This is a genomic window from Shimia thalassica, from assembly GCF_001458215.1.
GTDB lineage: Bacteria > Pseudomonadota > Alphaproteobacteria > Rhodobacterales > Rhodobacteraceae > Shimia > Shimia thalassica.
Genome location: NZ_CYTW01000001.1, coordinates 115,344 through 172,710 on the forward strand (window position 1 = coordinate 115,344; position 57,367 = coordinate 172,710).

53 protein-coding genes (1 of these 53 running past the window's edge) are annotated in these 57,367 nt (G+C 55.0%); 21 read left to right on the forward strand and 32 right to left on the reverse strand.

The window, feature by feature from the left end; all coding sequences use genetic code 11:
• The 9 genes from PH7735_RS00480 to PH7735_RS00520 all read left to right on the forward strand — a co-directional run.
• Positions 1-1,035 carry the 3' portion of a thiolase family protein gene (locus tag PH7735_RS00480; RefSeq protein WP_058309385.1) on the forward strand. 141 nt of this gene lie to the left of the window's left edge, so only the last 1,035 of its 1,176 coding nucleotides appear in the window; its start codon lies off the left edge, out of view; its stop codon occupies positions 1,033-1,035.
• 87 nt (positions 1,036-1,122) lie between these two features.
• The gene (msrC, locus tag PH7735_RS00485; RefSeq protein ID WP_058311073.1) at positions 1,123-1,581 is read left to right on the forward strand and encodes a free L-methionine (R)-S-oxide reductase MsrC; all 459 of its coding nucleotides are present in this window, start codon (positions 1,123-1,125) and stop codon (positions 1,579-1,581) included.
• A gap of 170 nt (positions 1,582-1,751) precedes the next feature.
• Complete coding sequence (locus PH7735_RS00490; RefSeq protein WP_058309386.1) at positions 1,752-2,324, forward strand: helix-turn-helix domain-containing protein; 573 nt, start codon at positions 1,752-1,754, stop codon at positions 2,322-2,324.
• Positions 2,325-2,334: 10 nt separating this feature from the next.
• Complete coding sequence (locus PH7735_RS00495) at positions 2,335-2,706, forward strand: GFA family protein (RefSeq protein WP_058309387.1); 372 nt, start codon at positions 2,335-2,337, stop codon at positions 2,704-2,706.
• 12 nt (positions 2,707-2,718) lie between these two features.
• Positions 2,719-5,169, forward strand: coding sequence for a GcvT family protein (locus tag PH7735_RS00500; protein WP_058309388.1), 2,451 nt, complete (start codon positions 2,719-2,721; stop codon positions 5,167-5,169).
• Positions 5,170-5,235: 66 nt separating this feature from the next.
• Complete coding sequence (locus tag PH7735_RS00505) at positions 5,236-6,294, forward strand: alcohol dehydrogenase family protein (RefSeq protein WP_145865295.1); 1,059 nt, start codon at positions 5,236-5,238, stop codon at positions 6,292-6,294.
• On the forward strand, positions 6,291-7,187 hold the full coding sequence (locus PH7735_RS00510) for a homocysteine S-methyltransferase family protein (RefSeq protein WP_058309390.1): 897 nt from the start codon (positions 6,291-6,293) through the stop codon (positions 7,185-7,187). The genes PH7735_RS00505 and PH7735_RS00510 overlap by 4 nt, the downstream gene beginning before the upstream one ends.
• A 3-nt stretch (positions 7,188-7,190) precedes the next feature.
• On the forward strand, positions 7,191-8,177 hold the full coding sequence (locus PH7735_RS00515; protein ID WP_058309391.1) for a GlxA family transcriptional regulator: 987 nt from the start codon (positions 7,191-7,193) through the stop codon (positions 8,175-8,177).
• A gap of 94 nt (positions 8,178-8,271) precedes the next feature.
• Positions 8,272-10,725, forward strand: a complete 2,454-nt coding sequence (locus tag PH7735_RS00520) for a GcvT family protein (RefSeq protein WP_058309392.1) — start codon at positions 8,272-8,274, stop codon at positions 10,723-10,725.
• A 93-nt stretch (positions 10,726-10,818) separates the two neighbouring features.
• Here the strand turns inward: PH7735_RS00520 and PH7735_RS00525 are convergent, their stop codons facing one another.
• Positions 10,819-11,547 carry an SGNH/GDSL hydrolase family protein gene (locus tag PH7735_RS00525; protein ID WP_058309393.1) on the reverse strand — a complete coding sequence of 243 codons (729 nt, stop codon included), beginning with the start codon at positions 11,545-11,547 and terminating at the stop codon, positions 10,819-10,821.
• 70 nt (positions 11,548-11,617) lie between these two features.
• Positions 11,618-12,028 carry a nuclear transport factor 2 family protein gene (locus tag PH7735_RS00530; protein WP_058309394.1) on the reverse strand — a complete coding sequence of 137 codons (411 nt, stop codon included), beginning with the start codon at positions 12,026-12,028 and terminating at the stop codon, positions 11,618-11,620.
• 100 nt (positions 12,029-12,128) lie between these two features.
• Here PH7735_RS00530 and PH7735_RS00535 point away from each other — a divergent pair, with 100 nt between their 5' ends.
• Positions 12,129-12,785 (forward strand): RluA family pseudouridine synthase, encoded by a 657-nt coding sequence (locus PH7735_RS00535; protein ID WP_058309395.1) that lies wholly within the window; start codon positions 12,129-12,131, stop codon positions 12,783-12,785.
• Positions 12,786-12,802: 17 nt separating this feature from the next.
• Here PH7735_RS00535 and PH7735_RS00540 read toward each other — a convergent pair whose 3' ends face one another.
• Positions 12,803-13,648 (reverse strand): alpha-1,2-fucosyltransferase, encoded by an 846-nt coding sequence (locus PH7735_RS00540; protein WP_058309396.1) that lies wholly within the window; start codon positions 13,646-13,648, stop codon positions 12,803-12,805.
• An 81-nt stretch (positions 13,649-13,729) separates the two neighbouring features.
• Here PH7735_RS00540 and PH7735_RS00545 point away from each other — a divergent pair, with 81 nt between their 5' ends.
• Positions 13,730-14,401 (forward strand): FkbM family methyltransferase, encoded by a 672-nt coding sequence (locus PH7735_RS00545; protein WP_058309397.1) that lies wholly within the window; start codon positions 13,730-13,732, stop codon positions 14,399-14,401.
• A gap of 64 nt (positions 14,402-14,465) precedes the next feature.
• Here PH7735_RS00545 and PH7735_RS00550 read toward each other — a convergent pair whose 3' ends face one another.
• Entirely contained in the window at positions 14,466-15,896 is a 1,431-nt protein-coding gene (locus PH7735_RS00550) for an aldehyde dehydrogenase family protein (protein WP_058309398.1), read from the reverse strand.
• A gap of 235 nt (positions 15,897-16,131) precedes the next feature.
• Here PH7735_RS00550 and PH7735_RS00555 point away from each other — a divergent pair, with 235 nt between their 5' ends.
• On the forward strand, positions 16,132-16,785 hold the full coding sequence (locus PH7735_RS00555; protein WP_058309399.1) for a peroxiredoxin: 654 nt from the start codon (positions 16,132-16,134) through the stop codon (positions 16,783-16,785).
• Between the two features lie 73 nt (positions 16,786-16,858).
• Here the strand turns inward: PH7735_RS00555 and PH7735_RS00560 are convergent, their stop codons facing one another.
• From PH7735_RS00560 to PH7735_RS00595, 9 genes are all read right to left on the reverse strand, one after another.
• Positions 16,859-17,569, reverse strand: a complete 711-nt coding sequence (locus PH7735_RS00560) for a glycosyltransferase family 25 protein (protein WP_058309400.1) — start codon at positions 17,567-17,569, stop codon at positions 16,859-16,861.
• Positions 17,570-17,637: 68 nt separating this feature from the next.
• Positions 17,638-18,267: an urease accessory protein UreG gene (gene ureG / locus PH7735_RS00565; RefSeq protein WP_058309401.1), complete on the reverse strand. Its 630-nt coding sequence runs from the start codon at positions 18,265-18,267 to the stop codon at positions 17,638-17,640.
• Complete coding sequence (locus PH7735_RS00570) at positions 18,264-18,911, reverse strand: urease accessory protein UreF (RefSeq protein ID WP_058309402.1); 648 nt, start codon at positions 18,909-18,911, stop codon at positions 18,264-18,266. Before PH7735_RS00570 ends, ureG begins: the two co-directional genes overlap by 4 nt.
• Positions 18,895-19,347 (reverse strand): urease accessory protein UreE, encoded by a 453-nt coding sequence (ureE, locus tag PH7735_RS00575; RefSeq protein ID WP_058309403.1) that lies wholly within the window; start codon positions 19,345-19,347, stop codon positions 18,895-18,897. The genes PH7735_RS00570 and ureE overlap by 17 nt, the downstream gene beginning before the upstream one ends.
• A 10-nt stretch (positions 19,348-19,357) precedes the next feature.
• A complete protein-coding gene (gene ureC, locus PH7735_RS00580) occupies positions 19,358-21,118 on the reverse strand; it encodes an urease subunit alpha (RefSeq protein WP_058309404.1) in 1,761 nt (586 codons plus the stop codon).
• Positions 21,118-21,423, reverse strand: coding sequence for an urease subunit beta (locus PH7735_RS00585; protein WP_058309405.1), 306 nt, complete (start codon positions 21,421-21,423; stop codon positions 21,118-21,120). Before PH7735_RS00585 ends, ureC begins: the two co-directional genes overlap by 1 nt.
• On the reverse strand, positions 21,420-21,581 hold the full coding sequence (locus PH7735_RS20480) for a peptidase M23 (protein WP_145865234.1): 162 nt from the start codon (positions 21,579-21,581) through the stop codon (positions 21,420-21,422). Before PH7735_RS20480 ends, PH7735_RS00585 begins: the two co-directional genes overlap by 4 nt.
• Before the next feature lie 12 nt (positions 21,582-21,593).
• On the reverse strand, positions 21,594-21,896 hold the full coding sequence (locus tag PH7735_RS00590) for an urease subunit gamma (RefSeq protein ID WP_058309406.1): 303 nt from the start codon (positions 21,894-21,896) through the stop codon (positions 21,594-21,596).
• A gap of 1 nt (position 21,897) precedes the next feature.
• Positions 21,898-22,752: an urease accessory protein UreD gene (locus PH7735_RS00595; protein ID WP_503167625.1), complete on the reverse strand. Its 855-nt coding sequence runs from the start codon at positions 22,750-22,752 to the stop codon at positions 21,898-21,900.
• Positions 22,753-23,124: 372 nt separating this feature from the next.
• Between PH7735_RS00595 and urtA the strand changes: the two genes are divergently transcribed.
• From urtA to urtE, 5 genes are read left to right on the forward strand one after another with little or no spacing between them, the layout of a single operon-like run.
• The gene (gene urtA, locus PH7735_RS00600) at positions 23,125-24,405 is read left to right on the forward strand and encodes an urea ABC transporter substrate-binding protein (protein WP_058309408.1); all 1,281 of its coding nucleotides are present in this window, start codon (positions 23,125-23,127) and stop codon (positions 24,403-24,405) included.
• Positions 24,406-24,465: 60 nt separating this feature from the next.
• A complete protein-coding gene (urtB, locus tag PH7735_RS00605; protein WP_058309409.1) occupies positions 24,466-26,421 on the forward strand; it encodes an urea ABC transporter permease subunit UrtB in 1,956 nt (651 codons plus the stop codon).
• A 3-nt stretch (positions 26,422-26,424) separates the two neighbouring features.
• On the forward strand, positions 26,425-27,654 hold the full coding sequence (gene urtC, locus PH7735_RS00610; protein WP_058309410.1) for an urea ABC transporter permease subunit UrtC: 1,230 nt from the start codon (positions 26,425-26,427) through the stop codon (positions 27,652-27,654).
• Positions 27,651-28,391, forward strand: coding sequence for an urea ABC transporter ATP-binding protein UrtD (gene urtD / locus PH7735_RS00615; RefSeq protein ID WP_058309411.1), 741 nt, complete (start codon positions 27,651-27,653; stop codon positions 28,389-28,391). Before urtC ends, urtD begins: the two co-directional genes overlap by 4 nt.
• 3 nt (positions 28,392-28,394) lie before the next feature.
• Complete coding sequence (gene urtE, locus PH7735_RS00620; protein ID WP_058309412.1) at positions 28,395-29,090, forward strand: urea ABC transporter ATP-binding subunit UrtE; 696 nt, start codon at positions 28,395-28,397, stop codon at positions 29,088-29,090.
• Positions 29,091-29,118: 28 nt separating this feature from the next.
• Here the strand turns inward: urtE and PH7735_RS20650 are convergent, their stop codons facing one another.
• The 3 genes from PH7735_RS20650 to PH7735_RS00635 all read right to left on the reverse strand — a co-directional run bounded on the left by PH7735_RS20650 (position 29,119) and on the right by PH7735_RS00635 (position 31,217).
• The gene (locus PH7735_RS20650) at positions 29,119-29,448 is read right to left on the reverse strand and encodes a hypothetical protein (protein WP_058309413.1); all 330 of its coding nucleotides are present in this window, start codon (positions 29,446-29,448) and stop codon (positions 29,119-29,121) included.
• A gap of 187 nt (positions 29,449-29,635) precedes the next feature.
• The gene (locus PH7735_RS00630; protein ID WP_058309414.1) at positions 29,636-30,517 is read right to left on the reverse strand and encodes a UTP--glucose-1-phosphate uridylyltransferase; all 882 of its coding nucleotides are present in this window, start codon (positions 30,515-30,517) and stop codon (positions 29,636-29,638) included.
• A 37-nt stretch (positions 30,518-30,554) separates the two neighbouring features.
• Positions 30,555-31,217, reverse strand: coding sequence for a sugar transferase (locus PH7735_RS00635; RefSeq protein WP_058309415.1), 663 nt, complete (start codon positions 31,215-31,217; stop codon positions 30,555-30,557).
• A 665-nt stretch (positions 31,218-31,882) separates the two neighbouring features.
• Here PH7735_RS00635 and PH7735_RS00640 point away from each other — a divergent pair.
• Entirely contained in the window at positions 31,883-32,497 is a 615-nt protein-coding gene (locus tag PH7735_RS00640) for a response regulator transcription factor (protein ID WP_058309416.1), read from the forward strand.
• Positions 32,498-32,511: 14 nt separating this feature from the next.
• Here the strand turns inward: PH7735_RS00640 and PH7735_RS00645 are convergent, their stop codons facing one another.
• From PH7735_RS00645 to PH7735_RS00695, 11 genes are all read right to left on the reverse strand, one after another.
• Entirely contained in the window at positions 32,512-34,578 is a 2,067-nt protein-coding gene (locus PH7735_RS00645) for a hypothetical protein (protein WP_058309417.1), read from the reverse strand.
• A 1-nt stretch (position 34,579) separates the two neighbouring features.
• Positions 34,580-35,467 carry a glycosyltransferase family 2 protein gene (locus PH7735_RS00650; RefSeq protein ID WP_058309418.1) on the reverse strand — a complete coding sequence of 296 codons (888 nt, stop codon included), beginning with the start codon at positions 35,465-35,467 and terminating at the stop codon, positions 34,580-34,582.
• Positions 35,467-36,003 carry a glycosyltransferase gene (locus tag PH7735_RS00655; protein WP_058309419.1) on the reverse strand — a complete coding sequence of 179 codons (537 nt, stop codon included), beginning with the start codon at positions 36,001-36,003 and terminating at the stop codon, positions 35,467-35,469. The genes PH7735_RS00650 and PH7735_RS00655 overlap by 1 nt, the downstream gene beginning before the upstream one ends.
• A 12-nt stretch (positions 36,004-36,015) precedes the next feature.
• A complete protein-coding gene (locus PH7735_RS00660) occupies positions 36,016-36,486 on the reverse strand; it encodes a glycosyltransferase family protein (RefSeq protein ID WP_158503147.1) in 471 nt (156 codons plus the stop codon).
• 165 nt (positions 36,487-36,651) lie between these two features.
• Positions 36,652-37,857 (reverse strand): glycosyltransferase family 4 protein, encoded by a 1,206-nt coding sequence (locus PH7735_RS00665; RefSeq protein ID WP_058309421.1) that lies wholly within the window; start codon positions 37,855-37,857, stop codon positions 36,652-36,654.
• The gene (locus tag PH7735_RS00670) at positions 37,854-38,786 is read right to left on the reverse strand and encodes a glycosyltransferase family 2 protein (RefSeq protein ID WP_058309422.1); all 933 of its coding nucleotides are present in this window, start codon (positions 38,784-38,786) and stop codon (positions 37,854-37,856) included. The genes PH7735_RS00665 and PH7735_RS00670 overlap by 4 nt, the downstream gene beginning before the upstream one ends.
• 27 nt (positions 38,787-38,813) lie before the next feature.
• Entirely contained in the window at positions 38,814-40,118 is a 1,305-nt protein-coding gene (locus PH7735_RS00675) for an O-antigen ligase family protein (protein ID WP_058309423.1), read from the reverse strand.
• Positions 40,119-40,133: 15 nt separating this feature from the next.
• Positions 40,134-41,201, reverse strand: a complete 1,068-nt coding sequence (locus tag PH7735_RS00680; protein ID WP_158503149.1) for an acyltransferase family protein — start codon at positions 41,199-41,201, stop codon at positions 40,134-40,136.
• 11 nt (positions 41,202-41,212) lie between these two features.
• Positions 41,213-42,475, reverse strand: coding sequence for a Coenzyme F420 hydrogenase/dehydrogenase, beta subunit C-terminal domain (locus tag PH7735_RS00685; protein ID WP_058309425.1), 1,263 nt, complete (start codon positions 42,473-42,475; stop codon positions 41,213-41,215).
• Positions 42,472-43,719, reverse strand: coding sequence for an oligosaccharide flippase family protein (locus PH7735_RS00690; RefSeq protein WP_058309426.1), 1,248 nt, complete (start codon positions 43,717-43,719; stop codon positions 42,472-42,474). The genes PH7735_RS00685 and PH7735_RS00690 overlap by 4 nt, the downstream gene beginning before the upstream one ends.
• A 3-nt stretch (positions 43,720-43,722) precedes the next feature.
• Entirely contained in the window at positions 43,723-44,991 is a 1,269-nt protein-coding gene (locus PH7735_RS00695) for a polysaccharide pyruvyl transferase family protein (protein WP_082645089.1), read from the reverse strand.
• A gap of 313 nt (positions 44,992-45,304) precedes the next feature.
• Between PH7735_RS00695 and PH7735_RS00700 the strand changes: the two genes are divergently transcribed.
• Positions 45,305-46,231: a polysaccharide biosynthesis/export family protein gene (locus PH7735_RS00700; RefSeq protein WP_158503151.1), complete on the forward strand. Its 927-nt coding sequence runs from the start codon at positions 45,305-45,307 to the stop codon at positions 46,229-46,231.
• A gap of 46 nt (positions 46,232-46,277) precedes the next feature.
• Here PH7735_RS00700 and PH7735_RS00705 read toward each other — a convergent pair whose 3' ends face one another.
• On the reverse strand, positions 46,278-48,314 hold the full coding sequence (locus tag PH7735_RS00705) for a right-handed parallel beta-helix repeat-containing protein (RefSeq protein ID WP_158503153.1): 2,037 nt from the start codon (positions 48,312-48,314) through the stop codon (positions 46,278-46,280).
• Positions 48,315-48,743: 429 nt separating this feature from the next.
• Between PH7735_RS00705 and PH7735_RS00710 the strand changes: the two genes are divergently transcribed.
• The gene (locus PH7735_RS00710) at positions 48,744-50,792 is read left to right on the forward strand and encodes a choice-of-anchor L domain-containing protein (protein WP_058309430.1); all 2,049 of its coding nucleotides are present in this window, start codon (positions 48,744-48,746) and stop codon (positions 50,790-50,792) included.
• A gap of 109 nt (positions 50,793-50,901) precedes the next feature.
• On the opposite strand, the gene PH7735_RS00715 is transcribed toward PH7735_RS00710, so the two are convergent.
• Entirely contained in the window at positions 50,902-52,623 is a 1,722-nt protein-coding gene (locus tag PH7735_RS00715) for an ATP-binding protein (RefSeq protein WP_058309431.1), read from the reverse strand.
• Positions 52,624-52,637: 14 nt separating this feature from the next.
• The gene (locus tag PH7735_RS00720; protein ID WP_058309432.1) at positions 52,638-53,180 is read right to left on the reverse strand and encodes a heme NO-binding domain-containing protein; all 543 of its coding nucleotides are present in this window, start codon (positions 53,178-53,180) and stop codon (positions 52,638-52,640) included.
• Positions 53,181-53,614: 434 nt separating this feature from the next.
• On the opposite strand from PH7735_RS00720, the gene PH7735_RS00730 reads away from it, so the two are divergent.
• On the forward strand, positions 53,615-55,219 hold the full coding sequence (locus tag PH7735_RS00730) for a Na/Pi cotransporter family protein (RefSeq protein ID WP_082645091.1): 1,605 nt from the start codon (positions 53,615-53,617) through the stop codon (positions 55,217-55,219).
• Positions 55,220-55,254: 35 nt separating this feature from the next.
• Here PH7735_RS00730 and leuB read toward each other — a convergent pair whose 3' ends face one another.
• Both leuB and PH7735_RS00740 read right to left on the reverse strand, forming a co-directional pair.
• Positions 55,255-56,361 carry a 3-isopropylmalate dehydrogenase gene (gene leuB, locus PH7735_RS00735; RefSeq protein ID WP_058309434.1) on the reverse strand — a complete coding sequence of 369 codons (1,107 nt, stop codon included), beginning with the start codon at positions 56,359-56,361 and terminating at the stop codon, positions 55,255-55,257.
• A 57-nt stretch (positions 56,362-56,418) separates the two neighbouring features.
• Positions 56,419-57,312 (reverse strand): LysR family transcriptional regulator, encoded by an 894-nt coding sequence (locus PH7735_RS00740; RefSeq protein WP_058309435.1) that lies wholly within the window; start codon positions 57,310-57,312, stop codon positions 56,419-56,421.
• Between the last annotated feature and the right edge of the window lie 55 nt (positions 57,313-57,367).

Here is a 57,367-nt window from a genome sequence, read left to right on the forward strand (position 1 = left end):
GAAGTTCTGATGGGCTGTGTTCTGCCTGCGGGGCAGGGACAAGCGCCAGCGCGACAGGCCGGATTTGCCGGTGGGCTGGGTGAGGACGTTCCGGCAACCACGCTGAACAAAATGTGCGGATCAGGTATGAAGGCGGCGATGGTCGGATTCGACCAAATTGCGCTGGGCCATACTGACCTTATGATTGCGGGTGGTATGGAGAGCATGACCAATGCCCCATACATTTTGCCAAAAATGCGCAGCGGCGCACGGATCGGACATCAGCAGGTTCAGGACCATATGTTCCTTGATGGCCTTGAAGATGCCTATGACAAGGGGCGCCTGATGGGCACCTTTGCCGAAGATTGTGCCGAAAGCTTTCAGTTTACGCGCGAAGCCCAGGATGAATATGCGCTGAAATCGTTGTCCAACGCGCTCGAGGCCCAAAAGTCAGGTGCTTTTGAAAACGAAATTGCGCCGGTTGTATTGCAAACGCGCAAAGGCGAAGTTGTTTTTTCAGAAGACGAACAGCCCGCTAAGGCGCGCCCTGAAAAAATCCCTCAATTGAAACCCGCGTTTCGCAAAGACGGTACCGTGACACCTGCGAACTCGTCTTCGATTTCGGACGGCGCTGCGGCTTTGGTTCTGGCGTCGGAAGATGCGGCCAAAGAAAAGGGGCTCAATATTCGAGCGCGCGTTCTTGGCCACGCCAGCCACGCACAGGCACCGGGGTTGTTCACAACCGCACCAGTCCCCGCCGCTCAAAAACTGTTGGAGCAGATCGGATGGACCAAAGACGATGTCGATCTTTGGGAAGTCAACGAAGCCTTTGCCGTCGTTCCCATGGCGTTCATGCACGAAATGGGTCTGTCGCGCGATATCGTGAACGTAAACGGCGGGGCCTGTGCCCTTGGGCATCCGATTGGTGCTTCGGGCGCGCGGATCATGGTGACTTTGCTCAACGCGCTGGAAAAACGCGGATTGAAACGCGGGGTTGCAGCGATCTGTATCGGTGGCGGTGAAGGAACGGCCATCGCAATCGAGCGCGTCGAATAAACGTGCCCTTTGAAATCTCGCGGTGGTGAATTGACCTCTGAGGTCAATTGGGGGCACAACACCCCCACGCCACCGATGGGGATGATCATGTCTGTAGACTACACAACACTCGCACAAACAATCGCGGCTCTGACCGAGGGCGAGACCGATGTGATTTCTTTGATGGCAACCGTCGCATGCGAGGTCCACCACAGCGACGAGCGCTTTGACTGGACGGGGTTTTATCGGGTGGTTGCGCCTGAGGTTCTCAAGATCGGCCCCTATCAAGGGGGACATGGCTGTCTGGTGATTCCCTTCTCGCGGGGGGTATGTGGTGCTGCGGCGCGCACCCGTGACATTCAACTTGTGCCTGATGTCGAAGCGTTCTCGGATCACATTGCTTGTTCTTCAAGCACCCGTTCCGAGCTGGTTTTGCCGGTTGTGAACGCACAGGGCACGTTGCTTGGGGTGTTTGATATCGATAGCGACCAACCTGATGCCTTCACGCAGGAAGACGCTGATCACATTGAAAAAATACTGGCTTTGGCGTTTTCTGACGCCGCCTAGTTCACCCCGTAAAGGGCATTCCTAACTCACCTTAATTCGATATCCGGACAGCCTCTCGAGAGAGGGGCTGTGAAAAATGCTGCGTTGCGGTGTGAAAAAATGCTTGGAAATTTCACCAACTTGCTGCACCGTGAAATTGTTACTGAAAATTTCACGGATGCCCGACGTTCATGCTGCACAAACCTCCTTCTGATCTCGAGACGCTAGGTGCGGACATTCGCGCGCTGCGAAAGTCGCGCGATCTGACACTCGTGGATATGGCGGAACGGTTGGGGCGCTCGGTTGGATGGCTGAGCCAAGTGGAGCGGGACAAGTCCGAACCGACAATTTCTGACCTGCGCCAAATTGGTGAAGTTCTGGGCGTGCCGATGTCGATGTTGTTTGGCCACGCCAGCGTATCCGCCGGAGAACAAGGTTACGTGGTTCGCGCCGGTGCGCGTCGTCCGATGGGTGGCAGCACGGAAGGTTTGGTTGAAGAACTGTTGTCGCCTGATCTCACGGATGACTTCGAGATGGTGCATTCAACGTTCCAGCCGCATTCGGAAATGCAAGTGCCCGCAAATCGCCCAACGCAGGAAGTGGGGTATATCATTTCCGGACGTCTGGACCTGCGCATCGGGGATCGCAGCTTTTCAGTAGGACCAGGAGATAGCTTCCGTATCCGTGGCGAAGAATACCAATGGTCGAATCCGCATGATGCCCCCTGCGTTGCGATCTGGGTCATCGCACCACCGGTGTATTGAGGAGAGTGTGATGCTCAAAGGAACCTGCCTTTGCAAGGATATCTCTTTTGAAACTTCGGCAAAGCCGCAAGGCCCGTCAATGTGCCATTGCGGCCAGTGTCGCAAACAATCCGGTGGCGTATGGTCATCTGCTTTTGTGAACGAAAGCGATTTGACGATCACTGGCGAGGTGCGGTGGTTCGACTCTAGCGAAACTGCAAAACGCGGCAGCTGTCCGCGGTGCGGTTCCTTTCTGTTTTGGAAGGCGCACGACGAAGACACAATTAGCTTTGCTCTTGGTGCAGTGGACGGTCCGACTGGCCTGACACTCTCCAAGCACATCTTTGTTGCCGAAAAGGGCGACTACTATGACATCGCGGACGACGTGCCGCAAAAGGACTAACAAGGAGAGACCATGTCTGATTTTCCAACCAAGGCCCGTGTGGTCATCATCGGCGGTGGCGTCGTTGGCGCATCGACGCTGTATCATCTGGGCAAGAAGGGCTGGACCGATTGCGTGCTTCTCGAAAAGAACGAGCTGACCGCCGGGTCCACCTGGCACGCGGCGGGCAACGTGCCGACCTTTTCCACGTCTTGGGCGATCATGAACATGCAGCGGTATTCGACCGAGCTGTATGAACGTCTTGGTGAAGAAGTCGATTATCCGATGAACTATCACCAGTCAGGCTCAATCCGTTTGGCGCACACAAAAGAGCGGATGCAAGAATTCGAGCGGGCCATGTCGATGGGTCGTTATCAGGGCATCGACATGGAGATGTGGACACCGGAGCAAGCCAAGGAAAACTATCCTTTCCTTGAAACGCACGATTTGGAAGGTGTTCTTTGGGATCCGTCGGATGGCGACATCGACCCCGCTCAGTTGACTCAGGCGCTGGCCAAAGGGGCCCGTGACATGGGCCAGAAAATCATCCGTTTCTGCCCCGCAACGGGCGTGACCCAGAAACAAGACAAAACCTGGATCGTTCACACCGATAAGGGCGACATCGAATGTGAAAAGGTTGTGAACGCTGCTGGCTACTATGCGCAGCGGGTTGGCGAATGGTTCAAACCTTATGGTGGCCGCACCGTCCCAATGATGGTGATGGAGCACCAGTATCTGCTGACCGAGCAGATCGACGAGGTTGAAGCTTGGTCCAAGGAACACGGCGGCAAGCTGCCTCTGATCCGCGACGTGGACGTGTCCTACTACCTGCGTCAGGAAAAGAACGGCTACAACCTCGGCCCATACGAGCCAAACTGCAAAGGTCACTGGCTGTCGTCTACTGATGACAAGATGCCTGATGATTTCTCGTTCCAGCTTTGGCAGGAAGATCTGGACCGGATCGAAGACATCGTGACCGACGCGATGGAGCGTGTGCCGCTGATGGCAACCTCGGGTGTGTCCAGCGTGATCAACGGCCCCATTCCATACGCCCCCGACGGGTTGCCGCTGATGGGTCCGATGCCTGGCGTCGAGAACGCCTTCGAAGCCTGTGTCTTTACCTTCGGAATCGCGCAGGGTGGCGGTGCTGGCAAGGTCATGGCGGAATGGATCGTGGACGGTTCAACCGAGTGGGACATGTGGGCGGTCGATCCGCGCCGCTATACCGACTACACCGATCAGGATTATTGCGACAAGAAAGGCATGGAAGTTTATGGCAACGAATACGCCATGCATTTCCCACAGCACGAATGGCCTGCCGCACGCGACAAGAAGCTGTCGCCGGTCCACGACAAAGTCAAAGCCTTGGGTGGTCAGATGGGCGCCTACAATGGTTGGGAGCGTGCCAACTGGTTTGCCAAGGACGGCGACGACACCTCAGAAGAAGCAACCCACACATGGGGGCGTTCGGGCCCGTGGGAGCAGCGCATCAAGGAAGAAGTCGAGAACGTCCGCGACAACTGCGGTGTTCTGGACCTGCCGGGTTTCTCGCGCTTTATGCTCAAGGGTGAGGGTGCTGCCGAGGCGTTGCGTGGTCTTGTTGCGGGTGGCCTTCCCAAAGTGGGCCGCATCAACCTAGTATATATCTCTGACCCGCGTGGCCGTATCCTGACCGAGATGTCCTGTCTGCGTCTGGGCGAAGACGAGTTCGTCATGATCACCGCTGCTACGGCGCAATGGCACGATCGGGACATTCTGGTCCAAGCAATGCCTGCTGGTGTGACGGTTGAAGATGTGACCACCACCCGTGACACGCTGATCGTGACAGGGCCAAAGTCGCGCGAGATCCTGTCAACGCTGACAGACGCCGATCTGTCGCTTGGATGGCTGACACATCAGGCGGCGACCGTCGCAGGCAAACCCGCGCATCTGGTGCGTGTGTCTTTTGCCGGTGAACTGGGTTGGGAAGTGCACGCGTTGAATGACGACATGCCGGCAATCTATGATGCGGTTCTTGATGCGGGTGCCAAGCCGTTTGGTATGTACGCGCTCAACTCGATGCGTTTGGAAAAAGGCTATCGTGCGTGGAAAGGGGATCTGTCGACCGATTATTCGCTTCTCGAAGGTGGATTGGGGCGTTTTGTCAAGCTGGACAAGCCTCAGGATTTCCCGGGTAAGGCCGCGATCCAATCCGAAAAGCAGCAGGGTGTGAAAAAGTCGTTTGCCACTTTGATTATCGAAGCTGGCAACGCGGATGCGCCTTATATGTCCTGCATCTGGAAAGATGGAGAGATCGTTGGTGAAACCACGTCGGGCGGGTACGGCCACCGGGTGAATGCATCGATTGCGCTGGGCATGATCAAGGCTGAACACGCTGTGGAAGGCACCGAACTGGAGGTCGAAATCTACGGCGAGAAGCATCGCGCCGTGGTACAGAAAGACCAACCTCTTTGGGACCCTGCGAACGAACGTTTGCGCGCCTGATCCCATCTCTTGCGTTTGCCGGAACACTTGTTTTCGGCAACCGCATCACCATAGGAAATCGCCATGCTGCCAGAGCTCATGAAAGGCATTTATCTCACCGCACATGGCGGCCCCGAGGTGCTGGAATGGCGAGAGGACATTCCCGCCCCGCGTCCCAATGCGGGACAGGTGCTTGTGCGGGTGCTGGCCGCAGGTGTGAATAACACCGACATCAATACGCGCATCGGGTGGTACGCGTCCGATGTGACTGGCGCCACGGATGGTGGAGAAGTCGGCGAGGCCGGTGGTCACGCCGGAGCGCTGGCCTTCCCGCGCATTCAGGGCGGTGATCTCTGTGGGCGTGTTGTTGCAGTAGGCGACGCCGTAGACCTTCCGATAGGTGCGCGCATTACCTGCCCGATTAATCTGCCGCGCCCAACGAAGACCGCCCCAACAGCCTATATCGCGCTAGGGTCGGAAAAAGACGGAGCTTTTGCCGAGTATTGTCTCGTGGACGCAGCGGACGTTTATGATGTCAGCGCATCCCCGCTCTCAGACGTTGAAATTGCGGCAATCCCCTGTGCCTTTGGCACGGCTGAAAACCTGTTGACCCGAGCAGGTGTTAGCGAAGGCCAATCGGTCTTGATTACCGGTGCTTCGGGTGGGGTTGGTCTGGCTGCGGTGCAGCTTGCAGCATTGCGCGGTGCAGTTGTGACAGGACAAACAACCGCCACCAAAGCCGACGTTGTACGCAATGCCGGGGCCACCAGCATTCTGGAAAGAGGCAGCGACCCGGCACCAGCATGTTTTGATGCAGTTATCGATGTGGTGGGCGGTCCTGCTTTTGCGACGCTGATCCGCGCTTTGAAACCTGCGGGTCATTACGCCGTGTCCGGTGCGATTGCAGGCCCGATTGTCGAAGCGGATCTTCGGGAAATCTACTTGCCGGATATCACATTGCACGGATGCACCTATCAACCGCCTCAAGTGTTCGCCCGCTTGGTCGCATTGATGAACGAGGGCAAAATCAGGCCACTTGTGTCCAAGACCTACGATCTCTGCATGATCAAGGAGGCCCAGGAAGATTTTATGTCGAAAACCTTTCCGGGTAAACTTGTCCTCATTCCGCCACAGGAGACAGCATGACTCAGATCATTCTCAAAGATGGTGGCGCCGGTCAGGAACTTATCAAACGGTCGTCTATGCCGGCGCACCCCTTGTGGTCGACCAAGGTTATGATGGAAGAGCCGCATTTCGTTCAAAGCGTTCATGAGGATTTTATCCGGGCAGGGGCGCGACTGATCACTTTGAACACCTACACGGCGACACCCGAACGGCTTGAACGTGAAGGCGTTGGTGATCTGTTCAAGCCCTTACAGGCCAAAGCTGTTGAATTGGTGAATGCAGCCCGTGATGCAGTGGGTGTTGAAGGAGTGCGGATCGCCGGATGCCTGCCCCCGCTGCATGGGTCATACCGGCCGGACAAGGCACGAAGTCACAAAGACATGCTGCCGCTCTATCGCGAGATTGCCGCAGCACAGGCCGAAGCGAGTGACTTTTTGTTGTGCGAAACCCTGTCATCCATCGCCGAAGTGACCGCCGCGGCACAAGCGGGAAGTGAAACCGGTGTGCCGACGTGGGTGGCTATGACCCTGTCGGACGACAACAGCGCCACTCTGCGATCGGGCGAAACACTTGAGGCGGCGTTGGACGCTCTTGAAGATTTGGACCATGCGGGCGTGATGCTGAACTGCTCGAAACCCGAGATTGTCAGCGCGAATTTGCCCGCGCTGTTGCGACGGAACAAACCTGTCGGGGCATATGCCAACGGGTTTGCGGGTATTGATGCACTTGAAATTGGCGGCACGGTCAAAGATTTGAAGGCACGGCAAGAAATGACGCCCGATGCCTATGCCGATTTTGCCATGAGCTGGGTGGCTGAGGGGATCACCTTAACCGGGGGGTGTTGCGAAATCGGCCCCGCCCATATTGCGGAGCTGGCCAAGCGCCTGACCGCAGGAGGTTTTGAGGTAGTCTGAACCATGACAATCACGTCTCGCCATAAAGAGTTCGAAGCCATCACGCGCCAGATCAAATTTGATATTCTGGTCGCGGATGACTTTGTGTTGTCAGAGTTGGCCAGCGTGGTTGACGTGCTGATGATCGCCAACCGGGTGAGTGTCTCTCCCATCTTTCAATGGACTTTCCGATCCTTGCATGGTGGCTCCATACGCAGCCGTACGGGAGTTCTTGTCGAGACCCAGTCCATGACGGAAAGGCCCGATGCGGACTATCTCTTTGTGATTGGCAACTCCAATCCCGACAATCCCGCATTGTCGGTGGGATCGCACGTGTCCCGCTATACCTATCGCAACGCGCAGGTGTTTTTGTTGGCCGAGGCGGCGAGCCGCTATATCAGCGAACATGGCAACCGTCATACCGCCTTGACGACCCATTGGGAAAACAGTGCCGTCTTGCGTGAACGGCAGGGCGTGTTTGACGCGCAATCTGCCTTGGCAGTAGAAGACGGCAAGGTGGTGACCTGCGCCGGAATGAGCTCAACCATGGATGTGGTTTTGCTGTTGATTGGGCGCTATATCTCGGCTGCTGCCAAAATGACGGTTGCGGATATCATGTTGCACGAACGTATCCGGGATTACTCGACGCAGCAGCCCTTTAGCGGGGTAAAAGGGACCAACACCGGTGACGCGGAACTGGACGATTGTATCGAACTGATGGCGGCGAATATCGAAGAGCCTTTGCCGATCAACGAACTTGTTCGGGTTTTGGGGATTTCGAACCGGTCGCTGGAACGCAAGTTCCGTATGTACCTTGATACCACGCCGAACACCTACTACCGCGAATTGCGATTGAGCAAGGCAAATAACCTGCTGTTGAACACAACCATGAGCGTGCGGGAAATCGGGCTCGCTTGCGGATTCGGGAGCGGGTTCAGCAGCCTTTACAAAAGCTTTTTCGGCGTGACCCCTTTGACCCTGCGCAAACAGCGCCGCCAAAGCCAGAGCTGAGGCGGATTTTTGAGATGTTTCGTGCCGGATTCCGCGTATTTTCGTAATGCAGCCCGTGACAGGGTGACACAAATTCAGATCGTTGGAGAGTATGATGGCTGATCTTCCTACCAAGGCCCGCGTGGTCATTATCGGCGGCGGTGTCGTTGGCTGTTCCGTAGCCTATCACCTGACTAAACTCGGTTGGGACGATGTCGTCCTGCTCGAGCGTAAACAGCTCACGTCCGGCACGACGTGGCATGCGGCGGGCCTGATTGCCCAGTTGCGCGCGACGGCCAACATGACGAAGCTCGCAAAATACAGTCAGGAACTCTACGGCGCATTGGAAGAAGAAACCGGTGTTGCCACGGGGTTCAAACGCGTGGGGTCGATCACCGTCGCATTGACCGAAGATCGCAAGGAAGAGATCTACCGTCAGGCGGCAATGGCGCGGGCCTTTGGTGTTGAAGTCGAAGAAATCTCGAACGAACGCGTTCAGGAAATGTATCCTCACCTGAACCTCGAAGGCGTTGTCGGGGCCGTTTATTTGCCTCTGGATGGCCAAGGGGACCCCGCCAATATCGCGCTAGCACTAGCCAAAGGCGCACGTCAGCGTGGCGGTATCGTGAAAGAGCGCGTGAAAGTCACGGAGATCGCCAAGGACGGACGAAAAGTGACGGGTGTTGACTGGGTCGCGGATGACGGGTCGGCCTCGGGGCACATTGAATGTGACATGGTCGTGAATTGCGGCGGCATGTGGGGCCATGAAGTGGGCCGCATGGCGGGCGTGAACGTCCCGCTTCATGCCTGTGAACACTTCTACATCGTGTCCGAACCGATCGAGGGCCTAACCCAATTGCCGGTGCTGCGCGTACCGGATGAGTGTGCGTACTACAAAGAGGACGCGGGCAAAATGATGCTCGGGGCGTTCGAACCTGAATCCAAGCCTTGGGCGATGGAAGGTATTCCCGACAGCTTTGAGTTTGACCAGTTGCCCGAAGACTTTGATCACTTCGAACCTATTTTGGAAGATGCGATCAACCGGATGCCGATGCTGGCCGAAGCGGGTATTCACACATTCTTTAACGGGCCTGAATCCTTTACCCCGGATGACGCCTATCACCTTGGGCTTGCACCCGAGATGGACAATGTGTGGGTTGCTGCTGGGTTCAATTCGATTGGAATTCAGTCTGCGGGCGGCGCGGGCATGGCGCTTGCTGAATGGATGGATACCGGTCAAAAACCGTTTGATCTCGGGGATGTCGACATCAGCCGGATGCAACCGTTTCAGGGAAACAAAAAGTATCTCTTTGAGCGTTCCAAGGAAACTTTGGGGCTGCTTTATGCGGATCACTATCCTTACCGTCAAAAGGCGACCGCGCGCGGCGTGCGCCGCACTCCGTTCCATCATCACCTGAAAGAGCAGGGCGCCGTTTTCGGTGAACTGGCGGGATGGGAACGCGCCAACTGGTTTGCCAAAGAAGGCCAGGAACGTGAATACCAATACACATGGAAGCGCCAGAACTGGTTTGAGAACTCGGCCGAGGAACACCGTGCGGTTCGCGAAAATGTTGGCATGTACGATATGTCTTCATTTGGGAAAATTCGGGTTGAAGGACCCGATGCCGAAGCCTTCATGAACTATATCGGCGGCGGCGACTATACGGTAGCGAATGGTAAAATCGTATACACCCAATTCCTCAATAATCGTGGTGGCATCGAGGCGGACGTGACTGTGACGCGCCTTACCGAAACGTCGTATCTTGTTGTGACACCTGCCGCGACCCGCCTTGCGGATCAGACCTGGATGATGCGCAACAAAGGCAACTTCAATGTGGTCATAACGGATGTCACACCAGGTGAAGGTGTCCTGGCCATCATGGGGCCCAATGCCCGCAAGGTGTTGGAGGCGGTTTCGCCTGCCGATTTCACCAATGCGACCAATCCTTTCGGCACCGCGCAAGAGATCGAATTGGGCATGGGATTGGCGCGAGCGCACCGTGTGACTTATGTCGGAGAGCTAGGCTGGGAGATTTATGTTTCCTCGGACATGGCCGGTCATGCGTTCGAGACGCTGTTCGACGCGGGACAAGAATTCGGGATGAAACTGTGTGGCATGCACATGATGGACAGTTGCCGTATTGAAAAAGGCTTCCGTCACTTTGGCCACGACATTACCTGCGAAGATCATGTTGTGGATGCCGGCTTGGGCTTTGCGGTGAAGGCGACCAAAGAGAGCGACTTTATTGGCAAAGAGGCCGTCATTGCGCGCAAGGAAAGTGGCCCCAAGAACCGGATGCTTCAATTCAAGCTGACCGACGCAGAGCCGCTCTTGTTCCACAATGAGCCTATTCTGCGAAACGGAGAATATGTTGGCTATCTCAGTTCCGGAAACTACGGGCACACGCTCGGCGCGGCTGTCGGCATGGGCTATGTACCGTGCGAAGGGGAAAGCGCCGCGGATGTATTGGGATCAACCTATGAAATTGACGTTTGTGGCGTAAAGGTCAAAGCCGAAGCGTCTCTGAAGCCAATGTATGATCCCAAGTCCGAGCGGGTCAAAGTCTGATCCCACCATCGATGAATTGAGCAAGCCGCCCGGACCTGTGGGCGGCTTGTTTAGGTTATAGAGAAGTCTTCACCGTTCAGCATCAGTACGTTGTCACGCCTTTGCTGTTGCCTCGCGAAAAGGACGTAAGTGATCTGCGATCAATTGCGACCAAACCTGATAGGCCTCCTCAGACGGATGGAAGCCATCCTTGGCCACATATTTGGGCTCATAGGGCAAATCCAACGCGACGTGGCTACAGTCGGGGCGGTTAGCGGCAATGTCATGCAGCCCCTTGTCCAGTCTCTGCGCCTGACAACCCAAAACCCATCTCAAAGGTTGGGGCAGCAAAGGAAAATGGTGCATCGGCGGGACGCCCGACAGGACAAAATGCTTGATCTTGTGCTGGTGCTTCAATTCATCAATCAGCTTGGTTTGTCGTGCCATAAACCGGCGCTTTGACGTCAGGCGCGTCGTGTCGTTCACCCCATGCACCAGAACAGCGACATCAAACCGGTGCGGGGGAAGCGTGTCCAGTTTGCCAAGCGATGTTTTTGTGGTGGCACCGGTTTCAGCAGCCAACAGCCATTCAATTGAATTATCCCCAGACAAGCAGTTTTCAAGCTGCCCGCTGAGGGCAAGGCGCTGAACCGAAGCGCCCACGCCAGCAGCTGAAGAATCTCCAAGAATGAGCACACGAAGTCGCGGACCACTTCCATATTTGCCCTGTCTCGGGCCGGGAGGTTCCGGAAGTTGCATCGCGGATTGGCGGACATAAATTGCCTGTCCAATCAAAAGGGGGATGAGTGGAATACGTAAAAGTTGGTCAGCCTCAAGCGGCATGGAAAAATAACCTGTTTGGAAGGGCTGGTCGCCCACGATACGCGGGCGACCAGAAAAGCGTTAGATGCTGTTACGAAAGTGCATCTTTGTATTTCAGAAATCGAGGGTCTTTCATCACGCGGGCCATGATCGCGTCACGCAGAGCACCGACCGATTTATAGGGGCGCATAACCACTTCGAACTTGGAAACCTTTCCTTCGTCGTTCAGCGTAATAAGATCCACTCCGACCGCATCCAGATCGCCAATCTTGCATTGGAATTCCAACGCCCAGTCATTGCCTTCGCCCATGATGCGCCGGTATTCAAAGTCCTGAAAAATCTGACCGACATGGCCGAGGATGGCCGCTGTGGGTTCCGCACCTGTCCAGGTCTTGAAATAGGTGGGGGGCATAAACTGGACGTCATCCGCCAGAATTTCAATGATCTTGGTATCGTCGCCAGAAGCAACAATCTCGGTCATACGCGCGATGGTCGGGTGCATGAGTCTCTCCTCCGTTTGTGTCCAAGCCTGCCGATTGATTGATGCGGAGCAAGCATGACGTTGGGTTGCCGTGACAGATTGATCGGCGTATTGCGACCGCATGAGTATTTCGACCCCCTATACCCCGCCACAGGACCCGCTGGACGTGCTGCACGAGGATCACGAGATCGTCGTCGTCAATAAACCTTCGGGTTTGCTTTCCGTACCCGGTCGGGGGGAGCACTTGGCAGACTGCCTGTTAAGTCGTGTTCAGGTGGCCTTTCCGACGGCGCTGCTGGTGCATCGGTTGGATCGCGACACGTCAGGTGTGATGATTTTTGGACAGACACCGCATGCACAGCGTAACCTGTCCATGCAGTTCGAGAAACGCACAACAAAGAAGACTTATGTAGCACGGGTGGATGGGCGTCTTGATCCGAAAACCGGCACGGTTGACCTTCCGCTGATCGTGGATTGGCCCAACAGGCCGCTGCAGATGGTCGATCACGAGAATGGGAAACCTGCCGTCACCGACTGGCGCGTTTTGAAATACTCCGAAGGTGAAACACGTGTCCGTCTGACGCCCAAAACCGGGCGCAGCCATCAGCTTCGGGTGCATATGCTGGCGCTTGGTCACGTTATTCTTGGTGACCCGCTTTATGCAAAAGGTGCGGCGTTAGAAAACCATGATCGTCTCATGCTGCATTCTGAAGAGCTGCGCATCAATCATCCCGAAAACGGGCGCGGCATGAGTTTTCGCGCGAAAGCACCGTTCTGATCCACAGTTTGCAAGGCTCAGGGGGTGATCCTTTGCCAGCCTTCAGGGAGAATGTCGGGGTTGTCCAACTTTGCATCCGCGAACCAGTTTGCTGGCGCGGTGACAATCTTGTCAGGGTTTGCGTTTAACCATGCGCCCCACCAGGAAAATGAACTGTTTGCGATGATGTTGTGGTCGCACAGGCTCATCAATCGCAGGTCTTCATAGTCGGTTGTCGGGCCGTTCAGATCGACGACAATCTTTTCAAACGGCAGGGGAAGGTTGTCTTTGGCCCATTGCGGATCGTCGGAAAACACAAAGACACGTGGATCTTGGTTCAATTGGGGTGCGATATGAGACAACGCCGCATTGTAATAGGCTTCATCACAGACGCCATGCGCCCCAAGGGCAAGGTAGTCCCCGCGGCGCACATGCAGCGAGATCGCGCTGCAGTCGCGAATGTCATCTGCAATTGCACCATTCTCTTTCGACGGTGCAGGCACCGCTTGAAACACGCGGCGTAAATGGTCGGAGATTGCCGAAAAATACTGCTCTGACTGCCAATAGCCATGCAGATAAGTGTCGTCGCTCCATTCCGCGAAGGCGGCATTGTATCCAAGACCTGTCTCGCGTCGAAATTTTGGGGACTGACCGAATGCACGCCATAGCCCATATCTCAGAAGATTTTCATGTTTGGTGGCGGGAAGGTTTGTTGCCGGCACAATGTCGAGGTCAAACACGTCTGTCAGGCGGCGGGTGCCACGTTCATCAATTATTCTAAAATCGAGTGCAAGCTCAGCACCCAATCGTTCAGCGAGTGACTTTCCTGCGGCATATTGGAACATCTGGTTTCCCAGACCCCCGAACAGTCTTGCAATGATCATTGTAGGCCCGCTTGGTTGTCGCATATCTTTCTTGATTACAGAGCCTGCCTGAGAAAGGCGAGGCGGAAAATGGACATAGGTATGAGCATCCACAGCGAATTGAGTAAGTTCTGGCGCATTCTGTCCGACGCCGAGTATCGCGCGTTTCGAAGAGATTACAAAGCTTATCGCCGTGCGCACGGCAAAGGCACGCCCGCAGGTTACCCCGGCCTTTTACCGGGACAAACCGTTCTTGATATCGGCGGGTTCCGCGGTGACTGGACCGCCATGATGGTGGAACGTTACGCTGTAAATGCGCATATTTTTGAGTTGCATCCACAGTTTGCAGCAAAGCTGCAAAAACGGTTTTCTGAAAATGAAGCGGTATGCACCCACGCGTTTGCGCTTGGCAAAGACAATATGGAATTGTCTCTTTCTGACGATGCTGATGCCTCTTCGGTGTTTGTCCAATCTGATGCGACCACAACAGGCGCCGTGCGCAATTTGGTTGAGGTATTCGAAGAACTGAAACTTGATCGGATCGGTGTTGCAAAAATCAACATCGAAGGGGGCGAGTACGAGTTGCTGCCCACTCTGATAGAAACGGCTTATATCGAAAAATTCGACCGGATTACGGTGCAGTTTCATGAGTTCAGCGAAGGAGACCGCAAACGACGAGATGACATTCGTCTGGCGTTGTCGCAGACCCACGACTGTGTCTGGTGCTACCCGTTTGTATGGGAAGAATGGCACATCAAGGGGCTTGGAACCTGACAATCCGGTTCAAAAAAAACGCCAGAGCTGGGCTCTGGCGTTTTCTGTTTCGCAACGTGTTGGATTACTCCATTGGCACGCCGGAGATTGCTTTGACTTCGCAAAACTCTTCAATACCCCAAGCACCACCTTCGCGGCCGTTGCCGGATTGCTTGTAACCCCCGAAGGGTGATCCGTTTTGGCGGCCGATGCCGTTGGTTTCAACCATGCCGGAACGCACCTTACGCGCAACGCGCAGGCGTTTTTCGTCGTCTTGTGTCTGGATATAGTTGGTCAATCCGTAAACTGTGTCATTGGCCATCTCGATGGCTTCTTCTTCGGTGTCGAACGGAATGATCGACAAGACAGGTCCAAAGATTTCTTCGCGGTAGATTGTCATCTCTGGTGTCACATCGGCGAACACGGTTGGGCGCACGTAATAGCCTTTGTTGGTGTCATCAGGACGCCCAAGACCACCCGCCAGAAGGGTTGCGCCTTCTTTGATGCCAACTTCGATCAAGCCTTGGATCTTGTTGTACTGAAGTTCTGAAACAACCGGACCAATGTGGCGGCCGCTTTCTGTGGTCGGGCCGGTTTTGGTCGCTTCAGCTGCAGCTTTGGCTTCTTCGAGCGCCAGAGGATAGCGCGAGCGCTCAACCATCATGCGTGTCGGGGCGTTACAGGATTGGCCCGAGTTCTGCATACAGTGGATCACGCCGCGTTTGACGGCCTTGTCGTCTGCATCTGCAAAGATAACGTTCGCACCTTTTCCGCCCAGCTCGAGGCTGACGCGCTTCAGGGAATCGGCCGCGGCCTTTGAGATCGCGATGCCGGCACGGGTTGAACCGGTGAAGGAAATCATGTCGACGTCAGGATGGGACGACAGTTGCGATCCAACACCAACACCGTCGCCATTGACGAGGTTGAACACACCTTTGGGGAAACCGGCTTCGTCAACCATTTCGGCAAACAGAAGCGAAGACAACGGTGCGATTTCCGAAGGTTTCAGAACCATTGTACACCCAACCGCCATGGCCGGAATGGCCTTCAGGACAACCTGGTTCATTGGCCAGTTCCACGGTGTGATGAGGCCACAAACGCCAATCGGTTCAAGCCGCATGCGGTCGACGCCTTTATAGGGTTTCTCGAATTCGAAACCTTCCAACGCCTCAAGGAAACCGTCCAGATGCCAGCTTCCTGCACCCCATTGGCTGTTAAGAGCCAGATCTTTGGGGGCACCCATCTCGAGACGGATGGCTTCGCCCATTTCTTCCTGGCGGGCTTTATAGATTTCGCCCAGTTTGCGGATCAGGGCAACACGCTCTTCCAGCGGTGTATCCGCCCAAGAAGGAAATGCGGCTTTGGCAGCAGCAACAGCCGCATCCGTATCTGCCTTGTCACCCAGCGAAATAACCGCGCAAACCTCTTCGGTTGCGGGGTCGATAACTTCGAGATCATGAGGCGCTACGGGATCGACCCAAGCCCCATCGATGTAGAATTGGCGTTTCTCAATCATGGTAGTCCTCCGAGAATATCAACGCACTCTGTCAGCGTGATCTGAGTCCCGCAAGAGAGCAAATGCACGGCGTGCCGTAGCGTCATCAGTAAATTTGATCAAATTTTTCAAACTGTCAATATCGCGGCATTCGGTCACAAGCAAAAAAATCCCGAACATGCCCTCTAGTAAATGCTAGTTTAGAATGTATCTAAAAAATAGAATTTGAACCTAACCCTCAGTTCCGGAGAAAAACATGGGTCTGCGCATCAACGACATCGTACCGAATTTCACTGCTGAAACCGATCAGGGGACCATCACGTTCCATGACTGGATCGGTGACAGCTGGGCAATTCTGTTCTCTCACCCCAAAGACTTTACCCCTGTGTGCACAACCGAATTTGGGGCTGTCGCGCAATTGGCCGACGAGTGGGAAAAGCGCAATACCAAAGTGATTGGTCTTTCCGTCGACGGCGTTGACGAGCACGTTGAATGGAAAAGCGACATTGAAGGTTTCGCAGGAGCGAAGGCTGGATTCCCAATCATCGCCGACAGTTCTTTGGCCGTTTCCAAAGAGTTCGACATGCTGCCCGCCGAAGCCTATCTGCCGGATGGCCGGACTGCCGCAGACAGCGCATCCGTGCGTTCGGTGTTTATCATTTCGCCTGACAAAAAAGTGCAACTGATCATGACATATCCGATGTCCGTTGGTCGTAACTTTGCAGAAGTCCTGCGTGCCCTTGATGGCTTGCAGGCCACATATGGCGTGCCGATTGCAACGCCGGCAAACTGGGTTGCGGGTCAGGACGTGATTGTTGCCATGACTTTGAATGACGAAGCTGCCAAAGAAAAATTCGGTGAGTTCGACGCAAAGCTGCCCTACCTGCGCTTCACAAAACAGCCGGGCTAAGGAAGATCGCGCCTTGGAAACGGGGCGCGCTGCATAAAACAAGGTAAAAGGCGGGGTTTCCTGCCTTTTCCTGTTACTGGGGGCGCCGTTTTACCGCTGACCGGTACTTGAAGCGCTGGATCTCACGGACCAATTTTTGACCCGACCCGCCGGATTTTTGCTGCACCGTGGATCCGCTGCCAAAGGTCTTTTCATGCGCCCCGTTTGGCAAGATCGTTTGAACATTTTGCCCCGTGACCCAATGCATCTGCAAGAACGTGTCAACTGGCCGGTCAAGCGTTTCGGTGGTCGCAAGCAATCGTTTCGCCGCATCACGCCCGACCAGCTGTGCCGTGGTTTGAAGGCCAATCACAGGGGGGGTGAACAGGGTCAAACCTTGCTCTGAATCCAGAACCGCCGTTTGCGGTTCGCGGTCTTTTGGCGGAATACGAATGAACGCGTCTGGCACGGCATGCCTTTGGATCAACTCAAGAAGTGCCGGTAGCTTTTCTGGCGCTATTTCAAGATCGTCCTCGACCACAAGTGCGGCGTCCCAGCCTTCATCGACAATGCGTTGCCAACACTTTCGATGGCTCAAAAAACACCCGATTTCGCCGCCTTTCAGCGGAAAAGGGTATTTTGGGCGAAACAGATCTCCGGGCGCCGTCGGGGTGGTGGCCTGCACTTCTGGAAGACGGCCATCCACGGCTTCGACCACTTCGGCATTTGGAAGCACTTGAAGAAGACGCTCGACATTGGCGCCGCGCTCGGTTGATCCGGGCATATGGATGATCAGGCTATGCATGGCCCTTACATAGACCTGCCAGAAGGTGCGGGAAACCCCTCTGGCACTTTCACGAAGTTTGCGGGTGTTCAGGCAGGTTCGGAAACGGCAAGCCCGCCGATGTTCTGAAGCAGCTTTACCACCTCATCAACGCCTTTACGGTGACGCATCTGGCCAAACACAAACGGACGGCCTTTGCGCATTCGTGTCGCGTCGCGCTCCATCACGTCGAGGCTTGCACCAACATAGGGGGCAAGGTCGGTTTTGTTGATAATCAGAATGTCCGATTTGGTGATCGCGGGCCCGCCCTTGCGCGGGATTTCCTCTCCGGCGGCAACATCGATGACATAGAGCGTCACATCCGCCAGTTCGGGGCTGAAAGTCGCCGACAGGTTGTCGCCGCCACTTTCAATCAGCACGACTTCGACATCGGGGTGGCGTTCCTGCATCTCGGCAACCGCGGCCAGATTGATAGAGGCATCTTCGCGGATTGCCGTATGCGGGCAGCCTCCGGTTTCGACACCAATAATGCGGTCTTGGGGCAAAATTTGCATGCGCATCAACGCTTCGGCATCTTCTTGGGTATAGATGTCATTGGTAATGACACCGATGGAATAGAGATCACGCAGCGCTTCGCTTAAGGCGGCGGTAAGCGTGGTTTTTCCTGCCCCGACGGGGCCGCCGATACCCACGCGCAGGGGACCATTCATTGATGTCATGTTCGAAAAATCCTCGAATACTGTGTTTCGTGTTTCATGGCCGCGATGTCGGACATGAAGGCCGAGCTGCCCAAATCGTCAAGTGACCCCGTCGTGGCTTTGGCCGCGACGCTTGCACACAACGGGGTCAGCTCTCGAATAAGGGTTTGTCCCTCGACCTGACCAAGTGGCACAAGGCGCATGGCGGCCGAGATCAGATTGCTCATAAAGCTTTGCAGATACATTTGCGCCGTGAGGTCCAAGGGCAGCGCCTCAAGGTGCGCGGCATGTCCCACCGCCACAGGATAGCTCAACCCTGTTAACGCATTCGCCCAGATCGCCGAGGTCGTCGCACAAAAGGCATCCCCTTGAAGGCGGCTTTCCATCAAGCGTTCTTTGGACGAAGCAAGCGCCCTACAGGTGGCTTCGACCTCTTGCAGGTCTTCGTCTGAGTTTGCCAGATAGGCCTGGGCCAGAAGAATGGCATCATTCCGACCGGCACCACTGTTCAAAACGCTTTGAACCCATGCGCGGGTGGTTTGGGCATCAACCACATCCCCGGCATCAATCGCCCATTCCAAACCATGAGAGTAAGCAAAGGCACCCACAGGAAATGCGGGCGAAAACCATTGCGTCAGGGTCAGGATATCAGTGTGCGTGGCCATGAGTTCGTCCATGCCCATAGGCGCCGCCTTCTGGGGTGAAAGGTTCAACGACTTCGCGCACTGTGGCCCCAATTTTGCCCAGCATATCGCGGATCACGTGATCGCGCTGGATGAACAGTCGGTCTTTTTCGATCTGACAGGGCGTGTGGCGGTTACCGATGTGCCATGCGATCCGGGGCAGGTCGTCTCCGGTCACTTCAAGCAGTTCTTCAGGGGCGGCAACGATGCCGACTTCGCGGCCATCGTCCAGAACAAGAACGCCGCCATGATCCAGAGATGTGGTCTTTGCCAGATCGACCAGAACGGATTGACCGTCGTCTGTCGTCAGCATTTTGCGGCGTAGAAACCGCCCGTCATAGTCCAGTGCCACCTGGGCCGAGAGGGTCGCGTGGGCATGAGAGCGATAGGCGCGGGCTGTTGGGAAGGTTTGGGTCATTGTCGTTTACTCAAAACATGAAATAGCGTTGCGCCATCGGAAGGGTTTCCGCAGGCTCGCAGGTAAGAAGCTCGCCATCAGCGCGCACTTCATAGGTTTCGGGGCTCACTTCGATTTCCGGCGTGGCATTGTTCAGCAACAGATCGGATTTGCCGATATTGCGTGTATTGGACACGGCAACTGTTTGCTTGGCCAGCCCCCAGCGGTTACCGATGTCTTCGGCCTGAGCGGCGGCGCTGACAAAGGTCACGGCGGAATTTTCGACCGAACGGCCATAGGCGCCAAACATCGGGCGGCTGTAAACCGGTTGCGGCGTTGGGATCGATGCATTCGGGTCGCCCATCTGTGCCATTGCAATCGTGCCGCCCAACAGAACCATCTCGGGTTTTACGCCAAAAAACGCGGGGCTCCACAAAACGAGGTCTGCACGCTTCCCTTCCGCGATGCTGCCGATCTCTTGTGACAGCCCATGCGCGATGGCGGGATTGATGGTGTATTTCGCGATATAGCGGCGGACCCTGAAGTTGTCGTTTTCGCCGGTTTCTTCCGCCAGACGACCCCGTTGTTTCTTCATTTTATCAGCGGTCTGCCATGTGCGGATGAGCACCTCGCCCACACGGCCCATGGCCTGACTGTCTGACGCAATGATCGAAAACGCGCCCATGTCATGCAGGATGTCTTCGGCCGCGATGGTTTCGCGGCGGATACGGCTTTCGGCAAAGGCCACATCCTCGGGGATCGATTTGTCGAGGTGGTGACAGACCATCAACATGTCGAGGTGTTCGTCGACGGTGTTCACGGTGAAGGGGCGGGTCGGGTTTGTCGACGATGGCAAAACGTGTTCTTCGCCACAGATTTTGATGATGTCGGGCGCGTGCCCGCCGCCGGCACCTTCGGTGTGGAAGGCGTGGATGGTACGGCCCTTCATGGCAGCGACCGTGTTTTCAACAAAACCCGATTCATTCAACGTATCGGTGTGGATCATCACCTGCACGTCCATCGCGTCGGCAACGGACAAACAGCAATCAATCGCGGCAGGCGTGGTGCCCCAGTCCTCGTGCAGTTTGAGCGCGCAGGCGCCCCCCTTGATCTGTTCTTCCAGTGCCGCGGGAAGCGAGGCATTGCCTTTGCCTGCAAAGGCAAGGTTCATCGGAAACGCATCCGCAGCTTGCATCATGCGTCCGATATGCCAAGGGCCCGGCGTGCAGGTGGTGGCAAGGGTGCCATGCGCGGGACCGGTGCCGCCGCCCAGCATTGTGGTCAGGCCGGAATGCAAGGCGTCTTCGATTTGTTGGGGGCAGATAAAGTGGATGTGGCTGTCGAAACCGCCAGCCGTCAAAATCCGGCCTTCTCCCGCAATAGCCTCGGTGCCGGGCCCGACAATAATGTCTACACCCGGTTGGGTGTCGGGGTTTCCGGCCTTGCCGATTTTGGCGATGCGCCCGTCTTTCAGTCCGACATCCGCTTTGTAGATCCCGCTATGGTCCACGATCAGAGCATTGGTGATAACCGTATCGACCGCGCCTTCGGCGCGGGTGGTCTGGGCTTGGCCCATGCCGTCACGGATAACCTTGCCACCGCCGAATTTGACTTCTTCACCATAAAGAAGAGCATTCGAGCCTGAACCGCCGGTTTGGGCGGCCCCCGCACGTTCTGCGGTCAGGTCACGTTCGACTTCGATAATCAGATCGGTGTCGGCAAGACGCAAGCGGTCGCCTGTGGTCGGGCCAAACATGGCTGCATAATCTGCGCGGGAAATATGGCTGGGCATTAGAGGTCTCCCATGACCTTTTGGTTAAATCCGAAAACGCGGCGCGCACCAGATACTGGAACAAGGTGCACTTCGCGTCGCTGACCAGGTTCAAAGCGCACAGCGGTGCCTGCGGCGATATCAAGCCGTTGACCGTGTGCGGCCTCGCGATCGAAATCGAGCGCGGCATTCGCTTCGGCAAAGTGATAGTGACTGCCAACCTGAACGGGCCGGTCGCCCGTGTTGGCCACCATAAGGGTGGTGACCGCGCGCCCTTCGTTCAGTTCAAGCGTGCCCTCGGCAGGAAACAGTTCGCCGGGGATCATTTGCCGCGCATCCACAAAAAGGCCGCTGCTGCAGACGCCATGATCAAAAGCAAGGGAACCCATGACGGGTCCGACGCGTGGGGATGCATGTGAGCGCCGCTGTGTGCCAATGCAGGGGCGGCGGAAAGTGTAGCAATCGTTGCCAGCAAAGTTTTCATCTCGGGTCTCCTTTAGCGGATCGGGTTGTGAACGGTGACAAGCTTGGTGCCATCCGGGAAAGTTGCTTCGACTTGGACTTCATGGATCATCTCGGAGATGCCCTCCATGCAGTCTTCTACGGTGATGATCTGAGCGCCGGCCTCCATCAGGTCGGCGACGGAACGCCCGTCGCGCGCACCTTCAACCACCGCATCGGTGATCAGCGCGATTGCTTCCGGATGGTTCAGCTTGACGCCACGCGCCAAACGTTTGCGGGCAACCTCGGCTGCCATAGCGATCAGGAGTTTGTCTTTTTCTCTCGGGGTCAGATTCATGTCAGATCATCCAGCATCGTGGGAGGGGGGCCTTGTTCAACAATGTGAGGGCCGGAATAAGGGATTTACGCAGGACAAAGCTGTCCTCGGCCAACACGCGCATAACCAGCACGTCAGGCTGTAAAAGGCTGGCGCCCGCGGTATCAGGCAGCAGGTCGCGAAGAGTGTTCAGATGGGCTTCGGCGTTGTTTGCCACATAGACAACCGAGGCCATTGCACCCGCACCATTGGCGATGAACGGATTGGCAAAATGTGCTGTGACATCTCCCTCAAGGCGCAGGGCGTCCAGATATAAGGGCGTGCCATCGCGGCGAATGTCGATGCGGTCTTTGAGGGTGGCATCGTTGACTGTTTCCCCCATGGCTGCGCGGCCAAGCACCAAAGGTTCGACCAGCAAAAGCGTTGCGTCCGGTGCCATTTCGACAGCGAGTTTGCGATTGAGAGACGATTGGTCAAACAGGATGGTTTCCTGAGGAAGCCAGTTTATACGCGCATTCGAAGCGACTCGAAGATTGTTGCGCACGGTGCCGGTTTGACCCGGCTGTGCCCGATAGGCCCGTTCGCAGGCTTGGGTCGTGACCGTTAGTTGTGTGCCTTGGCCTGCGTAACCTGCAAACGAGAAGTCATCGCCTCCTGTTACGCCGCCGGCGGTATTCACCAGAACGGTTTCAAATGCTGACCGTGGCAAGCGCGGAAAGAGGCACTTCATAGAGCCGGATTGACGGAAACCATCAAGCACGGTTTTGCCATTACGCAGCTTCACACTCAGCTTTGCGTCTCCAATGGCGCGGGGCTGGCCCGTTAACCTTTGTGCTGTCGATATGTGCGGCTTGATGTTGATGAGTCGTCCCCAAATGGCGTTGTTGCACTCTTTTTCGTCGCTCTTAGGCCCGAAACACCATTGTTGGTGATCATTTTGAGGGTGTGGTTAGGTGTGTTTGATTAAAAAATAATCATACATGGAAAAGTCAGCTTAAAAATTAATCTATTGGTGCGATGAGCCCTCAATCAAGGGCCAGCAAAATTGCTATCGGCGCTGCGATGCAGAATCGCTATAGGCACCTGCTGGGGATGTATGTCTGAAAATGTGGGTGTGTGACGACCGATCGAACTGGAACCTCGGAAAGGCCGCCACACGGATTGCAACAATAACTGTTGCAGAGTCAGGTAAGGGAAGTCGGCGCCCCTGCGCAAGTCATTCCACCTAAGACTCTGCATGGAGGATAGAATGAACTTTCTGAAATCAACTCTCGCCGGTTCAATGGTTTTCGCCACTCTGGCCACCTCGGCTTTGTCGGCTGAAGACACTATCAAAGTCGGTGTTTTGCATTCGCTGTCCGGCACTATGGCCATTTCAGAGACCACTTTGAAAGACACCATGCTGATGCTGATCGATCAGCAAAACGCCAAAGGCGGCCTGCTGGGCAAGCAATTGGAAGCGGTTGTCGTAGATCCTGCGTCTGACTGGCCTCTGTTCGCGGAAAAGGCGCGTGAGCTGCTGACCGTGCATGACGTAGACGTCATTTTTGGTAACTGGACATCGGTTTCGCGTAAATCTGTTCTGCCAGTGATCGAAGAGCTGAACGGCCTGCTGTTCTACCCTGTTCAGTACGAAGGTGAAGAAAGCTCGAAGAACGTTTTCTATACCGGTGCTGCTCCCAACCAGCAGGCGATCCCTGCGACCGACTATTTCCTGGACGAGCTGGGTGTTGAGAAATTCGCGCTGCTGGGAACCGACTATGTTTACCCGCGTACAACCAACAACATTCTGGAAAGCTACCTGAAGGGTAAGGGGATCGCGGATGACGACATCTTCGTGAACTACACACCCTTTGGCCATTCCGACTGGTCCAAGATCGTTGCTGACGTTGTTGCGCTGGGCGCAGACGGTAAAAAGGTTGGTGTGATCTCGACCATCAACGGCGATGCAAACATCGGCTTCTACAAAGAACTGGCTGCGGCCGGCGTTTCGGCTGACGACATCCCTGTGGTTGCCTTCTCGGTTGGGGAAGAAGAGCTGGCTGGTCTGGACACGTCGAACCTCGTTGGTCACCTTGCGGCATGGAACTATTTCCAGTCTGCTGAAAGTGACGCGAACGCAGAATTCATCGAAACATGGAAAGCTGCCATGGGCGATGAGCGCGTTACCAACGACCCGATGGAAGCACACTTTATCGGCTTCAACATGTGGGTGAACGCTGCGACCGAAGCTGGTTCGACCGAGGTCGATGCTGTGCGTGACGCAATGTATGGTCAGGAATATTCGAACCTGACGGGCGGTACCGCAGTTATGCTGCCAAACCACCACCTTGCTAAACCGGTTCTGATTGGTGAAATTCAGGCCGACGGCCAATTCGATATCATCAGCCAGACAGAAGAAGTGCCAGGCGATGCTTGGACAGACTTCCTACCCGAGTCGGCTGTTCTGAAGTCGGACTGGAAAGACCTTGGTTGCGGTATGTACAACACCGAAACCAAAACATGCGTTCAGACTCTGTCGAACTACTAAGACCTGAATAGGAGAAAGGGGTTCCTTGACCCCTTTCTCCGCAATCTCGGAACACCCCTTATGAGACATCTTCTGATTGCGATTATCGCAACTCTATTGTCGTGCACTGGTGCCTTCGCACAAGAGGGGGCCATCCAGCCTGTCCTCCAGAACCACCAAGCCGCCATTGTAAAAAGCTCTCGCAAAACAATCGCTCCGGCAATTGACGCGATTGCCTCGAGCGGCGTGCCGCAGGCACAACAGGTCCTCGAGGTCTGGGCAGCCAAAAACATGTGGATGCGCAAATCTGACGGTGTGTTCTTTATTGCCGAGAAAGCCGAAGACAAAACCTATCGGTTGACCGATTTTGACACCGGTCAAACAATTGACGGTGTCTTGAAAGCTGATCTGAAACAGATCAAACCCAACAGCGGTATTCGCGCCATGATCGGCACCGCGTTGGTCCGGTTCCAATTGATGGATGCCGACAAAGACAAACGTCAGGATGCGTTGACGTCGATCGAACGCGACCCCGAGGCTGCACATCTGGCACCTCTGCGGGCGTCGATTGATGCCGAACCTGACGCAGGCCTAAAGGCCCAAAAACAACGGTTGGAACGTCTTCTGACCATTGGCTACGACGAAGATACGCAAGCCCGTGTTGACGCCATTCTGGAGATGTCAGGCGATCTTGGTGTCGATGTCCGTGCCACGCTGAACCCATTGATGACCACCACCCGTGCAGTTTCCGCGGGGGACGTGCCGCAAGGGCTGAACATCGCGCAGGTTCTGGTTCCGGGAAAAGAGGATTTCGACACAGAAGCTGCTTATGAGCTGCTTGTGAAAGAAAACCTTGCCGCACCGCGCCTGTCGTCTGGCGAGATGCGCGCGATTTTGGCCGAACACATTGACGGTGGCAGCATCGCAGGTGTGCCAGTCGCCCAAATGAACACGCTGGAAAACCGCAGCAAGGCCTATGCGTCGCTTGCCGCAGAGGGCAAAGTGCCCCCGCTGGTCACCGATGAAACCATTCAGGCAGCATTGGCAACACACGTCTTCTATGATGTCTACTCCGAACCCTCTGCCGAGGTGACCGACGCGGCACAGAAAGCTCTTAACGATATCTCGGTCAATGTCGGCATGAACCAGGCCCTTGATTTGACGTTGGATGCCTTGTCACTGGCGTCGATCTATTTTCTGGCGGCGATCGGGCTGGCCATCACCTTTGGTGTGATGGGCGTTATCAATATGGCGCATGGTGAATTCATCATGATGGGCGCCTATACCGGTTACGTCGTTCAGCAGATCATTCCCGATCATACCATTTCCATTATTGTGGCCATACCACTGGCCTTTGCGGTGACGTTTGCCGCAGGTGTCGCAATGGAGCGATTGGTCATCCGCTGGCTCTATAACCGCCCGCTCGAGACGCTTCTTGCGACCTTCGGGATTTCCATCGCGTTGCAACAGCTGGCCAAAAACATCTTTGGGACACAGGCGCGTCCGCTCACGGCACCCGGTTGGCTGGACGGCGCATGGGTGATCAATGATGTTGTCTCGATCAGCTATATCCGCATCGCGATCTTCATTCTCGCCTTTATCTTCCTCGGGGTCTTCCTGTTCATCATGAAGCGCACCCGGCTGGGACTGGAGACACGTGCCGTAACCCAGAACCCGCGTATGGCTTCGTCGATGGGGATCAACAAAGACAAGGTGAACATGCTGACCTTTGGTTTGGGGTCGGGCATCGCAGGTATTGCCGGCGTCGCCATCGGTCTGTTTGCCAAGGTCACGTCCGAGCTGGGCAGCGACTATATCGTTCAGAGTTTCATGACCGTCGTTGTCGGAGGTGTCGGCAACATCTGGGGCACATTGGCCGGGGCAACGATGATCGGCTTCCTTCAAAAAGGAATCGAATGGCTGAACCCGTCAAACACGCTGGCGGCGCAAACCTATATGATCATCTTCATCATCATTTTCATTCAATTCCGGCCGAGGGGCATCGTTGCCCTCAAAGGCCGCGCGGCGGGGGATTGAGCCATGCAGCGTTCCTTTTTTGCAAAGAACCCCTCTGTCTTGGTGTTTCTGGCCTTGCTCGCAATCTTTACGCTGGTTGTGACCGTTCTGTCCGAAGGCTTTGGCATGGGCTTCATCTCGACCAGCTTTATCAAGACCTTGGGCAAGACGTTGTGCTTGTGCCTTATCGCGGTCGCGATGGATCTGATCTGGGGCTTTACCGGCATTCTCAGCTTGGGACATTTCGCGTTCTTCGGGTTGGGCGGCTATATGATCGGCATGTGGCTCATGTACGAGCGGACACGTTTGATTGTCGTTGAATCGCTGTCCCAAGCGGAAATTCCGCCAACATCGGCCGAAGTCGTGGATGCCATCGGCAACCAGATTTTTGGCGTTGTCGGCAGCAGCGAGTTCCCCTTGGTTTGGGCATTCGCAGACAGCCTGTTCCTGCAGCTGGCTCTGGTGGTGCTTGTCCCGGGTATCTTGGCCTTGGTCTTTGGCTGGCTGGCCTTCCGCAGCCGCGTAACAGGCGTCTACCTGTCGATCCTGACACAGGCGATGACCTTGGCACTGGCGCTCTATCTGTTCCAGAACGACAGCGGGTTGCGCGGCAACAATGGCCTGTCTGGTCTGCAGAACCTTCCCGGTGTCACCGCCTCGCAGGATCAGGTTTCGCTTTGGTTCCTCTGGGCGTCGGCCTTTGCACTTGGGGTGGGATACATGATCGCCGCATGGGTGGTGTCGGGCAAATTCGGATCCGTTATTCGCGGCATTCGCGATAACGAAGCGCGTGTGCGTTTCCTCGGCTATTCGGTGGAGACCTACAAATTGGCCGTCTTTACACTGACTGCCTGTCTCGCCGCGATTGCAGGGGCGCTGTATTACCCGCAGGCTGGCATTATCAACCCTGCAGAAATTGCGCCTATCGCATCCATCTACCTTGCCGTCTGGGTCGCGATCGGCGGGCGTGGGCGGTTGTATGGCGCGGTGATCGGTGCCGCCTTCGTCAGCCTTTTGTCGACATGGTTCACTGGTGGTCAGGCGCCCGATATCTCGTTGGGTTTCTATACAATCAAGTGGGTTGACTGGTGGCTTGTGCTTCTGGGTCTGTCCTTTGTTCTGGTCACTTTGTTTGCCCCAAAAGGCATGGGTGGGCTGGTTGATCTGTGGACAGACAGACGTGTTCCAAACCGGCATGGCGCTGACCTGGGCCCAGACGACGGGGCATTGCGTGAAAAGGAGGCCAGCGAATGAGCAATCTTCTCGAAGTATCCGGCGTTTCGGTCACCTTTGACGGATTTCGTGCGATCAACAACCTGTCGTTCCAGATTGGAAGCGCCGAACTGCGCGCGATTATCGGACCAAACGGTGCAGGAAAAACCACCTTTATGGACATTGTCACAGGCAAGACGAAACCCGATGAGGGACGTGTCCTGTGGGGCGAAAAATCTGTTTCACTGCTCAAAATGAACGAGGCAAAAATTGCCCAAGCGGGCGTCGGGCGCAAATTTCAGAAACCGACTGTTTTTGAAGACCAGTCGGTACAGGAAAACCTGTTGATGGCGTTGAAAAAACCACGGGGCTGGTTGGCCGTGTTGGGATATCGGGCCAATTCCGAAGATCTGGATAAGGTCGCGCAACTGGCAGACGAAATCGGTTTGAAAGATGCCTTGTCGCGCAAGTCGGGCGAACTGAGCCACGGCCAGAAGCAATGGCTCGAGATTGGCATGCTTTTGGCACAGGAACCACAATTGTTGCTGGTGGATGAACCCGCAGCAGGCATGACGCTGGCAGAACGAGAGCACACAACAGACATTTTGGTTGAGGCGGCAAAGACCCGTGCGGTGGTTGTCGTTGAACACGATATGGAATTTGTGCGCCGCTTGAACTGTAAGGTCACGGTGTTGCACGAAGGGTCGGTTCTGGCCGAAGGCAGCCTTGACCACGTCACATCAAATCAAGACGTCATCGACGTGTATCTAGGACGCTAAGAGATGTTGAAACTGAACGATCTGACGCTGCATTACGGGCATTCTCAAATCCTGCACGACGTTGCACTCGAGGCGTCATTGGGCGAAGTGACCTGTGTTATGGGAACAAACGGGGTCGGGAAAACCAGCCTTCTAAAGGCCATTGCGGGTGCCCATCCGCGATCTGGTGGCACGATGGAATTGAATGGCGAAGAAATTGGGGTTTTGCCGTCTCATGCGCTAGCGAAAAAGGGAATCGCCTATGTGCCGCAGGGACGCGAGATCTTCCCCCTGTTGACGGTTAAAGAGAACCTGGAAACGGGTTTTGCGTGCCTGCCCTCCAAAGAACACTTTATCCCGGATGAAATTTACGACCTGTTTCCCATCCTAAAAGATTTCCTGGGTCGTCGTGGCGGGGATCTTTCCGGTGGGCAGCAACAACAATTGGCCATTGCGCGCGCCCTGATTACAAAGCCACGGTTGTTGCTTCTGGATGAACCAACCGAGGGCATTCAGCCGAACATCATTCAGCAAATCGGGCAAGTTATCAAATTGCTGCGGGATCAAGGCGATATGGCAATCATCCTGGTCGAGCAGTATTTCGAGTTCGCCTATGACCTCGCGGATCAGTTTGCCGTCATGCGCCGGGGCGAAGTCGTTTTGAAAGGCGACAAGGGCACGCTCGAGAAATCAGAAATCATGAGCTTTGTTTCGGTCTGATCGCGCATGTTCGATCAGGCTAAATGGTTCAATTTGCCAAAATAACCTGATCGAACAACGCAAAGGCCGTTTGCCGCAGAGGTTTGCTTGATTTGTTCGCAGCAAGATCAACGTGGATGATTTTGCTGTTCGGATTCGCCGCGCGCAAAGAAACGAGAAACGGAAATGTTTTCCAGCGAATTGGTATATGGGAAACAATGACGTCTACATCGAAACTTTGCGCGCGAAAGGTCCGCCCCCCAACGGACCTGATTTCGTGGTTTGCCACTGCGAATTCCGCTGAATTGACCAGATGTCGCTCGGGACGCTTCAAAAGGTCCGACTGGGTTTCGACAAGATGGCAGATCGAGAGTGTCATACTAATGTTCCCTTAAAGTGAGTGGCGGCAGTGTCTAAGGTTGCTTTAGATGACATTATCATTTGCCATGGTTTTCTGCGTGGGTTCGAAGGGTTAACTTCACGAAATTTGGAGTAACGGGACTATACTTTTGAACTCCCTTCTTTGCTCTGGGGCCTGTTGAAAACGTAGTCTGGAGACCTACGCTTCAGGCCACCAATCCGAATGATCTTTTGCCTGTTGGTTGCAAGGTCGCGTGATCCGAATGTGCTTGGCTCTGGGCAAGGGCGAGAGTGGCCCCCACGAAACCGTCTTTGGTGCCGCAGTCGAAATATTGTCCTTCGAATTCGATGCCCCAGGCGCTGTTCTCTGACAGGTCGGCGGCAATCGCATCGGTGAGTTCGATTTTTCCGTTATGGTTACAAGGCGTCTTTTCAAGGTGCCGAAGCACAGAAGGTTGAAGGATATACCTTCCGATTACGGCATTGCTTGACGGGGCTGTGTACCGTGAAGGTTTCTCAACCAAGTTGGCAATGTTGAGACAATGCCCGGCACGGGCCTCGATATCGAGACATCCGAATTTGGAAATCTGGTCATACCCGACGTCCTTGCTGGCCACCAAATTGCCGCCGATCCGCTCGTGCATTTCGATCATTTGCGCCAATGCCGGCCGAGAGGCGTGAATAAAGTCATCGGGCAGGATCACGGCAAAGGGTTTGTCGCTCAAAAACGCGCGGGCGGTCCAGATCGCATGCCCGAGTCCGCGCTGTTCATTCTGGTGAATGATCCAATGCGAATCCGCATCCAGAGTTGCCGTGCGCACGCAATCAAGCGCCTTAGTGTTTCCACTGCGGGCCAAATGCATTTCGAGCATGTGGTTGGTCCGGAAATATTCATCAAGGCTGGGTTTGTCTGGTGAGCTGACAAAAATGAAGTTGCGGATTCCTGATGCGCGGGCTTCCTCGACTGCAAATTGCACCAAAGGCTTGTCGATCAAAGGAAGCATCTCGTTTGGTACTGACTTGGTGATCGGCAGCAATTGTGTATTCAGCCCTGCAACCGGAAATACAGCAGTATCGATGGAACTCATTGGTTTTTCTTTCTTTTCGTCTGATCCAAGGAAATTTTTAGTAAGCGCCGCGACCCGAAAGTACGGCGCGGAATGTCAGAGCCAAAAGCATCAGGTCGAGCATCAAGCTCACTGACCGGCTATAGGCGATGTCCATTTCGACCATCCGGTCAAAGCCGATGTCAGCGCGCCCCGAAACTTGCCAGACACCCGTAAGACCCGGAGTGGCCTTGAGGCGTTCCAATGCGCGCGGAGAATACACAGCCACCTCTTCAGGAAGGGCAGGGCGCGGTCCAACCAAAGACATATCCCCTTTGATGACATTCAAAAGCTGGGGCAGTTCGTCGATTGAAAACCGGCGGATGAAACGGCCGACACGTGTGATCCTGGGATCATCTTTCTGTTTGAAGCAAACACCTATGCGGTCGCTGGTCTCAAGAAGTGCCGCGCGGCGCTCTTCGGCATCGATGAACATCGATCTGAACTTGTACATCATGAAAGGTTTGCCATCTTTGCCAATCCGCTCTTGACGGAAAAAGACCGGTCCGCGGCTTGTCAGTTTGATCGCAAGTGAAGTGCCGATCAAAAGCGGGGCAATCGCCAGAATACCAAATGAGGTCAGGGACAAATCCAAAACGCGTTTTGTGAGATTTCGAGAACTCTTTGCCCGACGATTGTCTTTCGCCGAGGTTTCGAAATCTGTGTGCATAGCCATTGTCATCATGTGTCTCCGCCAATTCGGTGTAACGTCTTTATGACAAAATTGATTGAACGGCTCTATGGTGCGCATGGCCATTAAGGTGTTGATTTCGCTTACCTGTTTGGCGCGAACAGCGCGCGGGCTACGCCTTTTGGTGTTGGCGATATACGAAAGTATATTCGATTATCGAATGAGACCGATTTGCACGCGTGTCGGGCCATAAATCGCACTCTGACCCGCCTCTCTTGCGACTCGGCCCCTTTCGACAGGCGCATTCGGGCACACCAGTCATGAAGCGATTTAAGGTGCGTGAGCATTTCGGTTTCTATGGATGTGTATCTGTATGGCCATTGGATTTTCACAAATTGGCTTAAATTATCGATGAAGAGCCCTCGAACTGCCCTATTTGCGGGTTACACAGATTGTGTCGATCTGACTTTCTTCAGGCATATTTCCCCTGATGCCCTCCGAAGGCCGGAGATACACTAAGATCAATCTGGTTTCTCACAGGCGTTCCGATTGTGGACTGTTGAGAGACGAAACTCTCGGGCAGATGGATGTGTCCGGACCAACCTCTTCGGGCCGACACGGCTTAAGCAGGGTTGGCAAATCCTGTCGAAACATCCAAGCTACGCTATATATCCCCTAGCGCGACACGCTTGGCCATTTGAGAAGAAAAGAGAAACATGAAGATACTGATTGCAGATGACCATGATTTGGTACGCGATACAGTTGTAGCTTTCCTCGACCGTGAAGCGGACCTTGAGCTTTCATCGTGCGAGTCTCTGGGGGCTGCACTGGCCATGATTGAAGAAGCAGGACCATTTGATCTGGTTCTGCTGGATTATTCGATGCCAGAAATGAACGGTCTCGAAGGTCTTGAACGGGCGATGGCGGCCAATGGCGGCATGCCCGTTGCGATCATGTCGGGAACGGCGCCGCGTGCGGTGGCCCAGGATGCACTGGATCAAGGCGCCGCAGGGTTCCTTCCCAAAACAATGGGTGCCAAATCTCTTGTGAATGCGGTGCGGTTTATGATGGCTGGCGAAATTTATGCGCCTGTCAAATTCATGACCGAAGTCGTTGAAGAAGAAGAGCACGAGCTTGCAAAGAAACTCACCGAGCGAGAGCTCGAAGTTTTGCAGGGGCTATGTCAGGGGTTATCTAACAAAGAAATCGCGCGTGATACCGGTCTTCAGGAAGTGACGATCAAATTGCACGTGAAAACACTTTGTCGAAAGCTTGATGCAAAAAACCGCACCCAAGCTGCTGTGACAGCCAAGGATGCGGGTCTCTTTTAGGACTTCTAGAACTTTTAGGCAGTGACTGCAGGGTCGCTTCCTGTAGCGCCTGTGAAGACAAGGGCACTGCCATTGCGGGCGAGGGACATAATGCGGTCGATACCCGCATTTACCTTGCTGCGCATGTCGTCAACATTCACAACACTGACCGCCAGATCCGCTGTGGATGAAAACAGCTCGGATGACAGGCCGGTGTCCAGGTTCCCCGAGTTCACCACGATAACCGCATAGTCTTTTTCATAGAAGCTCAGAGCCTTGCGCAGAGCAACCAGCGATACGGTTGCGTCGGTGATACGGGCGTCAGAACCTGCACCGATGACTTCGGCACCAAATTCGTTGCATTCCGGCTGAACATATTCACCCACGATCAGATCACGCCACCCTGCTTTGTTCTGTGGTGCAACGGTTTGCAGATCAGCGTCGATGTAAAGCGTTCTCAGGTTCGCTGTTGCAAAGCTGTCCGCCAGTTTGCGCGCAAGTGTTCCGCTTTCGGCGCTGTCAAAACGATTGACCGCGATAATACGGGCCTTGCGGGTATCCGGGCGTGTGCGGGACGGGAACAGTTTGATGTTGTTGCGCAGACGGTGAATGCTGGTCTCAATCTCGGCAGGCGTAGCAGTTGCCTTGATCGTTGTGAGAATTGGCATGAACCAGGTGTGGCGCCACAGGTCATCTGTGTAGCGAACTTTTTTGTAAGTCAGGCCATATCCCATCACCAGAATGATCGCCAGAACTGCGCCGCCAACAACACCGCCCGCGCCGAGCATTTTTGCGCTATCCTCGGCAGGCTTTTGTGGAACCAGAGCAAAGGCCATAACATCGACAAGACCGGGCATTGAGTTGCGGCTTTCCAGCTGGATCACATCAAGAGCATGGCGCGTTTCGTCGAGTTTGCGGCGAAGTTCTTCACGCTCTTCTTCGAGGAAGGTCAGTTCAATACGCTTGCGGTTCAGTTCGCGCGCTTCTTCGCGAGCGGTTTCGAGGCGGCTTGTTACTTTTTCCAACAGAGCGCTGATTTCAGCCATCTGGTCGTCTTGATTGGCTTCGCCACCTTCGGTCAAAGCGCCAGTTTGGCCCAAAACTTTGATCTGGTCGCGACGATCGGCCATTGCGCTGCTGATGATGGCAATTTCTTCTTTCTTTTCAATCACCTTGGGTGTGTTCTCTGCATAGCGCTTCAAAAGCGAAGTCAGCTCGGCTTCACGCTTGGCTTTGTCAAAGTTCAGATCTGCAAGAGCACGGTCCAGCAACGTGGCGCGCATGATTTCCTGATCTGCCATGTCTGCGCTGCCTGCGGAATCTGCGCTGCTGCTGATTGCCAGAAGGGTTGCTTTGACCTCGGCCTGACGCGCAATGAGGGATTCAATCTGTGTGACTTTTTCGATGTGGGTTTTGACAAGAGACGCCATGCCAAACTCACCGCCTGCTTCAAGAGTTTGGGCGTTCAGGTCTTGCAGCTGTGCCAGAAGTTCCGCTTCGCGCACGGTCAATTCGTTGGCACGGAAGTTCTCGAGCTTTTCTTTTGTTTCAACTTTCAGGTCCATGAAGGCCTGAATGACAGAGTTCAATTTCAGTGCCGCAAACTCGGGGTCTTTCGAGTTTGTCTTCAGGATGATCAACGCTTCTTTGCGCTTGATCTCGATGGATTCGGCCAACGATTTCGCGGTCAGTTCGTCGTCCGCGTCAGGCATCTTGGATTTGATAATGGCGGTCGCGCGCTCCATCACGGGCGAGCTGGCGACGTATGTGGTTTCGGCTTTCACAAAGGATTGAAACAGCTTCAACTTTGAATCGTCACCGCTGGCAAAAAGAATACCGGGCTCGTGCGCAGAAACGCGCAAAATCGCCTGGGTTGAATAGGTTTTTGATCCGTTTACAAAACCAAGATATCCAAGCCCGCCGCCCAATACGACAATCAGGCCCAGCAGAACGAGCCAACGCTTGCGCATGATCCGTGTGAGGGCGCCAAATGGGCTGAATTCCGGTGCCTCTGCTTCGTCAGCAAACTCTTGGCTTTCGGGCTGTGCCTGAAGGACAGCTTCGTCAAAAGGCAGATCTTGATCTGTGCGGAAACCATCCATTTTAAAATTCCTTCTGTTGAATAAACGAGCGGCTGCTGTCGTCGCGTTCCCATTTGAATCCGGATACCGGCTTTTCAAACGCGAGAGCAGCGCGAACGCTCAGGGACAGCCCGACATAGGTCATCAGGGCAGTCCACTTAGTGGGGTTCAAAACAAGCGACTTCAGCGCCGACGGTGCAGACGATTGCACGCCATCTTGGCGGGGAAGGATGTTCATTTGTTTAAGCTGTTGCGTTCCGCGACGCACACGCTTGCGGACCTTGAACAAATCCGGAAGCGAACGGGGCGGGTGCGCGGTGAATGAGACGTTATTGACAAGAGTTTTCTCCGAAGCGGAGAAGTGACGCGAAAAATATTCATCATCTGCAATCAGGTCTGGCAAAGGCAGTGCGCGTTCCAGACCCTTTTGGGTCATCGCAAAAAGGCCGCCGAACTTGCCGTTTTGCATATAGGGGCTCTGGCTCCAGGCCGCATAGAACGATTTCACAAATGCAGAGCACCCTGTGAGGTCGATATTCATGCGGCCAAAGCTGGCCATCGCTGTACCGTTTTCCAACGGCGCAATGAGCGCGCGCAGAGTATCGGTATCGACAAGAAGATCGGCGTCCAGAAACACAAAGATCGAGCTGTTGGCTTGTGCCAGCCCAAGACGCAAAGCGTTTGTTTTGCCGGGCGTGCTGGTAGAAAGAACCGTCGCAGCAGGGCAGGCCGCGCTTGCGACGTCTGCGGTGTCGTCATGGCACGCATTTGCAATCACGATGATTTCGAATTCACCGGGATGCATATCCGCACAAACCTTGGCGAGTGTCGCCTTGATAACCGAAGCCTCGTTGTAGGCTGGTATCAAGACAGTCGCGCGTGGTGCGTTTTGTGCGTTGAAAACGTTCATTATACTGAACCTGCCAATGTGGCGTGGTGTGCACGTGCAGGCGTTTGCGCTTCTGCAAAGATGAAATCCTGAATGCCGGAGAGCAGGCTTTGGTGAGTCTGTGAAATCTGGTCGTGCTGAATATCCACAGGGCGGGTGTTGAGCGCCTCGTCCAGCGCGTCTTCGAGCATCGCTGCCGAATATACGACGCGCAGGTTGCTCAGATGTGCAAGGTTTTCAGCAGTCGCCATTTGGTGGTCATTGCGGTGCTCGCCAAATTCGGCGCGACGCGGCATAATGATCACCGGCTTTGCATATTCGATGGCTGTAAGGATCGACCCCATGCCAGCATGCGCGACAAGAACGTCGGCCTTTTTGACCAACGACCGAAACGACGGTGCATCAATCATGCGGCGTACATCCATGCGCGAGGATTGAAATTCGCTTGTTCCGGTTTGGGCAACGATTTCCTGTGCGCTACGGGTTTCGGCCCATGTGTCCAACGAGTTAAACAGGCGATCAAAAGGCAGTTGTGTTCCTACGGTTGCAAAAATCATCTGGGATCTCCTTTACAGCACTGAGCCGATGTAAGTTGCCTGGGTTTTGTCAGCCACCGAGGGCCATTGCGTGACCAACTGGTCCGCGTGTTTCGCGACCAGCTGGGCCGACAGCGACAGTTCGTTTGCGTTGGCGATGCTGTCGACAAACATTGTGCGCGCCCCGATCAGTTTGGCGATGCGGATCGCCAAAAAGCCCGCAGCAGCGCCGGTCGAGATCACAACGTCTGGACGAACCCGCAGAACAATCATCGCGATCTGGAATGTCGAAAGGATCAGGCTGAGCTTGGTGTCGCGGTTTGCGTCTTTGAAAGTGTAAAACGGGGAAGGGGACACATCCGCTTTTGCGCCGGCATCAACCGTTGCAAAGTGGACGTCGCAGTTTGCGAATGCAGGGCGCAAGCGCAGCAATTGAACCCAATGACCACCACCAGATGCTACGGCAAGTACTCGTTTCTTTTTGGCGTTTGCAGTGTGTTGCATCTTCATTCCTGTTTGGCGGGGTCGTCTTACTCCTCTACTTCTAAAGTCAGTCGAGACAGCTTGGCAGACCCGCAAAAGGTCAAAGGAAAGCGCAACAGAAGTAGCACCTAACCAAAAGGATAGGTGTCACTACACAAGTGCTGTAAAAATGGGGGTGCGGGGGCGCTAAATCAGAGATTCGTAAAGGTTTACAAGCTCTTTTGCCTTGGTGGGCCAAAGCCCCTCGCGTGCCACTTTTTCCCGGGAACCCTGCCCCAGACGATGTCTTTGCTCGGGATCGTCGGCCAGTGTGCGGATGGCATCTGCAAGATCACGGGCCAAAGCCTCTGGTGTCGAAATCGCAAGTTTGATCCCGCATGTGTCATCCACGATCCAATCGGGCCCCCCGCGTTGCGCAGCAATAATGGGAAGTCCCCATCTCATGGCTTCGTAAAGAACGCCCCCTGCCGGTTCGCGAAAACTCGGGAATGCGAAAACGTCGGCCTTGCGATACAGATCTTCGACCTCATCGCGTGGAATGCGTCCCAAGAACGTAACGCGATCCGCAACACCCAGTTCTTCAGCCTCTTTGCGGCACAGGTCAATTTCTTCTCCGGCACCGGCACTGGTTAGGGTGATGTCAGGGCGATCTTTCAATTGTGCGAGGGCACGAATGACATCGCGCAGCCCTTTGGTGCGCACGCCCCGCCCTACATGCAACAGATTGAGGGTATCGGTGCCGGTTTGGCGCGTCACTTCGGGGGCCAACTCTTCGATCCCGAGTTCAAGGACAGGTGCGAATTTTTTGAGTGGGACCTTGCCCAAGACGTCGCGCACATAAGGGGCAACGCCGATTACTACCGCCGCGTTGCTATAGCTGCGGCGCAACCATGGATCATAAGCAAACCGGACGGAATCCATCGCACGCAGTTTTGTGAACCAGGAGGCAGAGCCCATCTCGCCTTTAAAGCCCTCGGGTGTTTCCAGCGCCCCGCCCAGCGGACCGATCACATAAGGGATGCCACATCCATAAAGCGGCGAGGCATAGCGGGCTGCTTGCGGCATAAGCTGATGGGCAATATCGAAGGTTGTCCCTTCTGCTAACGTCGTCTTTATCCAGCGCCGGACGTGTGAGGAAAACACGGGCCACGCGGGTTTGAGCATCGCATTTAGCCGTTCGTGTTTGCGGGCCCATGCCGGTTCAGGCCAGCTGACCACCTTGGCGGCCGGCAGCTGTTGGGCAAGGCTTTCACGCCCCGGCCGTTCAAACGACAGCACGGTAAGGTCGACCAGCTCGGCCAAGGCTTCGGCCCATTTAAAGGCGACAAATGCCTCGCCAACGTCTGTGCCATCAATATTGGGGGCAATCAGAAGAACTTTTAATGTATTCATTGTGAAGCACTCGGCCAGGTATCAGGGGATGCAGCAACCACCCGCCGAAAATGGCTTGCCCGTTCTTTTGCGCGTTCGCCGCCAGTCAGGCTGGCGAGAGTCCAGAACACCGACCGTGACAGGTTAAACCCCGCCAACATTGTCCAACACGCCGCGCCACCAAGAACACCTCCATGCTTCCGGTGCAGGCGAACGGTTCCCTCGGTCAGCATAACATCGCGCTTGTGGTTCAGTTTCTTCACCGAGCCCCCTCCGAAGTGGGTGATCTCGCCGACCGGTGACAGAACGAGTTTCCAGCCTGCATCCGCAAACCGACGACACCAATCTGTTTCTTCGCCGTAAAAGAAGAAGTCTTCATCCAGCAACCCGACCTCGTCCATCGCCGTTTTGCGCACCACCATGTAGCACCCAGAGACAACATCGATCTCGCGCTCTGTCCGGCGATCCCATGTCTGCATCTGGTAGCGGTCAAAGAAGGGCACGTTCTTGAGCTTCCATAATCCCGTTGTCATCAACGACAGGTTCAAAAGGCTGGGATAGCCGCTTCCGGTGATTTGCAAGGTGCCATCCCGATTGAGAACGCGGCATCCCATAACACCAACTTCGGGGCGTCCATCCATAAACGCACAGGACGCCGACAGCACATCTCCGTGCACCAAAGTGTCCGAGTTCAACAACAGCACGTACCGACCGCTGGCCAAGGCAAGAGCCTGATTATTGGCGGCGGCAAAGCCGCGGTTGTCAGTGTTGCAGATCAGCTTCACTTGCGGAAAGCTCTCTCGGACCATGTCCTGAGAGCCATCCTCCGAGGCGTTATCGACCACAAAAACCTCGGCCTTGAGGTTGCTCAGAGTATCAAAAACCGATTGCAGGCAATCGCGCAGCATCTCTCGCGTGTTCCAGTTCACAATTACTATAGACAAATCCATCACGAAGTCCTCGGTGTCACTGGACAGTTAAAAAAGAGTATGGCGCGGCTTTTTCTGCTTTGCGGCTGGTGTCTGGTCGTCTCCGGTTTTTTTCGCCTTTCCGGGTTTTGTGTCGGCCATCCAGACGCCTGATCCGATCAGGAACATGAACAACACGAACAGCGAATTCCAAAGGTGAACCGTGCAGGCCGCTACCGAAATCCCGAAAAGCGTAAAGGCCCATGCGTGTCTGGCATTGATCCACTCTTGTGGCAGCTTTTTCTTCATGCCGATCACGATCATCAGACCCAGCAACAAGGCCACCAGCATAAACCACGCCGGCAAACCGTATCGCACCGCGATCAAAAGCCAGAAATTGTCCATGCTGTCGGACATCCAGACGGGGCGAACCCAATCCCCTAGGCCGATCCCGAAAATCGGATGTCTGGCGACCTCGGCCGTGCCGTAGTTCCAGATGTTGATCCGGTTGTAGGCCGACTGGGGCGAAAAGGTCAGATAGGTCACGAAGACGTGGAACGGCGTTCTGTTCGACATCAGATCGATCCAGAAATAGGTCAGGCCGAACAGACCAAACAACATCCGCCACCTGCCTGTCACGCCCTTGAGAACACGTTCCCACGCCGCCACGAATATTTGTGCGGCCAGAACGACATAGGGTCCGCCCGATCCGGACAGGAAGGTGGCCACCATGACGCCAATTGTTTTGAACATGCCGCGCTTGTTTTTGAAGTCTCTGCCGGCCACCACATAGTATGCCATCGAAAACGCGCTGGCCGAGAACACACCGTACAGAATGGGGTGGTCGAAGGGGCCAAACGCGCGCTCGATGCCCATGCGTTTGTCGATATAAGGCGCGCCAGGGCCGCCCAGAACTGCGGAAAAGCTGTCGCGCAGAATGTGGATCTCTGTCAGGGATTCCGGAATGGTAAAAATAAGCATGCCCAGAACAACGCCGACATAGGCACGGGCGAAGGCTGCGAAGTCTTCGTAAGAGCGGATATACAGACGCCCGAGTAGATAGGCGCCCGCAAACTCGATGACATAGATGCCGCCACTCTCGATCCCCTGTGCCAAACCGCCCCATTTGATCAAGGCAAGTGTCGCCCAGAGAGAATGCCCGAGGACCAGCCCGTCGAAGACGCCAAACTTGGCATGTTTGCCCACCAGCAACGTATAAAGGCTTGGCAGAAACAGAATGATCAGAACGACCCTGTATCCCGAGAACCGCAGCCCGCCCACCGTCAATGACATTTCGGGCGGCATCAGGATGCCGATAAAGAACAGGGCAATCGGGATTTTGACGCCGAACCATGTCTTTTTCTTTTTTGCCATCAGAATATGCCTGTTTCATCCTGACACTGCCGTACGTGCTTTTTGAATGATGGCAGGTTTGCGAAGCAACGCCAATGAAGGTTTTTCAATGAGCACCCAGCTGAGACATGCAAACGGCAAGACAGCCCCAAGGCTCAGCACGGCCAGCGCAAGAGGTGACATTGGCGCCAACAGCGCGACCAGACATTGCGATACGGGCCAGCCATAGATGTAGATTCCGTAAGAAATATCGCCCTTCAACGCCACGGTTGACAGGCGAAAAGACACAAGGCACAGGCCATAACCCAAAGCCAATACGAATGCCGGCAGGAACATCGCATGCCCGACCAGCAATATCGCGGGCACCATCAGTAGGACCCCGATGCCCCAGTGCAGCACGATACGTCGGCGCAGGCGCCAGAAAACAGCGCCCATGACAAAGGTGAGCAATAATGGCGCCAGTACAGAAAGGCGGTAGCTGATTGGGTTTGCCGTTGCGGCATCCAACACGTCGAAAGCCATCCAAAGTCCGCCGGCCGCGGCGACCAAAAGCCCCCAGCCCCAAACCTTGCCAAGCAAACCGGACCAAATTGCGCTGGCCACGATGGCATAACACAAGACTTCATAGAACAGGGTCCAAAGCGGCCCGTTCACGGCGAGAGGATAGGGGGCGTCGGCAAATGCCACGCCGATCGTGTGTTGCAGCGACACCAATGACAGCCCGCGCAGAACATATGTGGCCAGCTCGCTCAATCCGGCATTTGCGCCAAAAGCCTGCGCTAATCCGGCCGTTACGACCAAAGCAACGGCAAGGCCCGGAAAAATGCGAAAGACCCGCGCTTTGAGGAAAGTCGCTCGCGATCCCATGTTGCGATCGGCACTTGCCGAGACCAGCATGCCTGACAAAAAGAAAAAGACAAACACCGCCACTTTTCCGAGCGAGAGGCCGATCAACGCTTCCAGCGGCTCGGGCGTTCCGGGCCCAAGCGCAAGAGGCCAGGCATGGCTGACAACAACAGCCATCGCGGCAACAAGCCGGAGAATATCCATATTGTTATGGCGACCCCGATTCAGACCGTCTTCAAGTGTGATAGTGTTGGACATCATATCGCCCTTCAAATTGCTTTGATCTTGACTGGCTTCCAGAGCCGGTTGCGAATGATGCGCTTGAGAGAGCCGCCAACCGACTGGGCCTTGCGTTTCAGGTTCAAATGAGACCACCAAAGGCTTGCGCTGTTGATCCCGACATCCTTGGGCGCGGGCATTCCAGCCAGACGCATAGCAAGCCGGCGACCAAACACCGAGGCGCGCGTATCCAAAAGATTGGGTTGTGCCGCTGCGATAAGGTCACGTGGCCGTTCTTCTGCAATAAGAAAACCGTTGGCGATTGCTTCTTCGATAATGCGTTGGCCGCGCAGGGTGCGGGCAACGATCATCGAGCGTCCCGGATCGGTGTTGCCCTTTGGTGGGTTGTGCCAGGGATCCCCGACCGAGATGTCGGCAAATTCGCCCGTGTGATCGGCGCAGATACGGCAGCGCCATTTGCGGCCGGCCTGAAGCACGTTGCCCCAGCCTTCGCCATATGAAATGGCGTCGCTTTTCTGGGTTTCCCCTGTGTTGTCGATGTAGGTTGCCTGCATCAAACCGGGCCAGCCTTCGCCGCGATACCGCAGATCGGTCAGCTTGGCGTCTTTTGGCACGGACAGGCGGTCCAGCAACGCGTCCGTGGCGTTGATGTTTGGTGCCCCTGCGCAGAAGATCGAAATCGTCGCGGCAAGTTTGTCGTTCAAAGCCGGATCGATTTTCCCGGCTTTGGCAACTGATGCAACGTCGCATGGTTTGCCGATGAAGGCCGTAGGTGTGTCACGGGTCAGGATATCTTCGATCCGCTCGCCGGGGCTAGCTTGGGCGTAACGTGAACCTGCGCCGCGCAACAGCTCTTCTCGAGTCTGGCTGATCACGGACGTGTTTAGGCGTGGGTCGTCTTCGCGTTGGACAACATGGGCCACACCACCAGCGCTTTGAGACGCGAGCATCGACTGGCTCAGCGCTGTTGCCGCTCCGCCGGATGATCCGCGATGGCGGATCTCATCGTCGCTGGCCCAGCCTTCCCAAACCTTGAGAACGGGACCCCAGCTGCGATCCGTGTCGTCGCGTGTGTCCAGTTCATCATAGTTGGCACCAACACCGGCGCACAACTTTATGGCTTCCTGTGCTGCTGCACGCCCTTGCGATGTTTGCGAGACCACGGGACGGCGTCCGTTTTGAACGTCTTCCACCATGCGGATCAGTTCCGGAAAGCCACCGGCGCAGGCACCGCAGCCTGTGCAAAGGCTGGTTTCGACGGCGCGGGTGATTGGATCAGATGAACGGGTCATACAAAAACGTCCTTTTGCGAAGAGGAATGTGTCGAAGAAATATACGGTTTCAGCAGCGACCAAGCCCGAAGTGCAGCAACCGCTTCGCCTGCCGCGGCGATGAGGGCCAGGGCGAACAGCGGGGCGCCCACCGCAACGGCAGCCCATGCAGGGATGATGGCCAGCGCCCGAAGGGTGTTGCTCCGAAACGGAATGTCCGTGCGACCAAGAGAAACCGCCAGTTGCGATATCGGCGTCCGGGCAATGCGGATCGCCGCCCCCAAAGCCAGCGCCCAGATCAGTGCCTGACTGGGCGAGAAGTCGGCCCCGTACACCGTTTGGATCATCGGTCCAGCAGCCAGTCCGAAAGCCAGCAAAAAGACCCCGGCAAGTGCTGAATAGCTGCGCAAGGAAGGTAGCGCGGCCGCGGGCAAATTGTGGGCCGCAATGGCACGACGGAATTTCGGGGCCAGCAACGAGGCTGCAGCGCGCCCCGTAATCTGGGCAGGAAGCAGCGCGAGCTGAAGGGCGATGCCGTACATCCCCAATTCGGCCCAGCTAAAGTATCCCGCAACAATCAGGCGATCCGCTTGAAACGTCAGGAACATCAAGCCAGCGTTGAGAATAAGAGGCGCTCCGAAGTGCCAAATCCGAACCAGAACAACACGCTCGAAGGCAAGGGCATAGCGGCGCTCGGACAGCAGATGGGACAAAACAAACAAAGAGAACACATGGGTCAGTATAACACCCAGAAGGGCACGATAGTCTGAAAGCAGTGTTGCGAAGATCGGGGTCGAAATCAACATGGCTGCCGCTGCGCCCAATTCCACCACAGCCAGCCGGTTATAGCTGAATTTGCGCTCATGGCGCCGATAATCCAGATGCACGAACCCGCGGATCAGCGGGGCCAGCGCCAGAATGGCATAGCTGCCAGCAGTGGGGCCATCTGTAAATGCCTGGGACAAAGGAAAGGCCAGAGCCAAAAGAACAAGAGCAAGGAAGACGCCCCGCAATACCGCAGCGCCCTGAAGATTTGCCTGCAAACGGGCGCTGCCACCATCTGGAACCTGCGCCATAAAGCGTTCAAACGACACGTCGCTGGCCATTTCAACAAGACGCAAAACAAGCGCCAAAAGCATTGTTTTGCCAAGTTCCTCAGCACCCAGAAGGCGTGCCATGATGATCGAGCGCACAAACGCGGCAAGCTCGTTCGCCAGGGGAACGCTCCAGGCGGTGACCCGACCTTTGATCGTGGCAGTGCGCATCAATCAGACCTCGGTTGCACGGATGGCGGCAGCAACCTGATCCATCTGGTCAGAAGCGCGTTGCAACAAGGCTGGCAGGGCGGCATCAAGGTCGTGTTTTGTCTGAGCTCGCATCTCAAGGCTTTCCTTAACGGCATGGGCCAGAGTTTCAGCATCCATCTCGCGCAGGTCAGCGACCGACCCGACAAACCCGCACTCTTCAAAAACGCCAGCAGCTTTGTCGCTGTAACCCAGACCAAGTGTAGGGACGCCTGAGGAAAAACCTGCAATTGTCGCGTGCATCCGTGCTCCGGCGAACCAGTCCATCCGCGAAATGGTCGCTTTCAGCTCGGGCGCTGTATAGTCCTGAGGCAATGTCGCGGTGCGATCGCCGTATTCCGATTGCAGCATGGTTTCCAAGGCGCGCGCGGCTTCCCAATCGCTTTCGGGATCGTTTTCCGGGCGGTTGACGTGCGGGACAAGAACAAGGCGCATGTTTGGATCGCTGTCCAGAATAGTGCGCGCAGCCGAAAGAAGCTGACGGCGGTGATTGTCGGCCAGCCCAAAGTCGGCTTGGGCTTGCTCGGGATTTTGCCACAACAGCCCGCTGACATTCAGGCCCGCAACAGGTGTCGCGGCATCGCTCAACCAACCGTCAATCACGGAAGGCACGGCGATGGCAGGCTGCGTTGTTGGCAAGAGAACGGCCATGTCGACACCAAGGTGATGACGCGCCGGATCAAAGTCCGAACCAAGCTCGCTTTTGAGGAATTCATAGCTTTTGCTGTCACGGACCCAGATTGCATGTGCGCGTCTGAGGATGTCGACAGCTTCTGCTTTCTTTGCGCTGTCCTTGAACGGGCCAAGCGTTTGCGGCAACAGGATCAAAGGGCGGTCATTGTCGAGCGCAAGACGCTTTGTCCGGCACATCGCCTGGAACCGCTTTTCTCCATAAAGATCGGTAAAGCTGTCTCCGCCGCTCACATCGAGAACGGCACGTGATGACAGGACCGAGTGTGCGGCCGCGTTACCAAGTCCACCAAACTGGGCAAGGAAGGCAACCGTGCGCAAGCAATCGCCACGCCACAAGCGGCGGTTGTTTGACAGGCCAATCAGGCCGACGTCAATGTCGCGCCCATCAATGGACCAGCGTGTTTGGCGACGTCCCAGTCCGTGATCGGCAACATTGACCGTTGCAATGCCACGTTGGGCGAGACCGGAAACGGCAGAATAGCACAAAGCACTTACGCCTTGATTTCCGGTATTTGGTGCAGCTCCGAGCAATGTAATCATCTGAGACCTCTGTTAAGTCGTCTATTACGTTAGAATGCATTGACCATAGCCGAGTAAACGGCGATGAATACCACGTCGGAAGGTTACAAGCAGGTCCATGGGATTGGAGTATCTATTCAAAAGATTACAAAACATGTTTTGGCCTATACCGAAGTATAGCCGAAGTGTTTTCCTTCCTTCCTCGCAACCTATTCTTTCGTATAGTTCACGGTTCCTTTCGGTGGTTTTCTTTGTGGCTTTGGCCGCTTGTGATTCTGAATCATTTGATAAAAGCCGGTTATATTCGGATGGTGTTGTTGATCGCCAAAGAGTGGTGTCCAATCCCGGTGTTCCGGGCAAGGAGGTCGGATGCCAATCATCTTCAAAGGCCCCAAGCCAGCTGCATTCCGCCTCTGTCGAGCGCAGTTACCGGGTTGGGCCCGGTGACAATCTGAAATTCAATATTTTCGGCGAAACGGGTCTGACCGACATCGTGGCCCGCGTGGATGGCGGTGGATATGTCCAGCTGCCCATCGTCGAAACCGTAAAGGTTGCCGGGCGCACGACGCGCGAGATCCAGCAAGACGTGAAGCAATCTTATAGCGATCACTTCAACAACCCTTGGGTGACTGTTGAGCTGGTTCATGCAGAAAGCCATCCGCTCTACTTCCTCGGGGAATTCAATTCATCCGGTGTTCAATACCTCGAACATCCCCGCACGTTGCTTGAATCTCTGGCGCTTGGGGGGGGATTGACGCAGGATGCTTACCTTCCCGGAGCACGTTTGATCCGCAACAACACGATGTGCATCGTTGATCTGCACGGCCTTTTGAAAGAAGGCCGCTTTGAGCACAACATCCAGATCACGGGCGGCGACGTCATTTTTGCGCCACGCAAAGAAGACATGCAGGTTTACGTGCTTGGCGCGGTTGGCAGCCCTCAGGCGCTGCCTTTCGGGGCGCAGGGTCGCACCATACTCGAAGCGCTGACAATGGCCGAAGGGCCGGACGGGAATAAGGCGCTGTTGGACGAGGTCCGCATCATCCGCAGCTATTCCACGACCGAAGGAGAGTTGCTTGTTGTGAATGTCGACAAGATGCTCAAAGGGCAGGCGCTCGACTATCCGCTGGCGCCCGGCGATGTGGTCTATGTTCCACAAGACTCGGTTGGGGAATGGAATGATGTGATCGAGATGATCCTGCCCACTCTTGAGGTGATCGGTGGCATTGTGACCCCGATCGTTCTGGTGAAGAGCCTCTGATCGCCAGTGGTTTTCGCGGACAGCAGGCACGAGGCATTTTGCCTGTTTAGGGCCGCTCTTGTTTATCGGGCGTGCTGCGAATTTGCAGCCACCTTATGTCACCGTCAAATCCTGCCCAATTAAAGGCCTTGCCCAAAATCAATCCATGCGATGTGGATCTATTGAGGTCTCCGGACACAGGCAACGTTCCGACCAACCGACCGTCCACAAAGGCCTGCATGCGCGCATGTTCATTGTCGAAAGAGACCAAAAGGGTATGCCATTCACCCCTTAACAGGCGCGCACCCTTGGTTTCCAGTTTGAACGTTTGCCCAAGGGTGTTGGTCGCAATGAACAACACCTCGCCGTTCGGTTCGGCGCTCAGGATCCAAGAGCTATGCACACGGGCAAGATGGCCGCCTGCGGTGCTTGCGGGGCGGATATCCATGGCGATCCACACGGCTTCCGTGTTGACCACCGCCGTGGGCTGACCAGGTGCAAAGCGGATCGAAGCTTCTGCAGAGAGCCATAGCGCGGAGGTTTCAGGCGTTGGAATGGGAAGCTGATCATCAGGAAGGTCCGTTTTGTATGACGAACGATCAATCAGACGAGAGTCTTCTACACCCAGATCCAAGAGCACAGGATCGCGGACAGTGATGTAAGATGTATTGGTTGCCGTGCGTCCATCTGGCAATGTCACGGATAGCCGTACATCATATTCGCCCGGTTTGGCATACCGATGTGAAAGGTCTGGCTCGCTCGACGTGGTTCCATCACCAAGCACCCAGAGAAATTGGGTATCTTTTGGCAATTGGCCCATGGGGCCGCGGCTGTGGCGCGCCGTAAGGTGAACAAGATCATGTTTTTGCGACCAGTGAATGACAGGTGCCAATTGATCCGGCGTTGGGTTGAAACGTGTGATATCTGCGCCTGCGCCGGATTTGCCGATAGGGCCATCTGGGAGGGCTTGCAGATCGGTCATACAGGGGCGCGGTGTCAGGGCATTCAGGAAAAGCGTTTGATAGCGTTCATTGGCGCGTGGCGAAGATCGCTTGGCAATCATGTTCCCAGAAACGATCCAGCGTGGATCAGATAAAACCGCGTCGCCGGAAATGTTGTTTTGCACCGTCACTTCGGTGGACCGTGGGTCCAGATGGATCTTTGGGACCTGCACCAGCTTATCTTCGGAAGTATGGGCCTCTTGCAGAACTGTATTGTGCCGCACGACAAGACCGTTTGTCTCGGCGGTCGAGATGCCGTGTGTGTCGTTGTTGAGGATCAGGTTGTGTTCAATGCGGATGTTTTCATAGAACATGTCGTTTCCGCCACCTTGGCTGTCGACGATCTCATTCCGCATAAAGATGGATTGGGTGCCTGCGTTTTCGCCACCAAACAGTTGGTTGTGATGAATGTATACGTTGATTGAAGGGGCAGAGGTCCGGTTTGTCCAAAACTGGATCATGTCGCGGTGGTCGCCTGCGGCCGCAGGAGCAAAGTCGTGAAAGTAGTTTTCCGCGACTTCTACATTCGTGACTTGCGCGAAATCGAAACCATCAGACCGCATGCTGTGAATGTTGTTCCTTTTGACAAGCAGGTTTTCCACATTCAGGAACACAGCACCGCGGTGGAATTCTTTGAACTCAGAGTGAGTGATGGAGACATTCTTGCTGTTTCTGACGAACAGGCCTTGTCCGGCGAAAAGGCCGTCAATTGCTCCCCCTTGGAAAATCACCCGCGAAAAAGAGATGTCTTCCGAATTGCGAACCTGAAACGGTCGATCGCGAAACGTAGACTGATCATTCGGGGTATACGCGAATTGGATGTCCTCAAACCGTATGTTTGTGGCTCCATCTAGAATGAGGCCCGTCAAGATCGCAGGCATTTCGGGGTTTGCAGATCGAAGCGTAATTGGTGCGGGTGCATCATCCGTCTGGCGCAAGCGTTGCGGGACGTCCAACTGGCCATATGTGCCACCCGCCAGCAGGATGGTAACGGGGCGGCTTCCAGCAGCCCTCAACGCTTCTGAAAGCTCCACATCAGGCCCGAGTTCCAGAATGTTGGAGTTGTCACGTTCCAGAGCGGCCAGAGGCTCATTGTCCTGCACATCAATCTGCCACCCTCTGCAAAAGGGTTTGGCCTCTTGCGCAGCCAAAGGGACGGCGACGAGTTGGGTCAGTGAGATGAAAATGAGAAAGTGTTTCAGCAACGTTGGATCACAGTTTACGTGGTGAGCATGAGTAGCGGGCGGTTCGTGTTTCTGCGGCGCGCCTTTGAGGTGGAATTCCAATGGTGAGGCTCATTGGTTTGGTCGACGTTAACCTCATCTTTGCGGCGCATAAATCCATCGGTGACGGTGATTCCAGTCAGGCGGTGATGCTCGGACATTAGTTCCGAAACCGGAATTCCCAAGCATAATAAGGGGTATGCCCTTCATACATTAGGCGAGAGGCGCGCTAGCCATTGGTGCAATGCGGTGGCCAATTGGATGGATCAACATCCGTTTGGATGGCGTCCTATACCAATGAAACAGTGAATGATCTTTCGCGAGAATGCTCTGGGCGGCTCGGCTTGGTATTTCAAAACGATATCAATAACGATTGGAAAAGGTATGGTTCAAGCGACTGAACTTCAAATTGACACGTCTGTCACGGCCGAACAGATGGCCGCGGCGATGTTTGGCGCTGGTGTGACCGTCGTCAGCTCAAGCTATTCTGGCGATGCTTTGTCGTCAGGCATTTTTACAGGGGGGCAAACGACTTCCCCAAATGCCGTTCCTGCGGACACAGGCGTAATTCTGTCCACAGGGCAGGCAACGAGCATCACGAATTCCTCGGGAGATGCAAACCAAGCTACCAACACAAGCACCAATACGGCTGGTATCGACGGCGACACGCTCTTGAATGGCATTGCGGGTGTGGCCACCTATGATGCGGCCATCTTCGAAGCCGAATTCATTCCGACCGGTGACACCCTGACCATGCAGCTGGTCTTTTCATCCGAGGAATACCTCGAATGGGTCAACGCGGGATACAATGATGCGGTTGGCATCTGGGTAAACGGAACCAAGGCCGAACTGGCCATTGGCGACGGCGATATCTCCATCGACAACATCAACACAACAACCAACGAAAACCTCTATATCGACAATACGAATTCTATCGTGAATTCCGAAATGGACGGCCTGACCATCACTCTGACTGTGAAGGCGCCGGTTCAAATTGGGGAAGTCAACACGCTGCGGCTTGGTATCGCCGATGCAGGAGACGCGGTTTATGACAGTAATCTCTTGATTGTCGGAGACAGTATTCAGACAGCGCTGATCGCGAATGATGATGCCTTTACGATGACGTCCAAAGGGGTTTCTAAAATTGACCTGATGGAAAACGACACAGGTCCAACAGGCGCAACGCTGTTTATTACGCACATCAATGGTCAGGCGATCGAAGTCGGAGAAACCGTTGTTCTTGATACGGGTCAGAGCGTCACTCTTGAATCTGACGGGTCGTTGATCACCGCAACCAGAGATGCCGGTTCAACCGTGTTCACTTATACGGTTTCAGACGGCAATGGTTCGTCCGACGTGGCCTATGCCACGATCCTGACAGATCCGGTCGATGGCACATCCGGCAACGACTGGATGCGCTATGGGTATTCCGACAACGAAGGGAACACGATTGACGGTGACGACGGCGATTCCGAAGTCATTATGGGATATGGTGGCAACGACAAGATTTTTGCCGGCTTGGGGCATGACGATATCTATGGCGGAGAAGGCAATGATTTCATTCGGGCCGCTTCGGGCGATGATCTGATTGATGGTGGTTCGGGACGTGATGTTCTGGATGGCGGCACGGGCGTCGATACGATGATCGGCGGCGAAGGCAACGACATCTACTATATCGATAACGTCGATGACGTCGTGACCGAAAACGCGGACGAAGGGCGCGATTTGGTCATCACCGATATATCCCATGCGCTGGCCGCAGATTTCGAAGATCTTCGTTTTAGTGCAGCAGAAACCGCTCTTGTTGGAACCGGCAACGACAACAACAACATGATCACCGGCAACGCACAGGACAACACGTTGTCCGGGCTTGGCGGTAACGACCGCATCTTGTCAGGTGACGGCAACGACACCGTTTATGGCGGCGCGGGCCGTGATGCTCTTGATGGGAATGGCGGGAACGATTCACTGGTTGGTGGAGCAGGCCATGACAAACTGTTCAGCCACGAAGGGGATGACACACTCGAAGGTGGAACGGGGTCGGACAACCTGCGCGGAGGCGAAGGTTCTGATGTGCTGGATGGCGGCGAAGGGCGTGATCTGGTGTCTGGAGGAACAGGCGCAGACACCTTCATTTTCCGCTCGAACGATGGTTACGACACCGTGTTTGACTTCGAACTCGGCGTAGATACCCTTGAACTCTACGGGATCAACAGCACGGATCTGCAATTCTCGAGCTTTGGGTCCGGGACACTTGTCGAAATGGGTGGCGATGACCAGATCGTCTTCAAGGAAATCGCTGTCTCCGACTTTCAGCAGGGCGCAGATATCCAGTATTTCGATCTGCCTCTGGTCTGATGACCGCCAAGACCAGACATGTGACATGAAAAAAACGGGCGCCAGACTTAAAAAGGTCTGGCGCCCACTTCAATGAGTTGTCTGGCAAGCATCAGCTGCCAGCGCAAGCCTAAGATGCCACTTCGGACCGGATCATCTTGATTTGATCTGCGATAATGTCGGTGACTTCCGCGAAATCTTCTGCGTCCAGAACATCAGCGTTGTCTTCTACAATGCTTGCGCATTCGGAAAGGTCTTTGAACCCCAGAAGGCCGGATGCCCCTTTGAGAGAGTGCGCGTCAGCAGAGACCGTTTCAAAGTCTTTCTTCTTCCAGCCGGTCCGGATCGCCCTCAAAAGCCGTGTTCCATCGTCCAGAAAGTCAGACACCAGGGCGTTGATCTCGCGGGCATCCATGGCCAGAACAAGACCTTCTGCGATGTCTTTTGACATCAATTTCAGAACGGTTGCCTGTTCTTCGTCACGCGGCTTTGCGGTTCGCCGGTAAGACCTGTTTCTGCCTCTGAGCGCTTCGGCGATCCCCATCCTGAGGTCTTGAAAACCAATGGGCTTGTTCAATACTCGATCAATGCCAACACTGCGGCTTTCGTCCTCGATGGTTTCCATGACGTGTGCGGTCAACGCAAGAATTGGGGGAATCTGATCCGCAGCCCAAGTGTCGCGAATGGCGCGTGTCGCCTGCAGGCCATCCATCTCCGGCATGGCGACATCCATCAGGATGATGTCATATTTACCGGGTTCGAATTTCTCGACGGCAATGCGCCCGTTCTCTGCCAGATCCGCATCAAGCCCCATGCGGTCAAGGAACGTCATGATCAGTTTCTGATTGATCTTGTTGTCTTCGGCCAGCAATACCTTTGCGCCTTTTAACAGCGCTTCGATATCTTTGATTTCCGGTATCTGGGGCAGTTCTTCGACAGAAGTGCCCGTTACTATCTCGACCGGCAGTTCGAACCAGAACACGGATCCTTTACCAAAACGGCTTTCAACACCGATAGTGCCACCGCAGCCTTCGATAATCCGCTTGCTGATTGCGAGGCCCAAACCGGTACCTTGCGCTGCCGCTGTCAGCTTGTTTTGAACCTGCGAGAAATCCTTGAACAGGTGCTGTTTTTCATCAGGGGCAATCCCGACACCTTGGTCTTCCACCTCAACGCGCAGCAACGATCCATTATCAAAATGCTCCGCTGTGGCGCGCACCTCGATCAACCCTTCCGAAGAGTACCGGGTCGCGTTGCTGATCAGATTGGAAAGAACCTGCCGAATGCGTGTGGCATCCCCCGAAAACAGGTTCGGCACCGTATCAGAGATACTTTGGCGAAACGTCAGGCCATCTTTGGTCGAGTTGGCAATCGCCATCGCCAGAACGCTTGCGGTCAGCGCGCGAATATCAACAGCTTCTTTGTGAAACTGAAAGGCTCCGGCTTCCATTTTTGAAAAATCCAGAACATCGTTCACGATGCGCTTCAACGCCGTACCCGAAGCGGTGGCATAGTCGAGAAGCTCGATCTTTCTCGAGTCGTCCTCTTCCATGCGAAGCAGGTTGATCATACCGATGAGACCGCCCAGTGGGGTGCGAATTTCATGGCTCATCGTGGCCAAAAAACGCGACCGCATTTCAGAAGCGGCCTGCGCCTTTTCCAATGCGGCCTGAAGCTTTGCGGTGCGGTCTTCTACAATTTCCTCAAGTGAGTTCTGGTGGCTGAGAAGCTCTTCGTTCGCGAGAAACAGCTCGCGACTTTTGGATTCAAGAAGCGCTTCTGCTTCCTGACGTGCCCGTTTCTCCCGTTCGAAACGGGAACGGGAGACAGGTTTCTCTGCGTCGTCACTCAATTCACGATAACTCCTTAAGAGGTGAGAGTGATCAAGAACCTAGTGTTGTTTGGCTGATTTGGAACAGCAGTACGTTCAATTGTCGCTGTTTCTTTGAAACGTTCAATGCACGCTTCGATCAATCCTTGGCAAAACTCCACCAATGGGCGTGGAGACGAATACACCATTTCGAACTGGCTATCCCCAAAACGCTCGGTTGTGAAGCTGGGCAATTCTGCTTCGGGATAGAGCTTCAGAACCTCGACGTGAATTTCGGTATCGATGGCTTCGAGCATGTCGAATGAGTTTTCTTTTCCGACAAAGAAATCGCTGTACCCTTTTTCAAAAAAGTCGAGCATCCAGAAGCCAAATTTTTGTTGCAGGGCTTCTGGGCTTGCACCAGACTTTTCGCTAAAGCCTTCAACCAGCTTTATAAGGTGATCACACGGATAGTTCCCTACCGCCGTAAACGCACCGCCGTTATCCAAGTCAGCTTCATCAAGGACATTGTCAACCGTGGCTTCCCCGAATGCGGACTCGGCCATGCTCAGCAATTCTACAAAAACAACGCCCTTCATGGCCGTTTCCTCTTTTCTAAAGTGGCATACTAATGGCTTTGCACAAGTCACTAGCGCAAACATAGAAGCATTTCTAATGCGCAAACCGGTAGGTCTTATATCCTTTCGTATAGGATGCTGTCAGGTCAATGGCTTACGTTCGCGTCAGACCTATACTTTTGGCGCATTTTCCAGAAATGCCTAAAAACGTTACGATTTTTCTTGGGCCATTTTTGCCTTGGCCGCGCTTTCACGTGGCTCAGGCGGTACTCGACGCTGACAATGGGTGCGCAGAATGTAAGTGACGCCTTTCCCATGATTGGGATACTCGCCAAGCCAGAGGTGTTTCGGCTCAAGAGTGACATTGTGCCCCAAGGGAGGTGTTAAAAAGGTAACGCTTTGGCTTGAAACCGGCGGGATGTGGGCGCACTCTGGGCTCAAACGAAAGTCGGTAGATGAACGAAGATTTTTTCCTCGCCATTGGCGGCATCGGCATGTTTCTTCTGGGAATGAAGATCATGACGAACGCCCTTCGTGAAGCGGCAGGAAGCAATCTTCGTGACTGGCTGTCCCGTTTCACCACAACCCCTCTGCGCGGGGTTATGACCGGTGCGATCACCACAGCCATTATCCAATCCTCCAGCGCAACAAGCGTGATGGTGGTTGGGTTTGTGGGCGCCGGATTGCTGAGCCTTGGCCAGGCTCTTGGGGTTCTCTACGGGGCAAATATCGGAACCACTGCGACGGGGTGGATCGTGTCGTTGTTGGGATTCAAGTTGCAATTGGGCAGCCTGGCGATGGCCTTGCTCTTCCCGGCGGCTTTGCTGGATCTCTTGGCGCATGGCACTTTGGCCCGTGTTGGCCGGGTTGTCGCGGGCCTGTGTCTGTTGCTGGTTGGGCTGGAGTTCCTCCAGGATGGGATGAAGGGGCTGACCGAAGGCGCAAGGTTCGACATGCTTCCCTCGGGCACGCTGGGATCGGTTTTGCTTTTGTTGTTGATTGGCGCGGTCTTCACGATCCTGGTGCAATCTTCTAGCGCGGCTGTGGCGCTTGCGTTGGTGCTGCTGGACGGTGGCGTTATTTCGGTGTCTCAGGCGACTGCCATGGTCATCGGGATGAACATCGGCACGACCTTCACTGCTATGATGGCCTCTGTCGGGGGCTCTCGTCCGATGCGCCAAACTGCCGTCGGGAACCTTGTGTTCAACCTTGTGACATCTGCGCTGGCCTTGCCCGTCGCGATATTTGCAGAGGACCAGATGACGGCGCTGGCCGTGGCGACCGACCCGATGACTGCGCTGTTGTTGTTTCATCTGGGGTTCAACGTCGTGGGAACGGCCCTGTTTTTACCCTTCACGTCCGAGTTCGCGGCGTTCATTGCCCGACTGGTGCCGGAAACCAAAACCGACAGTCTGATTTCTCTGGATCGTGCGCTTCTGCAAGATCCAGGCACCGCGTTGATCGCGGCTCAAACGGCGCTCATTACAATTGTGGGGCGGCTGTTCGATGCGCTGGGCAGTGCGTTGCAACCCGAACCGGATTTGCGCTTGTTGGCGGCCTTGGCACCGGTTGAGGAGGCCGTCGAAGAACTGGTCGCGTTTTTGGAAGATATCCGTCTGCCAGAAGGCGTCGAAGATGACGAGAAGATCTACACCGAACTGTTGCATCAGACGGACCACGTTATGCGGCTGCTAGAGCACGCGCGTCGTCCGGCGTTTGTTCAAATCCTGCTGGAGGATCGAATCCTCAGGCGCCCTGCTTTGGCAGTAGGAGCCGCTTTGTTGCGTCACCCGCCCGCGCCTTTGACCGAGCGGGATGCCGAACGTTTGGCCCGTCTGCATCGGTTGGTCGAGCATCGCAGGAAACGGCACCGGCGCGCGATGTTGTTGGGCGAACACGCAGGGATGTACTCTGTGTCAGATGTGTTTTCTCATACCGATGCCATGCGATGGTTGGACCGTGTTCTTCACCATGCCGAGCGTATCGCGAAACACTATGAGACATTTCACAAAGTACGCCCCGAATTTCCAGAAGAGGCGCAACAAAAAACGCCCGCATGAAATGCGGGCGTTTCGATTGCATATCCAGTGCTGGATCAGAGGCTGGCGTCCAGAGCAGCAATCACTGCGGAGCCCATTTCTGATGTTGTTGCCGGTGTTCCACCGTCCGCTTGCATCAGGTCGCCCGTGCGAACGCCATCAGCCAGAACCTGTTCAACGGCGGCTTCAAGACGATCTGCTTCGCCGCCCTCGCTAAACGAATACCGCAGAGCCATCGCAAAGCTCAGGATACAGGCACAAGGGTTGGCTTTGCCTTCACCGGCAATGTCAGGCGCAGAACCGTGTACGGGCTCGTAAAGTGCTTTGGGACGACCGTTTTCCATCGGAGCACCCAGCGATGCCGACGGCAGCATACCCAGCGATCCGGTGAGCATGGCCGCGCAATCCGAAAGAAGGTCGCCAAACAGGTTGTCTGTCAGAATCACGTCGAATTGCTTTGGTGCCCGAACAAGCTGCATCGCGCCATTGTCTGCGTACATGTGCGAGAGTTCGATATCTTTGTAATCCGCTTCGTGCACTTCAGTGACCACGTCGCGCCACAAAATGCCGGATTCCATTACGTTTGCTTTTTCCATCGAACAAAGCTTGCCGCCGCGCTTGCGGGCCAATTCGAATGCAGCACGTGCAACGCGGTCGATCTCGGACTCGGTATAGCGTTGTGTGTTGATACCGACGCGTTCGTTGTTCTCGGTGAAGATACCGCGTGGTTCACCGAAATAGGAACCAGAGGTCAATTCGCGAACGATCATGATATCGAGGCCCGCGACGATGTCTTTCTTCAAAGAAGAGAAATCTGCCAGGGCGTCAAAACACTGGGCCGGGCGCAGGTTGGCAAAAAGGTCCATCTCTTTGCGCAGGCGCAACAGGCCGCGCTCAGGTTTTACCGAAAAGTCCAGAACGTCGTATTTTGGTCCACCAACAGCGCCCAGAAGAACGGCGTCAACCTCTTGGGCTTTGGCCATTGTGTCATCATGCAAAGGCACACCGTGTGCGTCATAGGCCGCGCCGCCCACCAGATCTTCGCTCACGTCGAATTTCAGGCCGCGTTTGTCACCGAACCAGTCGATGATGCGTTGTACTTCGGCCATGACTTCGGGGCCAATGCCGTCGCCGGCGAGAATGAGAAGCGAAGGGTTGCTCATGGATTTCGTCCTTGATGAATTTGCTTGGGATTGCCCTAGCTGGAGAACGCGAAAAGATCAAGAAACGAAGGGTTGCAGACCGTCGGACAGAAGGTCCCAGACACGGGAAATTCGCGGTGTGTGGCGCATAGCTTCGTGTGCGGTAAGCCAAACCGGCAATGTCGGAAGGGGAACTCCGAGATCAAGGTCGATGATTCCGTCAGTCGCCATGGCGGTGTGTTTTTGACAAAACCCGATCCCGCACCCTGCCTTGACCAGCTCCCAATAAGCCGTCTGGTTGTCACACCTGACGCAGAAGGTATCCCGGGTGACCGACCATCCATGATCTGTCATTGAGCGAATGATAAGATCGTTCCGGTCATATCCTACGATATCATGGTTAATGAAATCTTCCGGCGTTTGCGGGAGCCCTCTGCGCGCGACATAGCTTTCAGCTGCGAACAGCCCCAACGTGATATCCCCAAGGTGTTTGGCAATCATATCCAACTGTTTGGGGCGATACATGCGGATGGCGATGTCCGCTTCGCGAAATAGCAGGTTTTCCGTATCATCCGTTGCCAGCAAATCCAGTTTGATCTCGGGCTCTTTGGTGCGAATGCTGGCCAGAAGGTCCGGTACAACATGATGGGCCATAAACACGCTACAGGTGATCCGCACATCGCCGGCCAGCGAGGTTTGCGCACCTGCGGCCTTGAGGGTGAGTTCGGACATATGGCGCTGCATGGCGCGGGCTGTGTGAAATACATCCTGCCCAAGCTCTGTCAGTTCGAGCCCCCTTGCATGACGATGAAAGAGTTCGACACCAAGGGTGGTTTCCAGTGTCTTTATATGTCGCCCGACAGTGGGTTGGCTGGAGTGGAGTCGGCGCGCACCAGCAGACAGCGACCCCGTTTCCGCAACTGCCAGAAAAACCTGAATGAGCGACCAATCTGTTGATGACAAATTATCCATTCAAAAATGAATACACGATCTTTGATTTTTGCCAATTTTTAAATGCATGTGAATG

Excerpts from the sequence above, each read along its gene's own strand:
- PH7735_RS00665 (WP_058309421.1), bottom strand. The coding sequence starts at position 37,857 with ATGAATACATTAAAAGTTCTTCTGATTGCCCCCAATATTGATGGCACA.
- PH7735_RS00570 (WP_058309402.1), bottom strand. The coding sequence starts at position 18,911 with ATGGCCACGCACACTGATATCCTGACCCTGACGCAATGGTTTTCGCCC.
- PH7735_RS00685 (WP_058309425.1), bottom strand. The coding sequence starts at position 42,475 with ATGACCCGTTCATCTGATCCAATCACCCGCGCCGTCGAAACCAGCCTT.
- PH7735_RS00635 (WP_058309415.1), bottom strand. The coding sequence starts at position 31,217 with ATGACAATGGCTATGCACACAGATTTCGAAACCTCGGCGAAAGACAAT.
- PH7735_RS00550 (WP_058309398.1), bottom strand. The coding sequence starts at position 15,896 with ATGATTGAGAAACGCCAATTCTACATCGATGGGGCTTGGGTCGATCCC.
- PH7735_RS00640 (WP_058309416.1), top strand. The coding sequence starts at position 31,883 with ATGAAGATACTGATTGCAGATGACCATGATTTGGTACGCGATACAGTT.
- urtD (WP_058309411.1), top strand. The coding sequence starts at position 27,651 with ATGAGCAATCTTCTCGAAGTATCCGGCGTTTCGGTCACCTTTGACGGA.
- PH7735_RS00730 (WP_082645091.1), top strand. The coding sequence starts at position 53,615 with ATGAACGAAGATTTTTTCCTCGCCATTGGCGGCATCGGCATGTTTCTT.
- PH7735_RS00555 (WP_058309399.1), top strand. The coding sequence starts at position 16,132 with ATGGGTCTGCGCATCAACGACATCGTACCGAATTTCACTGCTGAAACC.
- PH7735_RS00545 (WP_058309397.1), top strand. The coding sequence starts at position 13,730 with ATGAGCATCCACAGCGAATTGAGTAAGTTCTGGCGCATTCTGTCCGAC.
- PH7735_RS00585 (WP_058309405.1), bottom strand. The coding sequence starts at position 21,423 with ATGATCCCCGGCGAACTGTTTCCTGCCGAGGGCACGCTTGAACTGAAC.
- PH7735_RS00645 (WP_058309417.1), bottom strand. The coding sequence starts at position 34,578 with ATGGATGGTTTCCGCACAGATCAAGATCTGCCTTTTGACGAAGCTGTC.
- PH7735_RS20650 (WP_058309413.1), bottom strand. The coding sequence starts at position 29,448 with ATGACACTCTCGATCTGCCATCTTGTCGAAACCCAGTCGGACCTTTTG.
- PH7735_RS00535 (WP_058309395.1), top strand. The coding sequence starts at position 12,129 with ATGAGTATTTCGACCCCCTATACCCCGCCACAGGACCCGCTGGACGTG.
- PH7735_RS00710 (WP_058309430.1), top strand. The coding sequence starts at position 48,744 with ATGATCTTTCGCGAGAATGCTCTGGGCGGCTCGGCTTGGTATTTCAAA.
- PH7735_RS00655 (WP_058309419.1), bottom strand. The coding sequence starts at position 36,003 with ATGATTTTTGCAACCGTAGGAACACAACTGCCTTTTGATCGCCTGTTT.
- msrC (WP_058311073.1), top strand. The coding sequence starts at position 1,123 with ATGTCTGTAGACTACACAACACTCGCACAAACAATCGCGGCTCTGACC.
- PH7735_RS00680 (WP_158503149.1), bottom strand. The coding sequence starts at position 41,201 with ATGTCCAACACTATCACACTTGAAGACGGTCTGAATCGGGGTCGCCAT.
- urtB (WP_058309409.1), top strand. The coding sequence starts at position 24,466 with ATGAGACATCTTCTGATTGCGATTATCGCAACTCTATTGTCGTGCACT.
- PH7735_RS00495 (WP_058309387.1), top strand. The coding sequence starts at position 2,335 with ATGCTCAAAGGAACCTGCCTTTGCAAGGATATCTCTTTTGAAACTTCG.
- ureC (WP_058309404.1), bottom strand. The coding sequence starts at position 21,118 with ATGCCCAGCCATATTTCCCGCGCAGATTATGCAGCCATGTTTGGCCCG.
- PH7735_RS00650 (WP_058309418.1), bottom strand. The coding sequence starts at position 35,467 with ATGAACGTTTTCAACGCACAAAACGCACCACGCGCGACTGTCTTGATA.
- PH7735_RS00720 (WP_058309432.1), bottom strand. The coding sequence starts at position 53,180 with ATGAAGGGCGTTGTTTTTGTAGAATTGCTGAGCATGGCCGAGTCCGCA.
- urtA (WP_058309408.1), top strand. The coding sequence starts at position 23,125 with ATGAACTTTCTGAAATCAACTCTCGCCGGTTCAATGGTTTTCGCCACT.
- PH7735_RS00530 (WP_058309394.1), bottom strand. The coding sequence starts at position 12,028 with ATGCACCCGACCATCGCGCGTATGACCGAGATTGTTGCTTCTGGCGAC.
- PH7735_RS00560 (WP_058309400.1), bottom strand. The coding sequence starts at position 17,569 with ATGCATAGCCTGATCATCCATATGCCCGGATCAACCGAGCGCGGCGCC.
- ureG (WP_058309401.1), bottom strand. The coding sequence starts at position 18,267 with ATGACATCAATGAATGGTCCCCTGCGCGTGGGTATCGGCGGCCCCGTC.
- urtC (WP_058309410.1), top strand. The coding sequence starts at position 26,425 with ATGCAGCGTTCCTTTTTTGCAAAGAACCCCTCTGTCTTGGTGTTTCTG.
- PH7735_RS00630 (WP_058309414.1), bottom strand. The coding sequence starts at position 30,517 with ATGAGTTCCATCGATACTGCTGTATTTCCGGTTGCAGGGCTGAATACA.
- PH7735_RS00500 (WP_058309388.1), top strand. The coding sequence starts at position 2,719 with ATGTCTGATTTTCCAACCAAGGCCCGTGTGGTCATCATCGGCGGTGGC.
- PH7735_RS00510 (WP_058309390.1), top strand. The coding sequence starts at position 6,291 with ATGACTCAGATCATTCTCAAAGATGGTGGCGCCGGTCAGGAACTTATC.
- PH7735_RS00520 (WP_058309392.1), top strand. The coding sequence starts at position 8,272 with ATGGCTGATCTTCCTACCAAGGCCCGCGTGGTCATTATCGGCGGCGGT.
- PH7735_RS00490 (WP_058309386.1), top strand. The coding sequence starts at position 1,752 with ATGCTGCACAAACCTCCTTCTGATCTCGAGACGCTAGGTGCGGACATT.
- PH7735_RS00515 (WP_058309391.1), top strand. The coding sequence starts at position 7,191 with ATGACAATCACGTCTCGCCATAAAGAGTTCGAAGCCATCACGCGCCAG.
- PH7735_RS00695 (WP_082645089.1), bottom strand. The coding sequence starts at position 44,991 with ATGATTACATTGCTCGGAGCTGCACCAAATACCGGAAATCAAGGCGTA.
- PH7735_RS00540 (WP_058309396.1), bottom strand. The coding sequence starts at position 13,648 with ATGATCATTGCAAGACTGTTCGGGGGTCTGGGAAACCAGATGTTCCAA.
- PH7735_RS00690 (WP_058309426.1), bottom strand. The coding sequence starts at position 43,719 with ATGCGCACTGCCACGATCAAAGGTCGGGTCACCGCCTGGAGCGTTCCC.
- PH7735_RS00675 (WP_058309423.1), bottom strand. The coding sequence starts at position 40,118 with ATGGCAAAAAAGAAAAAGACATGGTTCGGCGTCAAAATCCCGATTGCC.
- leuB (WP_058309434.1), bottom strand. The coding sequence starts at position 56,361 with ATGAGCAACCCTTCGCTTCTCATTCTCGCCGGCGACGGCATTGGCCCC.
- PH7735_RS00525 (WP_058309393.1), bottom strand. The coding sequence starts at position 11,547 with ATGCCGCTTGAGGCTGACCAACTTTTACGTATTCCACTCATCCCCCTT.
- PH7735_RS00590 (WP_058309406.1), bottom strand. The coding sequence starts at position 21,896 with ATGAATCTGACCCCGAGAGAAAAAGACAAACTCCTGATCGCTATGGCA.
- PH7735_RS00660 (WP_158503147.1), bottom strand. The coding sequence starts at position 36,486 with ATGCAACACACTGCAAACGCCAAAAAGAAACGAGTACTTGCCGTAGCA.
- urtE (WP_058309412.1), top strand. The coding sequence starts at position 28,395 with ATGTTGAAACTGAACGATCTGACGCTGCATTACGGGCATTCTCAAATC.
- PH7735_RS20480 (WP_145865234.1), bottom strand. The coding sequence starts at position 21,581 with ATGAAAACTTTGCTGGCAACGATTGCTACACTTTCCGCCGCCCCTGCA.
- PH7735_RS00740 (WP_058309435.1), bottom strand. The coding sequence starts at position 57,312 with ATGGATAATTTGTCATCAACAGATTGGTCGCTCATTCAGGTTTTTCTG.
- PH7735_RS00670 (WP_058309422.1), bottom strand. The coding sequence starts at position 38,786 with ATGGATTTGTCTATAGTAATTGTGAACTGGAACACGCGAGAGATGCTG.
- ureE (WP_058309403.1), bottom strand. The coding sequence starts at position 19,347 with ATGACCCAAACCTTCCCAACAGCCCGCGCCTATCGCTCTCATGCCCAC.